Here is a 57,671-nt window from a genome sequence, read left to right as displayed (position 1 = left end):
AAGCCTCAATTAACTCAAGGACTTCCTCTATATTTGTTTTACGCTTTACTTTACCCGAAAATGTATAAGTGTTAATCACACTATCTTTAATTTCAATTTTCACATCGTACCAGCGTTCCAGACTAGTAAGTACATTTTGTATAGGCTCATTATCAAATATGAGAATCCCTTCCTTCCAAGATATGATTTCAGCAGTGGAAACCTGCTCTATATTTATTTTATCCTCTGCCTTATTAAAGATGGCTTTCTGATCTGGAGAAAGAGCTATACCAGGCAGGTTTTTAGTGTTTTGAAGTAGTTCTACTTTTCCACTTACTAAGGTAGTTTCAATAGTTTGATCCGATTTATACGACTTAATATTAAAGCTGGTTCCTAATACTTTAACCTGTAAATTGCTCTCAGTATTTACAATAAAAGGTCTGGCCGTGTCCCGTTCAATTTCAAAAAAGGCTTCCCCTTCCAGATAAACGTTACGATCTGAGTCGTTAAAGTCTGAGGCTATTTCTATAATGCTACCTGAATTTAATAAAACCTTACTTCCATCGGGCAGAATGTATTCCTCCATAATACTGGGTTTAGCTTCATACACAGCCAGGGGTCTAGATGATAATTCTCTGTCCGTTAAATACCAACCACCACCGGCTAAAAGAGCGATAAAGATTACCGATGCAATCTTAAGGATTAAGCTCCGATTGATTCCTTGCTTTTTTCTTAAAAGGAATCGATCAAATTCTTTATCTATATCCACGTTTTGATCAATTTGAAACTTACTTACATACTCAGCTTTTACTCTATTATAATACCTACGGTTCTCAGGTGAGGCCTTCACCCAATCTATTACTGATTCCTGAAAACTTCTGTCTCCTGAACCTTTTATAAATTGTATTAAATCTTCTTTTCTCATAATTCTTATATAGATATGACGATACAGAACAAGGTTACCCCTATTCAGTTTTTGTTTTTTTAGTATTTTTTTTGATAGATTATTAGAAAAGCCCCATATACTCTTGCAGTTCTCTTCGAAATAAGCGCAAAGCTTTAGCGATTTGATGTTCTACAGTTTTGATGGAAATATTCATTTCGCTGGAAATCTCCTTATATTTTAAGCCTTCAAAACGACTTTTAATAAAGATCTGCTTACAACGAGGAGGAAGTTCATTCAGAATTTGATTCACTTTTTCTTCTAATTCTGATTCGATGAGAAGAAGATCTGGGTGATCCTGTAAGGATGTTTGATTAAGGGAAGCTCTTTCTCTTTGAATTACATCATGGTAATTGGCTTTTACCTTCTGATGCTTAAAATAATCCAAACATTCATTTTTTGTCATTCTGAATAAGTAAGCATTCAGATTGGAATCTATATTTAGTGAGGCCCTTTTTTTCCAGAATTTGAAAAATACATTTTGGGTAATCTCTTTTGCTTCATCCTCATCTTCCAGGTAACTTTTAGCAAAATAGAACAGCCTGTCGAAATAGAGACGGAACAAAGTCTCATAGGCAGTATTCTCGCCCTTTTTAAGACGATTGATAAAAAAAGAGTTATTTACTATACCGTGAGCCAATAGTGGAATATTTTAAACAAAACACCTAAGTATTTCGTAAATATAAAATTATTTAACCAAGAATATGATTTTAGTAGAAGATTTTAGAGTTTTGATTAAGTGTAAACTTCTGAAAATATTTGCAATATGCAGAAATAAAACAGAAAAGCGGCTACAATAAATTTCATCAGGGCAAGCCCACAATGCATTTTATTAGAACACGTTTTCAAACTTTATAGCATTTATTAAATAGGCGAGCCTCGAGGTATTTACCCTCCTAGAATAAAAAGGCTCCACATCTCTATGCAGCCTTGCCTTTCCTAATAAAGGGAATTGAACTATCTTAATCCAACCTCTGTTTTTTTACACCCCTGTAAATTGGCAAAGGCTCCATTCCGGGAAAAGCGCTTCTCTATAAAGTTCTTGGACACCATCGAAGAAATTGCGACTTCCATTACACTAAACAGATAAAAAATCGGATCGCTCCATTACAGATCAAAATTTTTCGATGAAATAAGCCAGATTGGAATTCAGATCATAGTTTTTTTCCCAACAAAGTGGTGGTGTTTCCTGATCCATATTCGAAATCATCCTTTCGCCCCTTTCCTTTTTAAGATTCAAATAACAACATCCTTTCCTGGACAGCAACATAAAGCTGATTCGGCTTTGCCTACTTTTTAAATAGGTATTATCAAGCTAGGATATTAAAATAAATGCATCGAAAAAGGTTATGTGACGGCGCTTGAAGAGGTAAATGAAAGAATCAAAAAACAATTATATTTCTCTAGGTTCTCTTTATTTTACTTCTTTTTTCTACTTAAAAAGCAAATGTTTTAGATCAAAAAAATTGGTATAAATTTATCTACTAATCCTAGTACCATTACTATGAATTTTTCTCTTAAATTATAAGTGAACGGAAGTTCGAATTCAAATCGGGAAAAATATCCGCTGAGATGTTTCTTCTGCTAAAGGATACTACTTTTATATACTCCAGAATTTCTTCTTAAGACCGGCCGGATTCAAACTTAATTTACATATATTAATATTGGAAAGAGTTTCGTGGATTTAAAAATTCAAGGTATCTTATAAGTATGCTTAATTTCGAACTAATTTTGGATAAATTGACTTCAATTTTATAAAAAACAAAAATTATTGGCTTAGGCGGTAAAAATCATAATAACAGTGATTAACGGCTGTAACACCTTGCTTCAAAAATTGAAATGCATTAGCATAACATTCTAGAAGCTCTCATCCAACCTTTTATTTGAAATCAAAAAAATATTCTACCAAGATAATTTAAGCAGCACTACCTATAATTAATCCAAAATCTAAAACTTAAGAATTATCCTCTATTCCTGCATCGGGTGCATTCTTTTTCACTGAAGTAATTCCATTTTCCATAGCATTTAGGGTAGTGTAAACTTCGCTTGTGCCGATAACCTGACCGTTGGTTGACTTCAGATTGAATCTATGACCAGCAGCCGTTTCTTTACGTTCAAAAAGTTCATCAGATTGAGAATTTTTCCGAACAGACTCTATCCCATTCATACAAGAAGGCTTTGCTTTGTAGCCTTCACTGCTTAATATCACTTGACCATTTCTGGCCTTTAGGTTAAAACGGAATTCTCCTGCTTTATCTTTTTTAATCTCAAATTTACCCATAGTAATAATTGGTTTTTAATGTTCTTTTTAAAGATATGAAAATTGTGTCAAATAAAAAGCTTTAACAATGCCTTCTCTATTAGCCAAAATTTCACATAGCAACTAATACTGATAGAATTAGTAATTACAAATACATCAAAAGAACACGGTCAAATTTAAACCAGTTCAATCTACTCTATATAGGTAATTAGAAAAATTCTTTGCATTTCCAATGTCTGGCTAATTTCTCTCCACCCGGCACAATTCACCCCACTTCAAAATGATTTGAAATCATCACACAATCACATAAAACACTACATATCAGTAATATATATTCTTTCTTAGTAAGTATCTTAAATACAGGTATAGAATTTGGATTTAGCACAATACGATTTCCTTAAGAGTTATTATGCAATTAAAAATATATAAAATTCTGGGGCTATGCATACTCTTTGCTCTGGCCTCATCTTTATACTTGCACAAGAATTTCTATTATTCGATTTGGCTAGATAATCAGATTACTATTTTATTCCTACTTCTTATCTTCGTCTTTTTCATAGTTTTAATTACGAAACTTAGAAGATTATAGAAGTAGTTAAAGGCTACTTTTTTATTCTACCCTGAATTTTAGTCTAAAGTTTTATCACTACCTCCATTAACAAATAAGACCTGACCGCTGGTCCAGTTTGAAATAGGAGCTGTAAAATACAACACCGCTCCCGCAAAGTCTTCTGGTTCACCCAATCTCTTAATTTTGGTTTCAGGTCTTAGAAAGTCTTACCTTGCTTAACTACTAATTTTATATATTCAGTCATAAATTTCTTAACAATTTAAAAAGAACATTAACTGTTTTAATACCTTTATTCGCACGAATCTGAACCCTTTTGAGTATTACCGGGAAAGTGGGTTAAAATTAATCTAAAGCGCTTTTAGCTATCTGGTTTAAGAGTTAGTTTTAGGCTATGATTGAGAAAAAAATATTTAACGATACCGAAACCGCATTTAGATTAAAAACAGATTTAGAACTTAATAGAGCGCTGCTTCTCTTTAATGTAATGGGAATTCCTTCATTAATTAAACCTGGAATTTTATTGACCAAATTCTCTTTAAAGGCAAGACTTCCTATACAACCATTAATAAAAAGTACCATTTTTGACCAGTTTTGTGCTGGCACCAGCAAAGATGATTGCAAACCGGTAATTAAAGAAATGCACCAGGTAAACCTCTCCAGCATTCTTGACTATTCTGTGGAAGGTAAAAAGACAGAAGAAGAATTTGATGCCGCCTTCCGGGTAAAAAAAGACCTCATCAAATTTGCACAGGAAGAAACCGAAATACCTTTCGCGATTTTTAAACCTACCGCCCTGGGAAGTTTCGAAATTTGGCATAAGCTTAGTTCGCATATTAACCTTAACGAGGAAGAAAAAGTAGAATGGCAGAAAACAAAAGCCCGGGTGGAAGACCTTTGTGAAGAGGCTTACAAGCTAAATGTACGTTTATATGCTGATGCCGAAGAAAGTTGGATGCAGGATGCCGCTGATGATCTTATGGAAGAGATGATGGAAAAGTACAATAAAGATAAAGCTCTTATTTTTAATACTTTTCAATGCTACCGCTGGGATCGGCTGGATTACCTTAAAGCATTGCATAAAAAAGCAAATGAAAAAGGTTTTAAAATTGGTGCCAAGATTGTACGAGGTGCTTATATGGAGAAGGAAAATAAACGTGCAAAAAAATACGGGAAGAAATCTCCCATTTGCGAAAACAAAAAAGCTACCGATCTTAACTTTAATAATGTGATGACGTATTGTTTAGACAATATTGATGATATAGCTGTTTTTATTGGAACACATAATGAAATGAGTAACTATTTGGCTTTACAGGCTATGGAAGACCAGGGAATAGCCAAAGATGATCCCAGGGTATGGTTTAGCCAGCTTTATGGTATGAGTGACCAAATTAGCTATAATCTGGCAAGCAAGGATTATAATACGGCCAAGTTAGTACCTTTTGGCCCCGTTAAAGAAGTAGTTCCTTATTTATTGCGAAGGGCCGAAGAAAATTCTTCTGTTGAAGGGCAAACAAACCGGGAACTTAATTTACTCCAGGGCGAAAAGAAAAGAAGAAAACTGGTTTTAGAAACTAATTAAGCATTCATTATCTAAAAAAATTGAAACAAAAAACCCCGAAATCCTAAGATTTACGGGGTTTTTGTTTTTAAGACGATAATTGGGAAAAATCCTGAAAAGATATTCCACTTATCAATTCCTTTCTTTCAAATTAAAAAAAGCGATTAATCAACTTTAATATCTGGAATCTCTTTCATTTTTCCGTTCTCAGATTTTCCTAAAACAATTACCTCCTTGCTCTCCTTGTACTCCTCTATAGCAAGCAGCAGTTGTTCTTTGGTATCTCTTCTAATCTTGATACCGCTTCGTTGGTTCTTATTCCGGACTTCAATATAATATCCATCTCTCAAATCTTTAGCTTTTGTGGAAGGTCTGCCCATAGTCAATTTTTAAATATAAAATAGTAAATATTTTCGTTCTGTTACCAAAAACCGGTAAGATAATTAATTTTTACTACATGGTTAAGCTTAGAAGTTTGAAAACGAAGCTAACATCTAAAAAAACTTCATTTTTTCATCAAATTTGAAAGATTCTACCAACTTCAAGACTTTTAAAATCTCGATTTTCGAAAAACTTTAGTTTTAATATGATTTCAATCACTAACCTTCCTTTATTATAGCTGTTACTTTGTTACAGAATTAAAATTGAAATAAAACCCGAAAAAATTTCTAAATTGAAGAATCACACTTTTGGTAATAAAAAATTGAAAAATGATTTTTATAGATAACGAAGGAATTAATGATCCCACGATAAACCTGGCATTAGAGGAATATGCGTTGCGTAATTTTAATCCTGAAAATGATTACTTATTATTTTATATAAATGAACCTTCTATTATAATTGGTCGAAACCAAAATACTCTGGAAGAAATTAATTTTGATTATGTAGAAGAAAACGATCTTCACGTGGTGAGAAGAGTTTCTGGCGGAGGTGCCGTATATCACGATTTTGGCAATTTAAACTTCAGTTTTATCACAAATCACGATGTAAAAAGCTTAAATAACTTTGCGAAATTTACCGAGCCGGTAATAAAAATTCTTAGAAAAATGGGAATTCCAGCCGAATTAAAAGGCCGGAATGATGTGCTGGCAAACGATAAGAAAATTTCAGGAAATGCACAGTTTTCTACGGGAAAAAGAATGTTACATCACGGCACTCTACTGCTGGATAGTGATCTGGAAGAAGTTGTAAAAGCCCTGAATGTAAAAATGACAAAAATTCAATCTAAAGGACACAAATCCAGCCGTAGCCGGGTAGCAAACATTAGTGAATTCCTCTCAGAAAAAATAGAAATTGAAGAGTTTAGGGCGTTAATTCTTAAAGGGTTATATAACGAAAGTGAAGATTTTGAAACCTATCATCTCTCTGCCGAAGAATGGAAAGCAGTTTATGCCCTAAAAGATGAAAAATATGGAACCTGGGAATGGAACTATGGTAAGTCTCCTAAATTCAATATTCAGCGCAGTAAACGTTTTCCTGTAGGCGAAATTGATCTTAGGATTTTTGTAGAAAAAGGGGAAATAATAAATTTTAAAATCTATGGAGATTTCTTCGGAAAAGAACCTGTAACACAGCTGGAGAATCTTTTGCTGGGCGCGCGGTATGACCGGCAGGAAATCAATAAATTACTGGAACCGGTAATAATTGAAGATTACTTTGGCGACCTACCCAAAGCAGATTTTTTAGAACTGGTATATGGCAACGATGAAATTGAAGCCTCATAAATAATCCTAAACCACATCGGAAGATTTTAAGCTCGATTAATCAAATAAATTGAAGAAATTAATTTTAAAAAATAATAAAAATGAAAAAAGCATCCCTAACTGAAAATCTGGAATATAGCGAGAAATCGCCGGCGGTAAAAGTATTATTCGAAACTGAAGTCAGTAAAGAAATAAGAATCGCCTTTAAATCAGGACAGGGCCTTAAAGAACATAAAACTCCATTTCCCATCGTGGTAGAAATATATGAAGGAACTATTGATTTTGGAGTAAATGGAGAAAAACATGCCTTAGAAAAAGGAGATTTAGTTGCTCTGGATGGCAATGTACCCCACGATCTAAAAGCCAGGGAAAACAGTATTGTAAGACTTAGCCTTACAAAAGCAGATACTACCCAACGGGTTGAGAATGTGGCAAAAAATTCCTGATTTTTGAAAAAATAAGCTGCTCCAAAGCATTTCAATGTGCATAATAGAGTGAAACAATTAATACAGGGATTTCATTAAAATTCTTTGTATTAATTGTTCATTTTAAATTACCTACGATGCCATCTTTTAGAAAACCACCAGATTGCAGCGTGAATAAAGGCCGTCATTCCGCAAATAAGCAGAATATTCCTCATTACCATAAAGCTTATATTTCCTCTAAAAGAATCTCCCAGAGACCATAATTCAAGTTCTGTCCCCTTATTTACATAAACGCCTAAAATGATAAAAGCGCTAATAGCAATAAGATAATCTATTATAAAAAGTATATGATTAGCATATTTCCATCTAAAATAAATAGCAGGGCCGGTGATTAAAAGCCATCCACACCATATACTAATTTGAAAATTCTGAATCGCTTGTTTTGAAGTTTCCGCAGTAGGACTTGCTGAGAACACCTGTTCTAGTTTGAATAAGAAAAAAGCCATTATACAAAATCCAAAAAAGGCAAACCCCCAGTTAATTACTTTTATAAAGGTCATAAATTCAATTCTCAAATATTAAAGAAAAAAATCAGGCCTTACGGCTGAAAAAATCAGAAAAAGGCCTGATAGAAAAATATGAATAATTAGGGTGTAAGTACAACCTTTACACATTTATCTTCTTTATTTTTAAATAGATCATAGGCTTTTGGTGCCTCGTCCAGTTTCATTCTATGGGTAATTATAAAACTTGGGTCAATAAGTCCTTCATCTACTTTATCCAGCAAAGGTTTTAAATAACGCTGAACATGAGTTTGTCCCATTTTAAAAGTCAGCGCTTTATTCATTGCAGCCCCAAACGGAATCTCGTTAACCATACCAATATAAACCCCCGGAATAGAAACCGTCCCCGCTTTTTTACAACTCATCATAATTTGTTGTAGTACATAAGGTCTGGACATTGGTAATTGAAGAATTTCCTTGGTTTTATCTACAGCCTTTCCAATAAGCGTATCTCCGTGAGCTTCTGCTCCTACTGCATCAATACAGGAATCGGGGCCTTTCCCATTGGTCATTTCCATAAGTTTTTCATAAACATCATCCCTATCGGTTGTTCTAATAAGCTCTACCCTGGAATGTTTTTTCGCCATATCAAGTCTTTCTTTTACTGAATCTATGGCGATTACCCTTTCGGCTCCCAGCATAAACGCACTTTGAATAGCAAATTGTCCAACGGGACCACAACCCCAAATAGCCACGGTATCTCCTCTTTTAATATCGGCATTTTCTGCTGCCATATAGCCGGTGGGAAAAATATCAGATAAAAAAAGTGACTGGTCATCACTTAAAGTTGAAGGTACTTTTATAGGGCCAACATCAGCATAAGGAACTCTTACATATTCTGCCTGTCCACCATCAAAGCCACCAAGCATATGGGAATATCCAAAAATTCCTGAAATGGAATGTCCCAAATTCGCTTTAGCTTTTTCCGGATTCGGATTAGAATTGTCACATAAACTGTAAAGGGTATCGTCACAATACTCACAATTTCCACAGGCAATGGTAAAAGGAACCACTACCCTGTCGCCTACTTTAAACTTTTTCACCTCACGACCGGCTTCCACAACTTCACCCATAAATTCGTGGCCTAAAATATCTCCTTTCTCCATGGTTGGAACCATTCCATCTACAATATGAAGATCTGAACCACAAATTGCAGTAGAAGTTATTTTAAGAATAACATCTGTAGGTTCTTTGATTTTCGGATCGGGAACGGTGTCTATTCTTACGTCGTTTCTTCCATGCCAAACTAATGCTTTCATAATTTTTCTGTTTTTGGTGGTTATTATATACTTTCTATTAATTTAAAATTATAGGGATATTATTTTTTACTCGTGATCACTTATTCTCGGCAGTGCATCCATTGCTGGACCTTCAATTACTTCGCCCGATGGTGTAAACCTGCTCCCATGACAGGGGCAATCCCAGGATTTTTCTAAATCGTTCCAATGAATTACACATCCCAAATGCGTGCAACTTGCCGATACTATTTCGTACCGGTTATTTACGTCCCGGGAAACTCCAAACTTCTTACCTTCAATCTCCACTACTCTACCTTCTCCCGCGCCTAGTTTTTCTATTTCTTCAGTAGAACTTCCCAGGATATGATCTTTGAAAAATTCTTTCGCAACATTCAGGTTTTCCTTGATAAAAGATTTTGACGATTTTACCGGATTAACCCGCAACGGATTAAATAATTCTTCATACTCATTTTCCTTTCCGGTAATTAAATCGGTAATGATTTTTCCGGCAAGGCTTCCATAGATCAATCCGTCTGTAGAAAAACCGATGGCTATAAATTCATCTTTATGGATACTTTTTCTTCCTATGGAAGGTAGAAGGTCTGCGGGTTTGTAATTTTGCCCGCCCCAGAAATGAGTAAGTTTCTCTACCGGAAATTTTTCCTCTAAATACTTTACCAGGGAATCCATTAATGCAGAATTATTCTCAGCCTGGCCAACTTTATAAGATTTTCCAACCGCCATCACGTAAGATTTTCCATTCCGTTTATAAGAGCGGAAAGAGTATTTTTCTTTGCCTTTGTATTCCCAGAAAATCCCCTGCAGATAATCATCATTTTTCAAGCTTGCGGCTACCGCATATTCGCGGTAAGGGCCCAAAGTGGTATCAAACTTTATATCCACGCCCTTAGAACTGTGCGCGGCGTGTACCAAATATTTACTCGAAACATTGCCATTAGTAATTTTTAAATTGTAATCTCCATGTTCCAGTTTTTCAATTTCTTCAACTTTTGAATCCTGAAAAATCTGGCAATCTTTTGAGTTGATCTTATGGGCCAATTGGTTTACATATAAAAAAGGATTAAACTGTGCCTGATCGGTATATTTTAGGATTTTAGTGGCCTCAAAAGAAAATTTCTCAGGAGAAACGTCTATAAAAGAAACTCCCAGTTTGGACGAAACCGAAATTTCTTTCTCAATTTTATCAGCATTATCTGTAGAGAAAAGATACATGGGTTGCTGTTTAAAATCACAGTCCAGCGCTTCCTCGTGAATAATTTTTTCTATAATTCCTATAGCTGAAGTCCTGGCTTTTAATACTTTTTTAATAGTCGTTTCATCATATTTAGAATCTAGCGAAGAAAGTAATTCGGCTACTGTATGATAAAGGTTTCCCGTGCTATGCCCGGTGGTGCCCATTCCAATTTTCCCGGCATCGAGAACCGCAACTTTTAAACCAAATTTTTTAAGAAAATAAGCCGTAGAAATCCCGGTAATTCCCCCTCCAATTATACTTACATCTACTTGAAGATTATCTTTTAGAACCGGAAATTCATGCACAGTTTCAAAAGAATTCCAGATGGTATTTGAAATCATAGTTTATATGTTTTAAAATTAAATTCAAGGCAGGTAATCAGTTTTCAGAAATTGAATTACTACACTGTAAACACCTTGTAAATAGGGATTAAGAAAGGCTACATTATAAAATTAGAAAGGAGATGGAATAATTTATACTAATTTCTGGCAAAACCTTTGTTAATAATCCACAGGAAAGAAATAGGTGTTAAAACCAGCTTCAGAACCAGTAATATCTACGCTGAAGTAATTTTTTCCTTCCGAATAAATGTTAAACGAAAACCAGATTTCTAAATTTTCTTATTAATTTTTTCCTATCGAAGAAAATGCTGGAAGGACGATTATTTCTAAAGATTGCGTTCTGTATCGAAAATTTCCAGACAAAAAGACTTTAGTATTTATCTAATATAAACATCAGACTTACTATTTGAAACTATAGGTGAATTACAAAACTGGGGATGGTTAAACGGGGGATGGGCAACGAATCAACAATGAAGAAGGGCTATTTGAATTAAAAAAAATTAATCCAAGCTTTAGGAAAAAAATAAGTAGAAATTTATTTTGTATTATTGTTTTTATCCTCTTCATCAGTTTCAGGTTTTGATGAAAATTCCGGATTAAATTTGTCTTTTTTGGCTTTTATATTATCAGTCTTAGAATCACGATTAGCGTGTCTTTTTCTCCAAAAAAATATAAGAAAAAAGAGTACAATAAAAAACAGAATATACCAGATAGAAATCATAATCTCTTGTGTTTGATTAAGAAATATGCATTGCGATGAAATCTCTAATAAACTTTAGTTAATCTTTCTAAAGAAATATTAAAATACTCCGCGCTATTGTGGGTAGAAATTTAGTGATTATGAGTCTTAAACACAGCCTTGAAGTTTGCAATTATTTGCTTCATACTTCCACTTACTTCTAAATTACTTTCCCGGCAAGATATCTTTGTACCGCATAAATATCTATGCTTTTATTAAATCGTTTACTTACGCTTGGTGCATTTTCACTGGAAATCCAGATTTTTAATTCGGCGTCTAAATCAAAGGTGCCTGCAGTTTCAAGAGAAAACCTGGAAATGTGCCTGTAGGGTAGCGATAAATATTCTTGTTTTTTCCCGGTTAGCCCCTGGATATCTATTAAAATAAGTCGTTTGTTTGTAAACATAAATATATCCCGTAACAAGGAAAAACCCAATTCAATTTCTTCGGTTTCAGTTAATAATCGGCCATATTTTTTATCTAATTCTTCTTTAGAAATACTGGCCGCATTGCCCATTAATTTGTTCAATAAACTCATGACTTTTTCTTATAAATTTAAGTACTACTAACTTAGTAATTCTTTTTAATCAATTATAATTTGATATTTATTCAATAATCCGCTTACCTGATCAAGGCTGAATTTAGCCCCTTTTAATTTATTATTTTCCGGATCTATAATATAATTCTGCGCACTGCTGAAGTCGGCTTTGGTAAGATTTGTATTCTGAAATACAGCCCCGAAAAGATCAGAATTCAGGAACTTTGAATGCGATAAATCGGCCGATGAAAAATCTACTTCCATAAGTTTTGAATGCTGAAAAAGAGTTTTATTCAGCTTCATTCCAAAAAAGGAAGAGTGGTTTAGAATACACTGATTAACCGAAATAGAGAAGGCAAAAGGTTCACAATTATTAAACAATAAGCCCATCATTTTACAGGCTTTAAAATTGCAATTTTGGAATGAGGTATGATCAAGATTTACGTTACTCAGGTCGCATTCTTCAAATTCACAATCTATAAAAAGAATTCCTTTTAAATTTCCGGTAGAAAAATTACAGTTAGTAAATTGGCAGGATTCATAACTATTAGCGAAGCTATAATTTAGCAGATTTTTATTGTTAAAAACCTGCTCTTCAATTTGGTTTTCCATAGGTTAAAAATACATCTTTTAATTTTTTTGAAGCTGTACTTTTAAAATTTAAGTATCTTAAAATATAAGTCGGCATTGAGCTATAGCTCACCTCATAGAAATTCTGTATAATTTTAAGCTTTTAATTTCTATAATTTTCACCGCTTCTTTTTATCCCAATACACATAGAGGATAAAAAGCACTAAACTTACCAAAGAGCCCCACAACAAACCACTTTTTAATTGCTGAGTGCTATCTCCTATTAAGGCGATAAAAATTGTAAGTGGCGTAATTCCCAACAAGGTGGCACCAATAAATTTCCAGTAACCTATTTTTAAAATTCCGCCTACAAAACTAATTGCATCATTGCTTAGAAACGGATTGATCCTGGTGACAATCACCGCCCAAAACCCATAATCGTCTAAAAAGTCACTTATCTTATTTTCAGTCTTTGGCCCCAACAGTTTTTGAACGATTACCGGCCCAAAATAGCGACCTATAAGATAGCCTACCGAAGAAGCGCAAAAAATGGCCGTAAAAACTATTAAGCTTCCCCATACGGGCCCATAAGCTAAAATTGAAACGATCATTAAAGCTACCGATGGAATTACTAAAAGAAACATTTGGGCTATCATAGCTATAATAAGCACCAAAGGACCTATCCATCCAAAATTGGAAACCCAGGCTTTTATTCTTTGGTTATCGTTACTGGTTAAAACCTCCCAGGCTTCATTAAAAAATTGATGCATACCAGGGATAAAAAAGTAACCGCCAACAAGAACTAGAATTACGATTAATGAAAATATTAAGGGGGCTTTACTTTTCTTTACGTTCGTATTCTCTTCCGTTTCCTTCATACAATCTATTTGAATATTACTTCAAGGATATTTGCTTTTCCGCCTTTTCCTTCGTTAGAGATAAATAACCTACCGTTTTCACTAAAAGTAAGTCCTTCGGCCTGCTCAAAATCATCTTCATGTAAAGCGTAACGCTTTTTTAGTTTCATATCACTATTCGCAATAACCAACTGGGGAGCCCGACCATCCAGAATGTAAAAATCTTTATTTTTGGGATGTATGGAAAGTGCAGAAGGTTGGAGCTTTTTATTGAGTTTTGTTTCTCTTTCCCTTAATAAGCTGTCTTGCATATTTAAACGATAAAGCGGATTTCTCTCCAATTCTTTATTGGTTAAAGAGAATTGATAAACTCCTTTATAGTTATCGTCTTTTAGTTCTCTATCTTTTATGGCCAGCAGCAAACGTTTATTATTTTTGTCCCAGGCTAAGCTTTCCAGGTTTTGTTTTTCGGTTAAAAAATTACTGTAGGTTTTTGTTTTTGAATTACCCGATAAAAAATCGCTGACTTCAAAAATTTCACCATCGCTTCTCAAAACATAGGCAGTTTTACCTACAATACGAATATCTTCGTAATCACCCGCGCCCGCGAATTCTATACTTTTCTCTACTTTTGAAGTTTCAAGATTAAAAATAAAAATGATGCCATCTTCATCCTGAATGCAAGCCAACTTATTATCACCTATCCAGTCTATTCCCGAAACTTCATCAAGCTCTTTAGGCAGCTGCCATTCATTAATTATCTCGTAAGCTACAGGTTGATCCTGCAGGGTATCTTTGGTTATAAATTCATTATATCCAAAGAGTATTAAGCCGGCAAGGCTTAATACTCCCACTACAATTAGCGTTGCTATTTTATTCACCATTTTCATTTCTTTAATAATTACCAGGTGGTAACTTCCGTATTCACCGCTCCCGTTTCTTCAAAAATAATCTTAGTATCGGTTGGCTCTTCATCAAAATCTACCTGGTAATAAGTGTTTTCAGAAATTTTAAGCAACTCTACCTCATCTACTTTGGTTTTATCATAATCGGTAGTGATTGTAGTTTTTATTGCTTCAGGAAGTTCCTCGTACACAATGTCGTATTTATACTTCAAAAGACTTCCTTCAGTATTTAGAATTGCTTCATGATCTACATTATCAATATCAAATTCGGCTTCATAGATATCGGCTTTCTTCTCCCATTCTACACCTTTTGCATCAGGAAATTGTTCGGTAAACCCATTTAATACTACTGAAGGGATCTCAGAATTTCGCATATCATCATCTTCGCAAGCGGTAAATCCCATGGCGATAGCCAGGATTAAAAAAATTGACTTTTTCATCTTTATAATTTTTAATTTTAAACAAAGTTGAACTACAATACTGGAAGAAATCTGGAATTATTGAGGTGCAGGATTTTATTTAGGAAATAAATACCAGTTTAGCGCGGAAATCTTAGTTGAAAAGTGTGTTTTTGTTCGTAGTAATAGGTTAACTGAAACTCATACTTTTTAGCAATGGTTTGGGCAATGGCCAATCCTATTCCCGTGGAAGTTTTGGAAGAAGAATCTTTTTGAAAGCGTGAAAATACTTTTTCTGGATCTAAAGCACCGTTATTGGCAGTATTACGTATAATAAAGTTTTTTGCAGAAATTTCTATTTCAATCTCACTATTTCTTTGGCCGTGAATAATAGCATTTTTCAACAAATTTGAAAGCAAAATTCTCGCCAGGCCTTTATTCATTTTATATTTTAATGAAGTCGTACTTTTTAAATTAATCTTCATTTCTTTATGACCGGCAAGGTCTTCAAAATCACTTTTTAAGTCGGTAATTACCGCATTGAAATCTACTATTTCTTCCTCCGGAAATTGCTGATTTTCAATTTTAGAAAGCAAAAGCAAAGACTTGTTCATTCGGGTTAAACCCTCTAAGTTATTTAAAACTGAAGCTACTAACTCAATTTGCTCCTCGTTTAATTCTTCCTTTTCTACTAGCAACTCCAGTTTATTGATGCTAATAGCCAAAGGAGTTTGTAATTCGTGTGCGGCATTTTCTATAAATTGTTTCTGGCTGTTATAACTGGAAATAGATTTTCCCAGCATTTGCTCTACGCGTGTATTTAGCAGGTTAAATTCATCAATATTTGAAGGAACAGTTTCAATTTTTTGATCTTTCCCAAGCCTGAAGTCTTTGAGCTGTTGCAACAAAGTATAAAACGGGTTCCAAATTTTCTTCAGGATTAAATTATTGAGTAAAACTATACTCAAAATCAAGCCTACATAAAGAAGAATAAGGGAAAACAGTAAATCTTCAATAAGGTCGTCTTCCTCGACCATAGAAGTTATAATTTTCAGCTTATAAAATTCGTCATCTTTTTTAAAAACGGTTTCCAGCAGCCTTACCGGTTCATATTCATCTTCGTTATGCATATACATAAGCGTATCACGATAAAAATCTTTAAAACTTATCGCGCTATTTTTATCTATAGGCCGTATGGTATAATTGCCATCTTTGAATTGTGAACGTTGAAGTAACTCAGCATCTTGTTTTGCCCGTTTAATCACCAGCATTTTTTGATTATCCAGGCCATCGTCCAGGCTGTCATAAATTTCATCCAGCATTTCCAGGTAGAAAATTACCGCCCATATCCCCAACAGAACCAGCAGTATTGCCGAAAAATAACTGGTGGTATAATTTAATAATTTCATTGGGTAATTAATTTATAGCCAATTCCATAAACCGCTTTAATTTCTATATCGGCACCGGCGGTTTTTAGTTTTTTCCGAAGATTTTTAATCTGGGAATATATAAATTCAAAACTATCGGCCTGGTCTATATGATCGCCCCAAACGTGTTCTGCCAAAGCCGATTTATTTACCAGCCTGTTTTGGTTTGATGTAAAGAATAATAGAATTTCGTATTCTTTTCGGTTTAAATTTAAGGGATTATCATCTATACTTGCTTCGTGCTCGTCCAGGTCTATACTAAGGTTGCCAATCTTTATTTTATTATTCCCGTTAAACTGGCGTCTTCTTAATACAGCTTTTACGCGGGCATTTAACTCTGCCATATGAAAAGGCTTGGCGAGATAATCGTCGGCACCGAGGTTTAGACCTTCCAGCCTGTCGTCTAAAGAATTCCTGGCAGAAACAATAATTACCCCGTCTTCTATATTCTTTCGCTTCAATTCTTCCAAAAGCTGAAAGCCACTACCGTCTTTTAAATTAATATCCAGCAAAATACAATCGTAGGTATAAACCCCAATTTTATTACGAGCCTCGGCGATACTTTCTGCTGTTTCTACCACAAAATTCTCTTTTAATAGAAAATCTTTCATGTTCTGCAACATATCCTGTTCGTCTTCTACAATTAGAATTTTCATGGCTATATTTTTAAAACTTCAGTTAGTTTGTCTTCGCACCTATAAAGATTATAAATGGAAATCTATCTGAAGCCTGTACATTAGATTATTCCATTCTGGATCTGGGCTATCTCTAAAACTTAAATCGGTTTGTATTTTTAATTTATGCTTAGCTAAATATTTAGAAAGTCCCAAAGTATACTGTTTTTCGTTAGGAAACAGGGAGCCTATAATATCTTCTTTCACCTGGGTGAACCTACCTACAACTTCTATATTATTATCAAATAAATATCCACCTTGCAGGTTAATGGAATTCCCCACATTTACAACGGCACCGGTGCGCGTTCCATCTTCTTCTATCGCTATAGGATTCTCGGCATCCCGGTGAGCAAATTCACCTAAAACTGATATTCCTTTATATTTAAACATAAAGTCTGCAAAGAAGGTAGAAATATCGGTCGAATGTAAACCGTTTTCGGTAAACATATATGCCCCCATATTAGAGCGGGTTTTTACCGCATCGTTATTATGATCATAAGTAACGCCCATTGCTAATTTAGGCGTTTCATACCTTTCTAAAGAAGCCTCTCTATAATCCTGAAATTCTCCAAAAGGTAAAGCTTCCAGGCGTCCCGTATATTGAAAACCGCCAAGATTGCCGGTCACTACATTTCTTCCTTCCCCCTGTGAAAAAGCAAAAATTTCTTTTACTACAAATTGGTTCCCCAAATAGATTTTATGGTGTAATTGTACCCCAATATCCCTGTCTATATTAAACCTGCTATTTAATAAAGACCTGTCTACAAACTGCAGGTCTCCAGAAGATACTACACGTTCCCTGTTGCCCGGCAATTTAGCTTGGCCGGCCCATAACACAAAATTCTCATAGAAATTCCACTTTAAAACCGCATCAAGTATGTACCGGGGCGTATTATTTGTAAATTCTGAACCTCCCGAAATATCCCGGTTAGATAGCCCTAACTCAATTTTATATTTTAATTTGGGAGAATAAGCAAAACCATCAAATTTTAATCTGGCACGCCTAATTAGAATATTAGAGCTTTCTGATTCAAATCCTTCAAATTCAGAGTCGCGCCATTCATTCACAAATAGAGATTGAAATCTTGCTCCAAACCTTAGGCTGAAAGAACTATCTCTTGCCACCGTATTTATTATCCCATTCCCAAAACTGTTTTCGGTAATATCCTGGGCTTGCGCATTACTAAAGAATAAAATTGAGCTTAGAATAAGTAAATGTTGAATCTTCATGGAATATGTTTATCTGCTTGAAACCTTATAATTTGCAAGAATAATATATAAGTTTCAAATCTGACACTTTTTTTACAATTCTCCCAAAAAATACAAATATGAATCTCAAAACTGGAAAAAAATGGGAAGGTATACCAAACTTTAAAATAGAAAATTTGGCAGAATTTTAGGATTTATAACTGTCAAATTCCAAATTCTTTCCAGATTTGAAGGCTTACTTCGCATCGAATAAAGAAACAAATATTATGAAAAGAGTAATTTTATCAGGAATTTTCGCATTGTGTACAATGGGAATTTTTGCACAAACAAATACAAATAATTTACCCTCTACAGCCCAGGAATATATTCAACAGAATTTTTCTTCTGCTGATGTAAAAGAGGTTAAAGAAAATAGTAAATGGAAAATTTGGGAAGATGAAAAATTTGAAGTAGTTCTTTCTAACGGCCTTGAACTGGATTTTGACGAAAATGGAAATATTTCTGAAATTGAAAGCCAAACCGATGTAGTAATACCTACTTCTGCCCTGCCATCTAAAATGGCTTCTTATTTGCAAGAAAATTATGCTGATGCACAGGTAATTGGATGGGAAAAACAGAAAAAAGAGCAGGAAATAGAACTGGCTGACGGTACCGAACTTGAATTTGATGGCGAAGGTAACTTTAGAAAAGTAGACTAAGTTATTCGAGTTTTTTAATAGATTATTAATGTAAAAGCGCCCATTGGTTATAGACCTATGGGCGCTTTTTTTTAGAATATTTTTCCGTAAATTCTTTTAAAATCCTCACGCCTTAATCAGGAAACTCTCACAACAACAGCTCACCCTTCACTTAATATTCTAAATATGATGCGGGTCATATTTTAGCAGTTTTCAACTTCTTTCCTTTACAAATTGCAATCTTAACTCCTTATTTTAAATAGGATCGGCCAGGCTTAATTTAGCCTACGCCGCAAATAATTATTAGAATATGACCAAAACAAACCAAATGCACAGTTTTCATATCCCGGTAATGGGAACAGCTTTTACAATTGACAGTCCGCTACGGGTCGCTAAATATGGAATATCTTCGGTAATTTCAATTATAGACGACGAGCTTATTGAAAAAATGAACGCCTTTTACAGCAAGAAATTTAATTTGCCTTATAAAGAAATTCCGAAGAAAAATCCCGATTCCCGCGCAGCACGTATTACCTCTTATTTAGACCTGGTAAACAATATCGTTCAGGATAAGTTTGAGAGTTTTAAAAAGGAATTGACAGAAAGCAAAACAGCTTTAGAAAATTACCTTTCCATATTGCCTAATCATTCTGAAATCAAGCAAGGTTTTCAAAATTTGCTGGATAACGGCGCCGATGCGAAAGAAAAATTGAGTACATATATTGAAAACCATCTTAGCCCCGGCAGTATAGATGTAAATATTATGGCGAAAATTGATAAGGATAATTTCGCTAAAAACGAGCAGTTGCCGGTAGAATTCAATGATGCCCATGCTGCGCTACGCGGATTTGCCAATTCGAAACTTTCCTCTTCTATTGTACTTTCGGCAGGATTAAACCCCAGGCTTTATAGCTATTTTGAAAATTTCAAAGATTTCTTTCCTGATGCAAGTGGCAAGCTTAAAAAGAAAATTATCCTGAAAGTAAGCGATTTTAGATCGGCTTCAATCCAGGGAAATTACCTGGCCAAAAAAGGTTTATGGGTTTCAGAATATAGAATTGAATCGGGCTTAAACTGCGGCGGCCACGCCTTTGCTACCGATGGTCACCTGTTGGGGCCAATTCTGGAAGAATTTAATCAGAAAAAGGATGAACTTGTTCAATCGGCTCATCAATTAATGAGCAAAGCTTTAGAGCAGAAAGAAATTCCGGTTCCTCAGAAACCTCTTGACCTTAAAATAACAGTTCAGGGCGGGGTTGGTACGGCTGAAGAACATAACTTCTTGCTGGAGCATTACAAGGTATCTTCTGTAGGTTGGGGAACGCCATTCTTACTGGTACCTGAAGCTACATCAGTTGATATTGAAACGCGTAAATTACTGGTAAAAGCAAAAGAAAAAGATCTTTATCTAAGTCATATTTCACCTTTGGGCATACCATTCAACACCGTGAGGGGAACCACCAATGAACAACTAAAAGAAAAACGAATTGCTGAAAATAAAAGCGGTAGTTCCTGCCCTAAAAAATTTCTGGCCCTAAGTAAAGAATACGATGAGAAAGGAATTTGTTCTGCTTCTAAAAAATTTCAGGATATAAAGCTTAAAGAACTGGAAGATAAGAAAGATAATTTCTCCCAGGAGGTATTAGAAAAAAAGAAGAACAAAATTACCGAAAAAGCCTGTTTATGTGTTGGGTTGGGAAATGCCTCTTTTCTTGAAAACGATATTAGAATAAAAGGCCAGGCACAGGGCGTTGCCATTTGTCCCGGGCCAAATATGGCGTATTTCTCAAAAGTTGTATCGCTCTCAAAAATGATACAACATATCTACGGAAAAATTTCTGTGATGGAGATGCCTAACCGGCCTAATATGTTTGTAAAAGAATTAAAAATTTACCTGGACTATTTCAAGAATGAAATTGAAGAATTTATGGATGAACCTTCTACGAAACAGAAGAAAAAATTAGAAAAATTCAAGCTTAACCTTTTAGACGGAATCTCCTATTATCAGGAATTATTTACGAATAAAACCAATCTTTTTCAACAAAGTAAAAATCAACTGCTGGGGGAATTGGAAGAACTAAAAGATTCTCTAACCGGAATAAATTTAGAACCGAAAGTTTCAAGAGCGATTTCAACTTAGATTCTAAAATAAATTTAGAAAGACGACTTTTTACCTGTTTTTTAAAGCGGAAGCAAGAAACTTCCGCTTTAAAACAGGTTTTTATTTATAAAAATAATTTTATCCCTCCATTTACTACAAAACCATCAACCGGGGCATAAATATCCCTAAATTGAGGATTGGAAATAGAACCGGTATATATAGAATCAAACCGGGTTTGACGGGTATCGGTAAAGTTTTCGAAATTCAGGAAAATTGAGAAATCTTCCCATAACTTTTCCATCATTAAACCAAAAATCCAGTATTCCTGTCCGGTTGCGCCGTCGCTTAACTGCTGCGGACTAAAATAATAACCCTCCAAACCAATTTTAAGTTTTTCATGCTGCTCATACATCAAAACATTATTTAAACGGTGTTTGGAAACCAGCGGCATTTCAAAGGTATTTCCGTTCTCAGTGCGGTCTACATCTGCATAAGTATAACCGGTAAATAATTTAAAATCTTTATAGCCAAACTTTAAATTTGCTTCTATTCCCCTGCTTTCCACAAACCCGTTTGGTTGTAAATATTCAAAAACGCCTTCTGCAGTATTTTCAAGAATTATGGGCTTATCAATTTTAGTATAAAAGAAAAGTGTATTGCTTGTAAATTCTATAGTTTCAAAAAGTTCGGTTCGGTAATTAATATCAAAATTTCCCCCAATGGAATTTTCGGCTTGGGTAGTGCTCACATCAATAGGCATCACATTTCTAAATTGAAGTCGTTCTGCATCTTCGGTAAAAACCGAAGGTGTTTTGTAGCCCATTCCTCCTCCAATCCTAGTGGTAATGGCATCAGAAATTGTGAACATTGCCGAGATTCTTGGTAAAACAAACCATCCATATTCATTTTGATAATCTGTTCTAAGTCCGCTTTCCAGTTGAAACCAGTCAGTAGCCCGCCAATTATTCTGAACAAAAGCTCCATACGTTAGATGCTCATAATCTACCACGGGAGCATCAGTTAAAATATCCTGTTCAAAGCTATCTACCCATAAATTGAGGCCACCAATCCATTCCATTTTATCACCACCCAAAACTACAGAAGCTTCATTATAAGAGGCAAACTGGTTCCCTGCAAAAATATAGTCACCGGTTTGAATTTCCCGGTCAAAAAAACTGAAACTATTTTTTAGGTTAAAGCGATTATCATCATTCCACGAATGCTCAAAACCAGACTGTAAAGTGGTTCTAGCCGTATTATTTCTCTCAAAAAATGGGTCTTCCACGTCTTCACCTTCCAGGTAAGCTATATTCCCACCGGTGCGTTCTTCAACCGTAGTATTCACTCCCACATCTAACTTCGTATTTTCTGAAAACTCGTAAAACACCCTGGGATTTATAGTATAACGATTAAATTCAGGAATAGCGGTTAAACCAATATCTGCAGGGTCGTAAGGAGATCCAAGGTTGTAAGAAGCAAAAACCGTAGTCCCCAATTTCCCATAGGTATCAGCATAAAATCCGCTAAGATCCAGGCCCAATGCTGAGGTTGCATTCAGCATAAAATTAAGTTCTCTTTCCTCTCCCGGAGTTTTGGAAATAAGATTTACCAGTCCGGCTATGGCTCCACCGCCGTACAGAGTAGACGAAGAACCTTTAATTACCTCAACCTGTTGCAGGTCTAAAGGTACAATTTGAAGCAAGCTGAGACCACCTGAAAAACCGGAATAAAGCGGATATCCGTCTTTTAATAGCTGTGTATATTTTCCATCCAGCCCCTGGATTCTAATACTTGAATTACCGGAAATTGCTGAAGTTTGCTGAGTTTGAATTCCCGTAGTTTCGTTGAGCAACATCCTAATGTCACCGGGTTTCATATTTCCTTTTTCGGTGAGTTCTTCGCCAGAAATTACTTCTACCCGCGTAGGTAAATCGGCAATACTACGCCGGGAACGGGTAGATTGAATAATAACTTCTTCCATTTCTTCCCCGCCGGGTTCAAGAAAAATTTCCAACGTATCCTGGGTGGCTCTGGGAAAATCCAACGTGATTTCTTCTGAAGCAAAACCCACAAAACTAAATACAATTGTTTGTTTACCATTTGGGATTTTGGTTAAAGTAACTTCGCCGTCTATATTTGCAGTGGCTCCAATATCTGTTCCCGAAACTACCGCATTAGCCCCAAGTAAAGGCATTTTATCTTCAGCATTTTTAATTATGGCTTCCAGGGAATTTTGTCCCACAGCGTTAAAAGCGACCAGGAAGATCGCCAGTTTAAATAAGATTTTAATCATTATGAAAATTTAGGTTATTATTAATTCTGTTTTCAAGAAATAATAACCTGTTTTGGCGGTTGCCAAACTCTTTCGGCATAATCGGCTTCAACACTTTTAAAAGTGAGTCCGAATAAATTTGAAAATGGTATGGGGTGAAGGTCAGGGACCGTCACAATTTCATCTGTATTTGGAATAAAACCCGTACAACTTCCGCAGCTTATAAAAGGAGAGCATAAGGCGCAATCATCGTTTTGCTGATCCTGATTTTCAGAAATTTTTATCTCAGAAGCTGATTCACAATCATCGCCTATACAGCAAGGATATGCTGAAACAAGCAAGCAAAATATGCCTAAAAAAGTTGCCAGGATTTTCATATTTTCAAAAGTAAGAAATTCCTGAGAAGGAAGATTATTTTTAATGATATCCGTCATATTTAATTTCGAGATTCCGCAATAAATTAGACCGAATTTTAAAGCAGAATTATTTCTTATCGTTATTATTCACCTTCTAAATTAAATATTATGAGAGCTATGACCACAGAGGAAAGTATTAAGCTACTCGCCCATAATTATATAGGCAGGCTCGGCTATATTTCCAGGGCAAGAGGAGAAATAATTCCGATTACCTATTATTATAATCCTGAACAGCACAGTATTTTAACCTATTCGGGGCAGGGAGGTAAAATTGAAGCCATGCGCAAGAATCCTTTGGTCACTTTTCAGGTAGATGAGATTTCATCATTAGAAGAATGGAAATCGGTTTTATTGTACGGCAAATTTGAAGAATTAGAAGGAGCAGATGCTAAATATATGCTGCGTTTATTTTCTGAAGGCGTAAAGAAAGTAATAAAAAATACAGGAAATCCCTGCCCAGATTTTATTGAGAATTTTTCCAGTAAAAGTAACTCAGAATCACCTGTAGTTTACCGTATTAATATTGATGAAGTTAATGGACGCCAAAGAGAGTAGGTTAAAGCTAAATAATTTGTAATTTTTTAATAATTTTAAGCCTATTAATTCACTTGATTAAGCAAACCACCGCATTTAATTAAACTTATAATATGCAGGGGAAACCCGAAAAATTAATAAAATTAATTTGAAGAAATTTTACTCCACTTATTCTAAGACCAGAACTGGACCCGAGAGCCAAAGCTCCCACTCAGCCAGGATAAAATCTCAATTATTTAGAACCACATCCCAGCAAACGCACGAGGCGTATATGGCAAACAATTGTTTAATTTTCGCGGCAAGCTTCGGAGTATTTTAATCACGATTATCAAATAAATAAAAGATTTATTGATGAAAATTTTTAGGCTTGTAAACCTGATACTTACGTTATTTTTTGTATTTACAAATAGTGTATATGCCCAGTTTAATGTTGACGGGCAAATTGTTCAAAGAGGCGAATACCGCCACGGTTACGGTAAACTTATTGAAGAGAACCAGGATGCAGCTGCTTTTATTGCGCAACGCGCCCGTATAAATGTACAATATGAACTGGAAAAATTTAAATTCTATGTGAGTATTCAGGATGTTCGTACCTGGGGAAACACCCCGCAGGTAAAAGCCAACGATAATTTTCTTTCCCTGCACGAAGCCTGGGCCGAAACTTTTTTATCTGATAATTTTAGCATCAAATTAGGCCGGCAGGAACTCAACTATGATAATTTTAGGTTCCTTGGCAATTTAGATTGGGCATTACAGGGAAGAGCTCACGATTTCGCACTCTTAAAATATGAAAAAGGCACAACAAAGTTACACGCCGGGGCAGGTTATAACCAGGATAACCAAAGCCTAAGCGGGAATTTCTTTAGTACACCCAACCAATATAAAGTCGCTCATTTTTTGAGGTATGAGAATTTTAGTGGAAAGTTTAATTTTTCGGTACTCTTCTGGAATAATGGATTACAATATTCTAAATTAGACACTAACGAAGAAGTAATTAATACCGGCATCTATTACCGGCAAAGTCTGGGTTTTCCGACTTTAAAATATCAGTTAGGAAATACAACCTTAGCAGGTTTTTATTATCATCAATTCGGTAAAGATTTGCAGGGCAGAAAAGTGAATGCTTTTGATGCCAGTGCCCAGATTTCTCAAAGCATTCCCCTGGATTCAGAAAACGGAAAAAATCTAAAATTTACCCTGGGAATAGAATTGCTTAGCGGCACAGACCCTGGCGGTAATAACGGAGAGAACAATTCTTTCTCTCCGCTGTATGGTACTAACCACGCCCATAACGGATACATGGATACCTTTTATGTTGGCGGCCGGCACGAAAATTCTGTGGGTTTACGGGATATATTTCTTAGGACGAGGTACAATTTGAATCAGAAGTTATTTGTGTCTCTAACCAATCATGCTTTCAACAGTTTTACGCCTTATTCTGGATATGACGATTTTCATCTTGGTTATGAAACAGATCTCGCCCTTGGATTTATTCTGAATAGATCGGTTTCCCTGCAGGCGGGTTACAGCCAGTTTTTTCAAGACAACAATCTTGTAAATTTGCAAAATGTACAGAACCCGGCCGGAACGCAAAACTGGGCCTATCTTATGCTAATGTACAGGCCCACAATGAAAAATAGGTTTATAGGTCTACTGTTTTAAAAAAGACGATTAACTGATTAATTTCTGAATGAATTCTGTTCAAATTATCTAAAAAGGTCTTAAAAGATTTATTGTCAAATCATTATCGCCGGCTTTATATAACATAAAAATTTCATCAGCTTATATGTTTAAAATTGTGAATATCTATTAAGCATATTTAATGGCTGACGCTTTTTAAATCCTATTTTTGAAGCCCTAAAAAAATATAGATTATGAGCGTAATTTGGTTTGAATGTAAGGTGAAATACAAAAAAACACACGAAACCGGAGAACAGAAAATGACCACAGATACCTATCTTTTAGATGCCGTATCTTATACCGAAGCTGAAGCAAGAATTAGCGAAGAGATGACTGCCTACACCAGTGAGGATTTTAGAATTATGAATATAAAAGTCGCTAATTTTTCTGAAGTGCATCCTTTTGAAAATTCTGATAGGTGGTTTAAATCCAAGGTTTCCCTCGTGGCTTTAGATGAAGAAAGTGGAAAGGAAAAAAAGACCAATATTTACCTGTTAGTCCAGGCGAATGATGTGAAAGAGGCTTTTGAAAATACTACCAAAGCAATGGAAGAAACTATGGGAGATTACTCCATCCCTTCTATTACGGAATCTCCAATTTTAGATGTATTTCCATATTTTAGCGATGAGGAAGAACAACTGGAAAAATTTAATGTGCTTGATGCCGATGAGTCTTCAGAACCAGAAACGGCTGAAGATACTGAAGAAGTTGTATAAAATTTATTTTCAAAATAGAAATAGGCTGGCTTAAAGTAAAGTATCAAATCAATTGGCCTTAGATTCTAAAGTGTTTTTGCTATAAAACATCTTAGATTCTGAAACCAGTTCAGAATGATGAATTGAAAACTTTTAAGCCAGCCTCTTTTTTTAAAGTTTCTCTTAAAGAATTTTCAGTTTAGATAAAACCTAGTTTTTAAATTTCTTCCAGATTTTAATACCGAGTTTTATAATAACAAAAACTACAAAACCAACTACCAGGCCGGTTAGAAATTCTACGATAATTCCAGGAATATTTTCAAATAAACCGTGGAAGAAATCGAGATTGTGTACAAAAATTCCTCCCGAAACCAAAAGCAAAGCTATGGTACCAATCACCGATAAACTTTTAATAACTTTAGGAAGCGCACTTACCAGAAATCGACCAATTTTATCAGAAAAACTATTTTCTTCCTCGTTTAAATTTATAAGTTTCGCACCAAACTCATCCATTCTTACAATTAGGGCTACAATACCATAAACCCCTACGGTGGCAATAATCGCAATTAGGGTAACCACAAGAATTTGCGTAAGTAAAGGCTCCTGCCCTACCGTACCCAGGGCAATAATTACAATTTCTACCGAAAGTATAAAATCGGTTAAAATTGCAGATTTTATCTTCTCTTTTTCCCGGCTTAAAACTTCTTCTTCTGATAGTTTTTCGAGTTTCGGTTTTTCCTTTTTATGAGAATGAGGAAATAAGTACTCGTGAACTTTTTCGGCGCCTTCATAAGCCAAGTAGAGCCCGCCAATTATAAGAATAACGGTAATTGCCGATGGCAGAAAAGCACTTAACAAAAATGCCGCTGGCAAAATAATAAGCTTGTTTAAAAAAGAACCTTTAGTAATTGCCCATAATACCGGTAATTCCCGGGCAGACATAAAACCTGAAGCTTTCTCTGCATTAACCGCAAGATCGTCACCTAAAAGTCCTGCTGTTTTTTTTCCGGCCACTTTTCCCATCACCGCTACATCGTCCATTAAAGCTGCGATATCATCTAAAAGGGCAAAAATTCCTGACGCCATAATTATTTACTTTAATGCCGAAAGGTAAGTGTATTTAATAAATTGAAATCTAAATATTATTGTAATAATTCTTTCAAATTGAATGCCCTATGGAATTAACTGCAATGAAGATCTCTATTTAAAAATATTCTAAATAAAATTTGTGCTTTAAAAGAGAACATTTTACTTTCGCTTTAATATTTATTTAGACCTATTCTAATTAGATATAAAATCAACAATGATTATCCGGTACTGGCCGGGTTAAAATTTGGGTAATGGATAAAAATAAACCGGGAAAAAAGTTCAGAAAATATATTAGAACCCTTCATTTATACCTTGGGCTGGCCACAGGTTTAGTTGTTTTTATAGTGTCTATTACCGGTTGTCTTTGGGCGTTTCAGGAAGAAATTACCGCATTAACTTCTAAAGTGCCAGAAGTTGTTCCGCAAACCAACCCGGAGATAGATCCATTAGAAGCTAAAAATATTGCGCAAAGTGTTTTTCCTGGAAAATATATTCACGGCACATTATACGGAGGAGGAAAAAAGCCTATAGAAGTTATTTTTTATGAAGAAAAACCGGAATTTTACCAATCGGTATTTCTTCATCCTTGGACCGGAGAAATTCTTCATACAGAAGATCATTTATCAGGATTTTTTCATTTTGTTTTAGATGGTCATATGCATTTATGGTTGCCTAAAGAAATAGGAAGCGAAATTGTAGCCTGGAGTACTTTTATTTTCTTTCTTATGCTGGTTTCTGGCATTATACTTTGGTGGCCTAAAAACAAAAAAGTTAGAAAACAACGCACCTGGTTTCAATGGAAACCAACCACCAGGTGGAAACGTAAAAATTACGATTTACACCAAATTGTTGGTTTCTATGCCAGTTTTATAGCGGTTATTTTCATCTTTACCGGGCTTGTAATGACTTTTGAAATTTTTGCTAAAGTATTTTATAAAGGTATTGGAGGAGAAAAAGAAGTGGTTTTCGCGGTTCCTGAAAATACAAATGGAAGCTTTAAAAATGTACCAGGAAAAGATGAACCCATTAGAGAACTAATGCCCTTTTTGAAGGAAAAGTTTCCCGGGGCAAAAGACTTTGAAATTCATTATCCCCATGATGAAAACCATAGCATTTATGTAGAAGTTAGCAATAGTGATGGCATTTATTACGATTCAGATTATAGATTTTACGACCAGAATGACCTTACTGAAATTCCTTCAAAAACTATTTACGGGGTCTACGAAGAAGCCGGTGTAGCCGAGAAAATATTAAGGATGAACTACGATATTCACGTGGGCGCAATCGCCGGTTTGCCGGGGAAAACTCTGGCCTTTTTAATTAGCTTATTATGTAGCTCCCTGCCGGTAACGGGCTTCCTTTTATGGTATGGTAGAAAAGTGAAAACAAAAGCTCCCCAACGGCAGGAAAAACAGGTTTTAGCTACTTCAAATTAATAATTGACAATTGCTTTATGCAGGAACCGGTTTTCAGAACAACCTCAACTTTTAGCAAAAATATCTTCCCAGGTATAGTTTTCACTTCTAAATAATCCTTCCAATATATTCCTGCGTTTTTGTAGGTCTTTTTCAACTTTCTTAGAGTTTAACGAAGGAAAATTATAAGACTCACCCGCGTTATCTCCTATTAATAAATTTGAAGCGAAATTCTTTTCCATAGCTTCTAAGAAATCAGACAAAGAAGAGCGTAGAACATTTAATTCCTCCCTGTATTTATTTTCTTCTATGGAATAAAGAAGAATGCTAAGTGCTTCGTCTAACCTTGCAATATTAATACTAAAACTGTCCCGTTTCTTACTTTGCCTGTAAAAATGAACTACCGGATATGCGTGATGATTTACCGCATGTTTATCTATTAAATTTTGTAGCTCTGAGATTTGCTGGTAGGTGAAAGATGAATCAAAACTTAAAATATTCGTTGCTATTTCCCGTGGCGTTTTTCCTAGGTGATAAATACTTTTAGACAGGGTTCTTTTATTTACCAGTGCCGATGCAACCGAGAGAAAATAGGTCATTGAACTGGTAAAGAAAATAAAACCAAAGAAGGAAAATGCACCGGTTAGCATTTCAAATATTGCGGTTGTTGGTGTGAAATTTCCCATTCCCAGGGTGGATAGCGTATAACTTGTAAAATAAAGGCGCTCCCAAAAGTTTGCTATTTTACCACTGCTATTGGTGATAGCTTCGGGATTTGAAGAGAAAACCAAAAACAGACCACCCCAAATTAGGAGAAGCCAGAAAAACAGGATCATAAGATTCACGAACAAACCATTATAATTGTATGTTTTTCTACCAAAAATCTTTACCCCAAACTGAATGATCTTATCAGATAAAATAGAAATATTCCTCGAGACGAACCCGGTACCACTTCCCGAAAGCGTGGTGAAAAAAAAGTCGTGAATTGCTATAAGTAATAAGACAATTCCGATAAATAGTAATATTCCAGACATTTATTATTTTTTAAAATTTTTCTTCAGACTTCTAAAGGTAAAAACAATTTGATTAATCTTTCGTATAAATTCAAATTGGTAGCAGCGCCTGGCATTGATTAGTGTCTGGGCTATATTTTTATGAAAATTTTAAAAAAGACCCGCTTAATAAGCTATACCTTAGATACTCATGTATAATCTATGAGTATAGTTATGAAATATACAAGAAAGTACTGGTTGCTTCCCTTACTGTTTTTTGTTTTTACATCCTGTAATGATAAAAAACAAGAGCAAAGCGTAGAAGTAAAAACCGAGGAAGAAGTTAAAGAAAAGAAAGAAGAAATACCTGATATTGCCGACAGCAGTTTTAAAGATGGGATGACAGGTACCGTTTATCATTATTATTTAAAAGTACGAACCGCTTTATTTAACGATGACCTGGAAGCTGCTAAAGATGCTTCCCAAAATATTGCAAACAGTTTTGATGATGATTTTGCCGAATTAAAATCTCTTTCGGAAGAAATGGCGAAAGCTGAAGATATTGAAAAGTTAAGAAGTACTTTTTCTGATTTTTCTGTTGAAGTTGAATCCCTATTTAAGCAAAACCTTTCTGAAGGAACAATTTACAAACAACACTGCCCAATGGCTTTTAATAACAAAGGAGCATTCTGGTTTGCAGAAGTTGAGGAAATTAAAAATCCTTATAAAGGTGAAGAAATGCCGAAATGTGGCAGTATAAAAGAAACAATCAAACCAAAAAAATAAATTATGCAAAAGGGAAATTATGCAAAATTTGGATTAATGATGTTAGTCTCATTCATAGTAATGTACGGCATCATGTTCTTAAATGCTGATAAGTTTGAATATGTGATGTTAAGCACGATGCGAACGTATATGACACTTTTAATGATAACAGCTATGGCGGTTATTATGCTATTATTTATGCTGGGGATGTATAAGAACAAAACCCTTAACGCAATTATATTAGTGGTTTCTATAGTTGGTTTTGGTTCTGTTTATTATATGATGCGTACACAAACCGGGATTTCAGACGTTCAATATATGAAAGGGATGATTCCCCACCATGCTTCGGCAATTTTAACCAGCCAGGAAGCCGATTTAGAAGATCCCGAAACCAAAGAACTTGCTAAAGAAATTATTGCCGCTCAAAAAAGAGAAATTGCTCAAATGAAGAAAATAATTTATAGACTGGAAAATGAGGAGGAATAATACATAGAAAATAATTTCCAGTAGTGTAGCAGTAGAATATCCTGCCTATTTATAGATTTTAATTTTTCTACTTCTAATCAGGCTTTGCTGCGCTTTTCCTTATAAAATAGCTTTCCACTTAAGAATAGGAATACCAAAGGAATTAAGGAGATTGGACTATATTCTTCTTTGTTCAGAAAACTTACAATTAAAAGAATTGCCGCAATTATTACGATCATCAAGTTTTCAAATCTTGCTTTATTCATCATTTATATTTTTTGAAACTTTTTTTAATTGATTCTCAATATCTTCAAGGTATATTTTATCCATTGGATTTGAATAGGGATCAGAAATTTGCTTTCCTTCCTTGTAAAGTTTCCTGGCTTTTTCCAAAGACGATTTATATTCAGTGGGTTTATCTAAATTCAAAAAAGCTAATGCCGAATAATATTGATTTTCAGCTAAATCATTATTTTGAGATTGTTTTTTAAATAATTCAATTGCCTGCTCAAATCTCTCGGTTTCTAAATAAAGTACCCCGAGATGTAAATAATCATAGGCACCTACAAAATCTTCAGCCTCATTTAGTTTTATTTGGTTTTCAATAATTGCTATTGCTTTTTCTTTTTCCCCAATTCCTTTATAACACAAGCCTTTTGCTATGTTTAAATGATAAGTTCCATTTTGGCCCTGACCAATGTCGTAATCTACCAAACTATCTAACTTTTCAATATCCTTAATCGCTCCTTTATAATCTCTAAAAAATTGGTAGCGACACCAGCCCCTATATCCAAGATGTTCTTTTGGGTTGAGCTCTACAGCTTTATCTATAAGTTTTTTCCAGGTTACAAAATCTCCACTTTTAAGATAAGCAATAGATTTTGCCCAGTAAGCATAATCGAATGTGGGATCTATGGCTAAGGATTCGTCCAGAATAGTTTGGTATTCTTTACTAAACTGGTAATGCTTTCCAGCCTCCATCGCTTTTATACAGGCTTCGTATTTTAATGTGTCTCCCTGATATTTGTATGCTTCGCAATTGGGTTGTGCAAATAATCCGGAAAATGAAAACACCAATAATATTAAACTTAGCTTTTTCATTAAGGCAAAATTTCGGTTAGTTGGCCATCTTTAATTTTAAAAATGAGATACATATAATAGTCAATAGGATCATCCTGGCGGTAAAAAATTCCCCATTTTTCAATACCTTTGGTTATAGTTACAAGTTGATTAACTATTTTATTATCAAACTCAATTTCCTCGAAATTTTCATCAGATTGCAATACTCTAAATCGGCCTGTTTTACCTTCACAGTTTACTATAAAACGCAACCTGATAAAGCCGTTTTGATCACTATCTGACAAGGTTTCGTATTTTGACTTAAAAGTGTTTAGAATAGACGATTTTTCTCCGGCATAAACAGGACCCTGGCCTAAATTGAAATACTGAAGAATCTGACTATCACCATTGCAAACTTTAAAGGTTACATCATCAATCTTTTCATTTTGCGCTATGTCACCAACCCAGCGTGAATATGATTGTTTTTCAGTATTTTTTCTATCAGATTTGCAACTTAGCAGAGCAAATAGGGTAGATATTATTAAAAGTGATTTTTTCATTCGGTTTGTTCAAATGGCCAACAGATCCATATAATTTTTACAAGCATTCCTTTCTATCTATTTTAAAAATTCAAAACCTACATCCATTTAAAATAAACTTTAATAGATTGGAAATATAGATCCTATAATGACTTATTTATTATCCCCCATTCTATTAATAATCTCTCTTAAGAGCCCATTTTGTTCTTCTCGTAAACTGATAAATTTGTTAACCCACTTAAAGATCAAATAAAGTATTCCAAATATTATTGCGAAATAAACAATCATAATTATAATCGGGAAAAAAGAAAAAAAGCTCATATTTTATTTTTTAGTTATTAATTATTGAAAAAAGCGTGTAGGGAGCGATTGCCATTTTTGTTAATGAGATCTTAAAAATAGAAAAAATATTGAATTTTTTGCTTAAATATTAAGGAAGAGTAGGGATTTTAAGCAAAGCAGAAATAATACTGCAGCAATGTGAACTAAAAAATATAAATTTTTGATCAAAAAAAATCCGCAATCACTTTAAATTAGTGCGTTGCGGATTTTTATTTGTGACCTTGCCAGGATTCACCGATTTCTCAAATAGCCTATAAATACTGATAACTTATTTTCTATGTTGACGATTTGTGAACCTCAATTTTGAGGTCATTTGTATCGTCTTCTCATAAAGGTACTAATATTCAAAAAATTATCTGCTAATTTTAAAAAAATATTGTAGAATTTAGCCTATAATATGTGAACTAAATTTTCAACAGAACCAAAAAGGCTTCTTTACAGAATTTCTACATTCCCTGTTATCGAAGAAGTTTAGAGCGCTATCAATATCAAGAAAAAGGTGGAAAGTGTATTTGACTGGTACTAGGCAAGAGAGATTAAATTAAGCAACTTTCTTTTCTAGAGGAACCGGCCATTTCCATTGGCCTGAACTTTCTACAGAATTTGTGATTTAGATCTCTAGGATAGATTTAAAGTTGATTACATTGAAGATTTGAAAAACCCTAACTTATCACTCCTTTAGGCCCCTCTAAAAGTTTTATATTTTTTTTACTATCCAATTAATTATCAGCCATTTTTTAAACCTAATCAAAAAAACCAGCTAATTACATTTCTTTTATATCGAAAAGAAATCGAAGGAACTTAATCCGAATTCATAAAATTATAATTTTTATGAATTACAGCAATATTCTAGAATGTCCTGTAACTTTTTACTAGTTAAAATTACAAGTCCTTTGAGAACTAGGAGAATTTTATCTGTTTAAAGGTTATGTATAGTCTCAAAACACAGAAAATAGTTTAGGAATCAGCTATTTCAAAAAATAGAAAATTATCTTTGGTTCCATTTTTAAAAAGCTAATGGTTTGTTTTTTGAATTTCTGCCCGAGCACCAACATCCCCTCTTAAAATTTTAAAGGGGAGGCCTCCCCCCCCTTTTTAGGTATACGGAGCCTACCTTCTACATACCTTTTGGCCTTCCCAATCCGTGCAAATCATATCGGGACCACACTCTATATTAGATGCGCAAGCCTTAGGTTCATAACCTCCTTGAATTTGTCTCTGTTCGGTTTTACTTAAAGTTTCACCTAGATTTAAAAATTGACTTTTCATAATAAAAAAATTTATAGTTATATATGCCTTGAACATTTTAGACACTCAAGGTTTGTGTCTATTCCTCGCGAGAGAATATTTTGATACGGAGCATTTTTAAAAATTATTTTAAAGACAACCGGGTCCTTTCTACCTTTTCCTGACATTCGATCAAATCATCTATAAAGAATAACAAATCCATTTTCTCATATTCGTCTGGATATCCTTGCCCATTCACTAACAAATGTGGAGTGAAATTTATAAAGTTGCCATTACACCATTCCTTTTCATATTCTAGTGTGGTAAAATATTTTCTATCAATATACCCGCCCCATTTTCTCAACCAGGATTTTCCATCGATTTCACTAAAAATATCTGAAAGGGCATTAAGGCATCTTTCTTCATTTTCAATATGATACAATTCTAAAGTTCTGGCAGCAATTTTACTTCCAATATTATTGTCATCTGTAGCTTGAACATTAAACCGAATTTTAATTTGAATATCCGGATTATTAAGTTTTAAAATTTTTTGAAACAGTTGGTGGCTTTCTTTACAAAATCCACACATCGGATTAGTTATAAAGATCAATTTTAATAAGGCATCGGAGCCCTTATTACCAAAAACAAGTTCATTTACATAAGGAATTTCGGCATCAATTTTAGAGTTCAAATTAAGTGCAGCGCTAAATAATTTAAAATTTCGTTTAAACTTTAAATGCTTTACTTCTAGGTTTCTAAAAAGTCGCTCCTTTTCTAGTAAAGGCTTGATTACCATCCATAATGAAGTTATAACTGCAAAACATACAATAAATACTACATAGCTTAAATTAATTAAATGAATCAATTCCCATACAGAGTTATTAAAAGATAAAGTGGCAAATTGTAGCCATAATATTCCAACAATAGCTAAACATAAAGGACACCAACTTTTAGCGATCTTCCATTGATAAATTAAAGAGTAAAAAGTAAATGGAATAGCTAAAGTATTCACTAGTACAATCGCTGTTAGCTGTACATCGATTCTTGCCAATATAATCATTGATAGAGCCTGTGTTATAAAGTAAACTAGCCCGACATCGCTAAGCTTTAAAAACTGAAAAATAGTTGATCCCCTTGAGTGCAAAACCTTATCACAACTTGTATTTTTATTTTCGTCTGAACAAATCTTATTTAAAATTTTTGAATGTAATCCTAATTCTTGTTTGACAATTAGATAACTTACGTAAAGACCTATACAAGTAAGAGAGAAATATAATAATTCAAAGAAAGAGGGGCCGGTTATTATGAATAAACTAACTAGCATAAACAGTGTGGAAAAATATACAATAAAAGGTATTTTACCCATTTTGCTATTAAACCCTCCATAACTTTCACTCCTTTCTCCATTCTCAACAACAACCAAAATACCTGTCCATGAATTGAAAAAATTGTTTACACTAATATTTTCAATTCGCTCCTTATCATACATCAACTCAACTTCATCTATTTTTTTTGAAACCAAAACAAGTTGACGGGTACTACCATCTTCTATCTCAGCTAAAAAAGAATCTGGGAATTGAGAATAAACCTCTAAAGGATTATTTACTCTTAAAGCATAGTTATTTATATCAAAATGGGAAAATAAATCTGTAATGCTATTTAAACTAGGATAATACGGATGACTCAATAATTGTATTCTCGACTCTTCCCAATCTAGCTCTAGATGATTCTTTCGTAAAAAACTCTTTAATAAAAAAAATAAGCGATTGTTCATAAAGAGAATTCGTTATTGGTTTGAAGAGTTTTCTCGCAAATATAGTCCAGCTTCTTTCTTGGAAAACTCACCTTGGTGTTTGTTAATTTCTCAGGATACATATATTAATAAAATTCAACCCATTCTCAATTAATTCTCTTTTCATTCTGATATTTATTTGGTAGGCATTTCCTAAATTGACATTCTTTCTACTGTACTCATAGAACAAATGTTTTTCTCTAATATGATTTTAATTTTAAAATTATTTTAGAGAAAAGCATAAAACCACTATTATATCAAGTAGCTTAAACCCTCTCAACCAATCAGAGATTAAGGAAACTGAAAGAGGAGGAATTAATTTCATCCTATTGACCTAATCTATATCTTGAATACAATAATCTGGTTTTTTTGGGGGAATTAGATGATTTCACCCGTAAGATAATTACGGTTTATTAATAATTCTACATTAATTCAATTGTTTCATTAAAAAAACTATTGAATTAACCTAAAAAAGATCTTTTAATCTGTAAAAAATTCTTTGAGCCAGGCTTAAATCTTCTGTGATTATTTCTGCCATTCCAACAAGTTCCTGTCCGAGCGACAAGGTAATGTTATATGAAGTTGTGGTTCCTTGCGGTAAGGATATATATGCAAAATAGTTTCCTTCTATATTAGGAGAAACTGATAAATTTTCTATTTCCCCTACTAAGGTTCCATATTGTTCGGACGGAAAGTTATTTAGCTTAATTAGGACCTTTTGTCCAATAGAAATTTTACCCACACTTTGAGAAGGAACTATTAATTTCCCAAAATAATTAGGATTTCCTAGTGGTAGAATTGAGAACACTGTTTCATCTGAATTGACAAACTGATTAGCACCCCAAAACTCCTGAAAACTTAATATTCCGTAAGTAGAAGACTTTAGAGAGTAAATATATTCCCAATCCCTAATAGCTTTTTTTAGTCCATAAAACGATTGGGAAAAATTAGAAAAAAGCATCTTCTGCTCTTCTTGTTTATTGATTTTTGTTTTATTCAAAATGTGATTTCCCGAAGCCACTGATTCTCTGAGCTGCGAAATAGATATAGCGGTAGATTTTAATTGTTCCTGAACCTGTAGTAGTTCTATTTTTTGTTTTTCAAACTCATAGGCTGAAATAATTCCTTTGTCAAATAAATGTTTCTGACGCTTGAAATTTGAAAGCTTTAACTGAAGTTCCTGTTCCTGAATGCGCTTTTGGGAAATTTGGTTTTCAAGCCGATTTTTAATTTCCGTTATTGTTTGTTCATTATTGATTAGTTCTCCGGCGTATGGATCAAGGCTATTTAAAAGTTCATATTCAATATAACTTCTTTCAAAAGCTATATACGCAGGCTCAATATCCCCCAAAACTAATTCTGAAGTAGAATTTATAGGGAAATTTAATTGGGGAGCTGTTACTTTTGTAGAATCAATTAATGCTTTTAAAAAATTGACATCTTCAGTTTTTGCAGTGTTCCGAATAACAGCTAACCTATCCCCTGGACGAACTGTATCTCCATTCTTGACCAAAACTTTTTCTAATGTTCCAGAATACCTTGCAACAACCCTTTCTGTAGGCTTTTTCGTAGTGACAATAGCAGTTGCTTCAATGAAATCTGGGTACCTTATTAAAAAACTAAGGAGCAAAACTAAGCAGGTAAGAAGAAAAATTATGGTGATACCCCAACGCACTAACCAATTAGGAGGTCTAGATAATATCTCTTGAACTTCTTCAGACCTTAGACTTAACCGATCTTTATTATCGTTTATTGGCATTTAATTTTTTAAATTTTCAAGTTCTAATTGATCTTTCACTAAATTATAATATGCTCCTTTAAGCTCAATTAGCTCCCAATGTGTACCGTATTCTTTAATTCTTCCTTTATCCATTACAACAATCTTATCAGCATTTTTAACTGTGCTTAATCTATGCGCAATTACAACCACTGTTTTGTTAATAAAAACAGCATTTAAATTTTCCATTATTTGCTTTTCATTATGTGCATCTAATGCAGAGGTAGCTTCGTCAAAGAATAATAAATTTGGATTCTTGTATATTGCTCTGGCTATAAAAAGACGTTGTTTTTGTCCCGTACTTATGCCAATTCCTTCGTTTCCGATTTTCGTATTGAATCCAAGAGGAAGTGATTGTATAAAATCATAAATATTAGCTGCCTGAGTTGCCTTCACTAATCTTTCCTGATCAATTATATCCACCCCAATTGCGATATTATAAGCTATAGTATCATTAAACACATAACCTTCCTGCATTACAACACCACAGTTATCTCTCCAAGCCTTGTGAGAGATATTTTTAAAATGATTTTTACCATACGATATTGTTCCTTCCTGAGGATCATAGAACTTTAACAGTAATTTCATCAGAGTAGTTTTTCCGCTTCCACTCCCTCCCACAATTGCTGTAATTTGATTTTTTTCAATTGTCATACTAAGATCATTAATAACGTATTCTTCACTACCTGGATACCTAAAGGATATATCGTTTAAATAAAGATCATGCTCATCATTAAAGTTAATAACCGATTGATTATTTGTATTCTCTTCATTTTCCTTATCGTGAATTTCACCTAAGCGTTCCATACTGATTTTCGCATCTTGATATGACCGAATGAAACCTACTAATTGCTCGATAGGAGAATTTAATTGACCAATAATATACTGTATAGATAACATCATACCTAAACTTATAGATCCTTCTATCACAAGAACTGCGGAGGTAAAAGTTATAAGGATATTTTTAAGTTCATTTATTAATGAAGACCCCACCCCTTGAGTTTGTTCCAATCTTAGATTTTTTATGGAAACTTTAAATAATCTAGCCTGTAAAAACTCCCATTTCCATCGCTTCTGTTTTTCAGCGTTATGCATTTTAATTTCTTGCATTCCATTGATAAGCTCTATTACCGTACTTTGTTCCTCACTTAACTGAGAGAACCGTTTGTAATCTAAAACTTTTCTCTTTTTAAGAAAGTAAAGAATCCAACCTATAAAAATCAGACTTCCAATAGAAAATATCAAAAAAATTGTAGAACTATAGTAAAATAATACTAATCCAAACACTAAAAGATTCACCATGGAAAAAAGAGTATTCAAGGTGGAACCGGTCAATAAATTCTCAATTCGGTTGTGATCATTAATTCGCTGCATAATATCACCGGTCATTCTTGTATCAAAATAACTTATAGGCAGTTTCATAAGCTTGATAAAAAAATCTGATACTAATGAAATATTAATACGAGTACTGAGATGCAGTAAAATCCAGCTTCTAAAAACATCTACGCTTGTACGTCCTAAGAAAAGCATAATCTGTGCAAAAAGGATAATGTATATAAAATCAATATTCTGATTTTGAATTCCAATATCAACTATACTTTGGGTAAGAAATGGAAAAATAAGTTGCAATAAGCTTCCCACAATTAATCCTATGCAGAGCTGAATAAGTAAGCTTTTATATTTGAAGAGATATTTAAAAAGAAAATTTAAAGATTTTTTTTCATTATCCTCATCCTCTAATTGAAAAAAACTTGGAGTGGGGTCTAAAAGCATTACAATTCCCTCTTTAGTATCCTTTTCCGCATTTTCCCCTATCCAACGACTAAGAAATTCCTCTACTGTATATTTAATAAGACCAAACGACGGATCAGATATATAAATAAACCCTTTCTTAATTTTATAAATAACAACGAAGTGATTATTATTCCAGAAAGCAATTGTAGGAAGGGGTGCTTCGTTAAGTTGATTAAAGTTCAATTTGGCTCCCAAAGTTTTAAAACCTATAGATTCTGCGGCATCACTTAATTTCAAAAGGTTACTACCATCTCTGGTTGTTTCGGAAAGTTCACGAATCTCTTGTAAAGAAATTAGTTTTCCATAATGTTTAGCTACAATCCGAAGACAGGTGGGGCCACAATCTTTGGAGTCTGGTTGTTTATAAAAGGGAAAATCAGTTTTCAAATGATTCGTTAGGATTAATGATACTTAAAGTTGATTCGAAATAAAGTCCTCTGTATTGAGTGTATTGAGAATCGGTTTTATAGATGAGAATTTAATATCTAAATTTAGTACACCAGCCGCTTCTTTAATTCTCTATTAAAATGCCTTTTGCGCTAAAAGCACTTAATATAAGTCACATATTCCCTTTATAAGGGTATTTACAATGTTATAGCAAACCAACGTACTATTCGAAAATTCAACCATAAAAAGGTTACGGGTTACCCTTTTATCTATTTCAACAATATTCTGAGAGTACTTTTTAAAATTAAATGCGGACAGCCAAGAAATCCTCTGTAAATGTTCGGTCTAGAGAATAGGGTGCCTTTTGAAAGAAGAGGGTTTTATGATTTAAAAACCTAATTAGGTAAAGGCAATAGCATGGAGATATCCCTGAATATCTCACTTCTTTGAGAATTAAACTAAACCACTATTCCCTATAACAAAATCATCTACCAATCCTATAAGTGTTTACGCTACTACTTGTGTTAGACAGCTGTTTTTATAATTTAATAATAGTTAAAAATTAAAATCAATATCTACTCCTTTTTCACCCTGAAAATTGAATTTATTTGTTAACTCATTGACTAAAATATTAGGTTTTTTTATTATTTGCTTTGAAATACTAATAATATTCTGACCTATTTGATTGGCCATTCCTTGAGAAACGTAATTTATATTAAAGTCTATTTCAAATATTATTGAATTTGCTTGCTCAAAAAAAGTTATGACCAGCGGAAATCTAGATATAATTTTACTGTTATTCATTTTGCTAAGAAATGCTTCTCCTAATCTTAAGTTCTCATAATTTCCATGAACTTGGTAAACAACCAAAGTATCAATTAGATTTTTCAATAAAAAGCTTTCGGGTAAATTTGAATGTTCCCGCACATCTAAAAAGTCTCGATGGATGAATTTTACAAAATCTAGAAAAGATATATTTTTACTAATGTTAACTCTAATAGGTAAGGTTTTAGCATACATACCAATTTCTAACCCTTTAGTAAATTGTTGATCATTTAGTATTGTCCCTAAACAGAAATTATTCCTCTCAAATTCTCTGTGGAATTCTAAAGCTATTATACCATACAATACTGAAAATAAAGTAACTCTATTTTGTTTTGAAAATTTTTGCAATGCTTTTTTTTCTAATTCTTTTATTTTAAAAGAAATTTTTCGCCCAGATAATAACTGATCTATTTCTTCTTTTTTGGGATGCATTCCAATTTTATAAGTATCTTCCAAATAGTTCTCCCAAAAATTTTTATTCTTAACCAGTGTTTCGGTTATTTCTTTGTTTAACGTTTGTGAATAGTTCTTAAATTGAATTTCACTAAAAGAAATGGTCTCTGAATCACTATATACTTTTGATAATTTTTCTATAAAATTCTCAATAGAAATTCCATCCATAATTATATGATGAGTAACAAATAGTAAGTATTTTTCATTATCATAAGTAACCATCACTGTTTTTAAAAGGATATCTGATTCTAAATTGAATAAATTTTCTGAGAAATTCTTCAGATATGTTTCAAAAGCAATTCTTTTTTCGAATACCTTGGATTCAATTCGAAAAGAATCTAAGTTATGATGGATTTTCTGTACCGGATCTCCATCTATTGTAATAAAGTTTGTACGAAGTATTTCATAATTGTTCATTAATTCTAAAATTGCTTCCTCCAATCGTATTAAATCTAAATGGCCAGAAACTTTAAACATTGAAAATAAATTATAACTCTTATTTCCCGAATCTAATTGACAGGCGTACCATATATTTCTTTGACTTGGTGTCAATTGATAATATTCCTTAGTTTCAACATTACTGATTAATGCGTGATTTTTTTCCTTATAATCTATAACTCTTGATAAGGTTTTGATAGTGAAGTTTTGAAAAACTTCTTCCAATTTTAAAGAAACAGCAAATTCCTCTTCTATTCTATAAATTAACTTTGCTGCCAATAGCGAATGCCCACCAAGCTCAAAGAAATTTTCATCTGAACTCTTTATTTTATCTTGAACTTGAAAAATTTCATTCCAAATTTTAATTAAACGAAGCTCGGTTGAAGTTAATTTTTCTTCTTTAACATTTTCTATTCTATTATCTAGAGGCATCTCACTCAGCAATTTTCGATCAACCTTATTATTTGGCGTTTTAGGAAGTTTATCGATCGAAACAATCACCGATGGTACCATGTATTTTGGTAAAATATTTTCTAATTCTTTTTTTAATTCTTGTTCCTTAAAATTGCTTGAAGAATCTATATAGGCAACCAATAATGGGTTCTTAGACTTTTTAAGGACTACTATCGAATTATTAACCTCCAGAATATTATTTATGCTTACTTCAATTTCCCCCAGCTCAATTCTATAACCTCTTAATTTAATCATATTATCTTTCCTTCCAACAAGTATTATATCCCCCTCTTCATTCCATCTACCAATATCACCCGTATCAAATAAGAGCCTATTGCGAATAGATGAGTGATAAGAATATTTTTTATTAGTAAGTTCTGGATTCCCATAATAGCCAACAGATAATCCCTCACCTCCAATATATATATTACCATTTATGCCAACCGGAGCTAACTTACCATAATCGTTTAATATATATATTTGAGTATTTCGAATAGGTTTGCCAATATTAGAAACTTGTCTTGGAGTCGATAGCTTCTTAATACTTGACCAAATTGTAGTTTCTGTTGGTCCGTACATATTCCAAATTTCCTTAACACTACTAATTAAGGACTTTGCTAATGCCTCACTAATAGCTTCTCCCCCACATAAAACTTTCAGGTTTTTTTCTCCTTTCCATCCAAAATTATAAAGCATTTGAAAAAAGCTGGGAGTTGCCTGTATGATAGTAGGTTCGACCTTTTCTATTTCTTTAATTACATAACTAGGTTCTTTTAATACACTTCTACCTGCTATATATATTTCCCCACCCGAAATAAGAGGTAGGAACAGTTCTAATAAAGAAATGTCAAATGAAATGGTAGTAACTGCAAATAATACATCATTACTGTTGAAACCTGGTTCCATCTGCATACTATATAAAAAGTTGGTTAAGGATTTGTGCTTTACCTCCACACCTTTGGGTTTACCTGTAGAACCAGAGGTATATATAATATAGGCACTTTCATTAGAATTAGATAAATCAGTAAATGAAAATGATTTATTTCCAACTTCAAGAATTTCTGTAAAACCAATAATTCTCCCCGCCAATTTGAAATGACGGCTTTCATCAGTAAATACAATGTCAGCACCGGAATCTTTAATAATGTAATCTATACGTTTTGCAGGTAGCTCTGGGTCCACAGGAATAAAACTTCTTCCTGATTTCAAAACTCCTAGGATGACGGTTATAAGTTGAACCGACCTATTAGCTATAATAACGATAGGTGTCTTTTCTCTATTCCCTAACTGAGATAAGTTATTTGCCACAATGGTAGAAAGCGCTTGCAGTTGACTATAGGTATACTTTCTGTATTCATCTCTTACTGCAGTTTTATGCGGGAAAATATTAGCTTGATTTTCAAATAAGTTGGTTATTGTAAGATTTAAATCAAAATTGATGTTCGTGGAATTAAATCGCTCTAAATATAAATTCTTTTCCGCATTATCTAAATAGTTCAAATCTTTTATAAGTGATTCCGAATTATTAATTATATCATTTAAAAAGTTTTTGTAATGATTTACAAGTGGTTCAATCGTTCTTTCATTGAAATAATTTAAATTATAATCAAAATCGATTTTAATATCTTCTTTTTCGTCAAACTCTCGAACATAAATTGCTAAACCAACTCTTTCAGTCTCATGAGTTAATGGAATAACTTTAGTTTTTGTGCCTTCGAAATTTGGAGAATAATTCTGCTTTTCATAAGACAAAGTAACATTAAAAAGCTGATCCTTAGTACTGTATAGGTTTAAATCATTAATTAATTCTCCTAGGGGATATCGCTGATAACGATAATCTTTCTTAATTTCACTTTTAATCGACTTAACTAAATTTTCAAACTTCTCATTAATATCGACGGATTTTCGAAAGGGAGTTACGCCCATAAAAAGTCCAACAGTTTTTTTAAATTTTGAATTAGGTCTATTCAAAACTGGTAAGCCTATTGCGAAATCATTATTATTATATTTTAAAGCAAAGTAGGAGAAAAAGGATGCTAATAGCAAATGAAAGGTAGAGGCATTCATTCGCCGTGCTATTTGAATTAATTCACCATAATCTTCGTTTTTAATTATTAATTCCTTTCTAGAACTTTGGATTAATTCCACATTAGAATCGATTTTATCAAACAACTGCTCAGGTAAGTCAGAGAACTTTTCCTTCCAATAAAACTTATCTCTTTCAAAAAATTGTGAGTCCCTATAGGCCTTATCGTTAACTACATAATCTTTATAAGAATAGGGGTAATTAGTTATAACTGAACTATTATTTAAAATCTCATTGTAGTTCTGAACTAGTCTCTGAAACATTAAAGAAGTTCCCCATCCATCAGTGATTATATGGTGATATACAGAAAATAAATAATGAATATTATCTTCAACCTTAATTAAAATAAAGCAATGCAATTTCTCATTATACAATTTAAAAGGTTTTTTAAATCGGTTTTGCATAAACTCCAATGCTTTAACCTCACCATCATCTTCATCGGAAAAATCAACAAATTTTATGGATTCATTAAAATCGTCTAGAATTTCGAAACTCACGGATTGAAACTTATTGAGTCTTAAAATAATCCTAAATGAATCATGTTGCTTTATCAATGACTGATACGCTAAATCAATTTTTTTTCTATCGACTAAACCTTCTATTCTAATCTTAGCTCCAATATTGTATATCGGTGATGCAGCAAATAACAACTGCTCATAATATATATCTTTTTGGGGTAATGTTAATTTCATGATTCGATTATGTTGGTATATTTGAAACTAATTTGCTTTCCGAAATAGTTCCATATTCGAACTTTATAATTCTATCAGCTTGTTTAAAATAAGCATCATCATGCGTTACAGCTATAATCGTTTTTCCGCGACGCTTTAGCATAGGTATAAGTTCTTCATAAAAATATTTTCGGAAATATGGATCTTGATCTGCAGCCCATTCATCTAGAACCAAAATTGGCTTGTCTTCTAAAAGGGCTAAAATTAATGACATCCTTTTACTTTGACCTTTTGAAAATTTCCTTCTAATCGAAGCTTCTCTATCGTCTAGAACCGTATCATCCATTTGCATTATTTTAAGCAGCTCCTTATAATAATTATTTCCCTCAAAGGAATAATTATTGTAATTTTTAGAAAATATGTAATTATTGGAATATATAACTGCAAATAAGTCCTTGTAACTGGACTCCAAATTATTTATCTCCTCCCCATTTAAAAGAATCTTACCTTTATTAGGAGAATAGAGACCAGTTAGAATATTAACAAAAGTACTTTTACCACTTCCATTACCTCCAGTAATGAAAATAATCTCTCCTTTTTCTATGCTTAAATTTAATCTCTCAATGGCAAAATTAAATTGATCCTGGGAATCATAACTGAATTTGATATCGTCAAACTTTAAATTATTAAACCCATAATTTTTCACTTTTTCCCAATCACAAACTTTTTCCTGTTTGAAATCTGAAAAAAATCTCTTTATTCGTTTATTTGAAACAATCGCTTTTATTAAAAAGCTTTGCATAGAAATTAAACCATTGATCGGACCATTTAAAAAAAGTAAAGCAACAACATAGGTTATGATTTGCTCGCTATCAAGTGAATGCAAGTATATTAAGATGATAAAAACTAACCCCAGTAGTAAGTATATTCCATTTTGACTTAATAAATTGAGGATTAAGTATTTTTTAGTTAAAGAAATATCCACTTTCATTGCCTTTTTTCTGTTGTCACCTAGATGATTAGTAAAAAAGTTCTCCCTTCGAATTGCACTTATTTTCAACTCCTTAAAACCTTTTATCGAATCATCAACATACCCATAATATTCCTCATTCAATTTTCGAAGATATTCATATCTCTTTGAGAGCTTTTTATTAATAAATAAATAAAGGCCTACAATTAAAATCAGAAAAAGACTGAGGATTAGTGTTGTCTCCATGGAAATCCAAAAAAGATAACCAAGACAAATAATTATAGTTAAAAGTGAGTTGATAAGAGTTATCAATATGTTAGGAAGATAAATAAAAACTCTCAGGTCTTCTAAGACAGTATAAAATCTTTGTGAACCAAATTTCAAAAAATTTTTAAATGATGATTGATGAAGCAAACTTAATATCTTCACCTCATTCTCATAAATCATTTTATAGTTTAAATCCAATAATTTAGATTGGAAATAAATATTTAATAAAAAAGAATAGATGATAAAACAGAAAAAAACAGGTAAAAGATATTGAGATAAAGACTCTATATCTTTTGTTAAAAAAATATTAATGATATAAAGTAAACTTGCACTAATGAAAGTACTGGGAAGCGAGAATACTATTATACTCAAATAATTCTTATAGTTTAACTTGAACATATTTATTGCTTATTGGTAAATGTAAAACAAGAACTTTATATTCTGTACATAGAGTTCCCTGCGGCTGTGACGGCTGTTATCAGTTGTACTTTTTAATATGCTTATACTTATAAGTTGCTGCGTGCTGCCTTATCACAGAAGAAAGCTTTCCTTTATTTCTGTGAATAAAAAAATGATTTCCTCTTAATATTTGAGTTTCTACTGTACCAAAAGTGAATTTTTCCCAATTTTTTATTTTATCAACTAGGGGTTCCTCATCTCCCATTAGAGCATGAATAGAAGTTTTTATTTTTAATCCATTTTCAAACCCTTTATTTTCTTCTAATAATTGAAAATCCGAACGTATTATAGGAGAAAAGAAATCATACAAGTCTTTATTGTCTAAAATTTCCTCTGGTACTCCCCCCAACTTTCGTAATTCTGCTTTAAAATCCTCATCACTTAGAACGAATACTGGTTGCTCGTCCTTTCTTGAGTGTAATCCAGGACCTGGAGTTCCAGTTGCCAAAAAACAAAAGGGTGGGTCGTTTTTATCTTCTAGTCCTTTTACAACAGAAAGTCCTAGTGCAGCCCCCATGCTATGACCAATAATCATATAGGGGGCATTATTTCTTTTTCTAACGATTTGTTGGAGATAATCCTCTATTGCCTCTTCCTTACTTGTTAATAGACTTTCATCCAAACGATTACCCCTACCGGGTAACTCTAAAGGCAAGTATTCAAACTGCGATCGATGCTTTTTTAGTTCATTAATTAAAAAATCAAAGGAATAGCAATTTCCCCCTGCGAAGTGTAAAAAATATAATTGTATAGGTTTCATTAAAATTTGTTTAATTAGAAAATTTCTTTGATGGAGTGGAATTGCATTATTTTTGCATTTTAAAATAAAATTCCCCAGTAGAGAAAGTATATATTAATAATTATAAGGGAGAAAAATATTAGAATGTAATATTGTTTATTTCCAATTAGACGAAAATATATCAAACTTAAAATCAGCGAAATAAGAGAAAGGATAGTAAATAATTTTAAAAGCCAAAAACCTGCGGAGAAGTTGGTAGGGAGTCCAAAAGCTAATAAATAATAATTCTCTTTTGAGGTTGTATAAATACCAAGAATAAGAATTAAAAATCCAGTAATTCCCACTAATATTGCGGTTAGAATAAGAATATTTAAAATTCTTATTTTAAAATTCTTATTTTTCCGTCCGTAAACTAAAAAAGTTAATAACAGAAATAACCCTACAAACATGGGGCTAAAAAATAACCATTGAAAATTATTCAAATTCCGACTTAAACTGTAAACCCCATCATTCAAAATTACATCAGTAACAAAAGCTTCATTTTCCTGTTCGAAATTGTAATCTGAAGGTTCTTTTCCACTCAAGAATTTTCTAATAGCATCATTACCCTTAGTAGAAAAACTTGGAGCGTGACCGTAACCTTTAGCTGTTACTAATATAGACTTACTATATTTTCTTTGAGTTTCTTTTGCAAAATTGGTGGGAGTTATTGGATCGAATTCTCCAGAAAAAATTAAGACCGGATAATTGTTAGATTTATTAGAAAATGATGTATTACCATTATTGGCAGTACTGGACTCCGTGAATTTATCCCAATCTTTACAAACTAGAAAATCAGACCTATAAAATGATAAGCCTCCATTAAAAGAACTTAGTTCTTCTGCATTCGAGTCAAATATTTCCAAGCTATTTTTCGGAATTACATCATTGCATGTAAAACAAAAATATGTACCGTAATCTAGAGACAAAGCTGCGGAAAACGTTTCCACCAGTTTCCCTAAAACCTCTTTATTCCTTGCTTTGAATTGGTTTATCAAAAGTGGTATTATTTCGACTAGTTCTGGAGTATATAAAGCTTGGTGGATGGCTATTTTGAAATCTTCAGCATTGTATGTAAATTTCCCAGAGCCAACTATATCCTTATTAACTTTGACAGTAATAGGCTCTCTTTCCAAATTCTCTATGACTGAATAATATACAGAGTCTATTTCTTTAAATTTATCATTACATCTCGGATCATCCTTGCAAGCTTTAAAAACTTTATTTAAGCTTGTTAAGTAATTGTTATTTATTGAATTATAATAATTTCCAATATTGGGAATTGAAGAGTCCAAAATTAACGAGTTTATATCCCCTTGAAATTTCTTTGCATATTCCTGAGCTAAAAATGTGCCGTAAGAAACACCATATACATTCCATTTGGAAATATTTAAACTCTTTTTTAGGTGATGAAGATCCTTTGAAACTGAACTGCTATTATATGATTCTATATCTATTCCACTATCGATTAAAGACTGTTTGCAATCCCTGCTAACTTTAACCTTCTCCCATTCATCCTTGTCTTCAGATTGATTCTTAGCCAATATTTGAAGAAATTGATTACCTAGATCTGGGCACATATTAGGTTCGGAAAAGCCTGTTCCCCTAAGATCAAGTAAAATAATATCATGCTTTGCTCGAACGGGGTGCCCTAACCATCTCCATAGTGATCCAAGAGTACTTCCTCCCGGCCCTCCCTGTATAAAAACTACCGGTTCCCTTCTATCATTTATATTTGCTGAAGATGGAATTACGGAAACTGCAATTTTAATCTTCTTCCCTTTTGGTTCAGAGTAATTCTCTGGAACAATCAAGTAATACCATTCAATTTTTTCATTCTTTAATTCTTCCCACTTGGGGAAAAATGTTTTTCTTTCTTCTAGGGATACACTAACCTGTGCAGCACCGGAAAATGTTATTATTGTAAAAATTAAGAATAAATAAAATCTCATAGTGTAATATTGATTATTTGTGACTCTCGAAATCTTTTAAATAAAAATTTCATCGATTTGTATTTCCGGAAATATTAGTTCTTTTATTTTTAGAGATAGATTACAACAGTAGTTTTCGTCTATTTCAAACCTTAAAGTTTGAAAGCTATCCCCATTAATTTTTGAAAAACCTCCTTTTATAGTAAAGCTTTTTAAAGGTATTTGAAACCCTTTCCCTGCTGCCTTAATTACGGACTCTTTTTCTGTCCAGTATTGATAAAATTCATCTAAATAATCCTTTTTCTGTATAATTCTTTTCCATTCAATTTCCAGCATCTGAGTCTTAAACTCATAAACATCCATTGCTTTTTTATATTCAATATCTACCCCTATTTCTTGATTTATATTAAAACAGCACACAACGAGATCCCTGGAATGGGTAACGTTAAAATAGAAGGGATTTCCGGGTAGATAAGGCTTCCCGAATTCATTATAAATTATTGAATTTACAGACACATTTGATATGTTATTATTTGAGATATAAGAAAATATTAAAACCCTTCCCAACAAAGATAATTGAGCATCTTGCCAACGCTTATAACTGTGAACTTTAGAATTGAAATCTTTATCAAAACATTTCAAGTACTTTTTTAAATACCTTGAATGTTTATTTTCATCAATCTTAGCATAATAAACTTGAATCATACGGTAAACTTCAGAATATCATCGTATAAAAATTGTCTAACCTTATGAAGCACTAAGAAATCCAGGCGATTTATAAAATCTTTTTTATCATCTGAACCTGTTGCCTGAACCATCTTATTTATAGTTTGATCAGTTTGATTTTCACAGAGATACTTTATTGATTCCAAGGTCTCTTCGACACTTCTTCCATTTTGAAAGTGGTCAAGTACAATTCCGTCAACATCTAAAGAGTATTCTACCAAACCATGTTGGATATCATCGACAAAAACATATTTATAATCGTTTGGTTCTTCATAAAAATTTTTAATCAAGTTATTAGATCCAGAACTCCAATTCCACCCCGTGCTTTTTAAAACTAAGTTATCCTTCCAAATCAGTTTTTGTTTTATAAGCCATTCCTCCTTTTTATTCAAGGGATCGATCAATTTTTCTCTTTTAAGAATAATATCCAAATATTTCTGTAATGGAGTTCTAACCTCATTTTCTTTGATCTTTGCTATTTCAGTTTCGTAATGAAAAATATCATTCAATACGTTTGCCGCTGGGGCACCTTTTTTTTCTTCAAGGTCAACCTTTATAAATTCTTGAAATTTATAAAACTCATTGCCTCCATATAAATCATGTTTCTTTAGAAACCTCTTTAAAGTATTTGGTGCAATTTTCTCATAGAGGTTAATTGTCCGCAAATAATTTCTTTTTAAATAATGTATAGGTAAACTGCCTATTTCCTTGGACAATTTGTGGTGACTTCTCTTAGGACAAGAAATAAATGGTTTAAGAATACTATAACACTTTTTCTCGGATAAAATCTTGACTAGAAAATACATCTTCCCTAGATTACCATAAAGTAAGCCTCCGCTTTCTTGATTGCTATCAAAATCGTTTATGAAGTTTTTTGCAATAGATTTGATCTCCTTACAATTGACATTATAATCTTGTAATAAGCATAGACCTATGCCAGATAAACCACTATATAAATCCTCATTCTCATTTATTAAATAATGACTTTTATCTATGCTATGACTTCCGAAAACTTGAGATATACCACATTTACCGGAAGCCCATCCAATATTGTAATCTGCATCGAATATTTTGGTACTTCCATTTCTATAGGCTTTTAAATATTTAGTAAACTTTTCTTTAGTCAAAAAATCTACCTCATAGTTTCTCCAATTATTTTTATTATCGTTAAAACTATTGGAAACATAATTACAAATCCTTTCCAAAATATAGTCTAGACCTGAATCCGGAAAACACCTACTCACTTCATTTAAAGCATAATATACACCAGAAGCTCCATGAGCAAAACCACAAGAATCTTTTAAGTTAACTTCTAGTTTGGAGTTCCAACTAAGTCCATCCTTCGATAAAACCCCATTTTTAGAAAGTTTAACTGTAAAAATTTCAATTAAGTTAAAAATTTTATCAGAAGGTGATATCTTATATAATTCTAATAATACAAATAATGTACCCGCACGTCCATCATAAAAATAATCACTTGTATATGAATTATTAAAGTATTCATCTTGACAAGGCTGAATTAAATTTAAACTTTCATTTAAATACTTTATCTCTTTGGTGGCAATGTAAAGTTGTAATAAAAAATAGGAAACACCAGCTCTACCGGTATAGAATGAGAAGTTTTGTGTTTCATTTTTTTTACAATAATTGATTAACTCATCACTAAGAGATCTAATTTTCAGTAATAACAAATCATCACGATTAAGTCTAAATACCTCAAGAAAGAATAATAAATATCCAGAAATTCCTGTTTCTATATTTTCAACTTTACTTAAATTACTTTGAGTTATTTTTTTTGTCCTCTTATCATTTAGTATCAGATATTTATAATCTTCAAAATTTAAGTGCTTATAAGCCTCAATGTAATCTTCTATTGTTGATCTAATCTTTTTATCCATTATATTTGATTAGTTTTTAAAAGATTTAAAATTTTGAAATAGTAGTCCGGATAATCCATCATAAGTCTGTGCTCCAATAAATTTCCGATATAGTTAATTTTCTTATATATCCCTACGGTATGAATATACTTTGTCCTATTAGGCAATCCTGTAAAATCTGCAAGGCCATCAAAAGCATGATTTACTTCTTTTAATTGATAAGAAACCTTCTTATCCCTTTTTTCCGCTAAAGCCATAAATAAAAACTGCTCAAAAATGGTATTAAACATACCTTTATCTATTTTGTCTATTTTCGCTAAGTTCTGATCAACAAAATTGAAAACTTCCTTTGTATAGCAATTGAAAAAAGCTATATCATTACCGCCGAGCAATCCCGCATTTACAGAGATAATTTTTTTATTTTTTTCAATTGACTCCAATAATTCTGGTGGTATATATTGAAATGTTTCTCTGATTTGTTTAAAAATATTATCGTAGTATGAAAATCCGTCCTCTATATTTTGAACGAATAAATCTGCATTTTCACTTTCAGGTTTAAATTTGTGATAAATATAAATATCACCATCTGCGTGGATAAAAGGTTCTTTCTGTATACTATAGGCATAAATTTTACCAAGAGCCCATAGATCACTATGATAAATATTTAATCTATCTAAACAAACATCTACATGCGTATACGGCAAATCTAATTTGTTAATTAATAAATCATAACCAGCCTGGTCAGTAACCAATTCTACCTTAGAATAAAATTTCTTAAACTGAAGACAACTCAAGGCCCAGCTCATATAATTAAATCTTTTATCTACCCAGCCACCTTTGTTTCTATCCGATGTTTTAAAGGAATCTTTCTTTAAAGTTGGTTTTGACCAGTAGCTCTGAACTATTTTCATTAAATATTGATATTAATACTTTTAACTGTATTTAATTATTAAGTAACATCTGACATCCTCTTATAGAAAACCAGGTGAAATATATAGCTCCCTCTTCATAAGGCCATTTTTTAGTATGCATCATGAATTAAAGTAGGAAGTACGAGGAAGCTATATTTTTAAATCAGGGATTATTAACTTACAGGTTCCTTGGAGTAGAGTATTTCTCTTTCTCCATATAACCTCTCTGCTATTTTATCATTTTTCTTACAATAATCCAGTAGTAAATCTGATTGGATTATTGGATTGGACTCATCTGTATATCTTAAACTACTGATAAATTCTAACCAAGGCTCTTGTCCCATTGCATAGACATAGACTTCATTAGCCTTGAAAGCATCTACTAATCCCTGCCCTCTTTTAAAATTAGAACCTGCAAGCCTTCTTGTTGAATCTTTATCTCTAGGTAAATTTTCAGTTAACAAAGGCCCATATAGCCAGGTTAACGGAGCTCCATCACATTCCATTCCAAGAAAAATAACATCTACATCACCTATTACATCTCGAACCTTTTCATACAATTTTGACTCTATATTACAAGAATCGGCTACAAAAAGCATTTTAAAATCCTGAATCTGTACTAGATGACATATTTTCGCCTGGATATTTAGATCACAATGTTCTCCAATAAAAGGTAAACCTGTAATAGTACAATCTTTAAATTTTATTGAATCCATTTCGTCAATTTCAATAACATTTTCAAAACCTATGGCATTAAACATAAGTTTAAGATTAGGATCTTGCAATGGACCATTAGCAGATCGTGGTACTACAATATTTCGTATTTTATGTCTCAGAGGAATTAAAGTTTCAAATAAAATATGATCTTGATGATTATGAGTAATTAATACATAATCAATAGTTTCAGGCAAATCCATATCTGAATACCTGTCTACTTCTTGCGGATATCCATAATAACTAATTATTGGATCAATAAGAATACTTACATCCTTTGTCTCTACCAAAATACACGCATGTCCGAAGTACCTCATGCGAACTTTATCACCTTCATATTTATTATAAGGTTTCGGAGCTTCAGTAGTAAAAAAGGAACGGAAAACATCCTGCTTTTCGGCTGGAATGTTTAAAGCCCTTTTTATTTCTTCAAATGAAGCTGGTTTACGTCTCATTTCACTTAATTGATCAAGAACTTTTTCCCTAAAAGGAATTTGCAAATGAACTTTATCTTCATCCTCCAAGCGTGGTGTACTAAGGCAAAATGGCCTTTCATCATTATCTGTAAGCCATAGTAATATACTTTGTGAAGATTCTTTGTAATATTTACTATGATATAATAAAGCTTCAAAAAATCTAAAAGAAGGAAAATTATTTAAATCATATGTTAGCTCTACATATCCTTTTAATATTTCAGGAACTTCATCATACAGCGGTTCCAGTGAATATCCTTTGGCCTTACTTTTTAAAATTTTATCCAGCTCATTTACTGCTTCCCAAAACTTTATCATATCTTCTTGCTCGGTAAGAGTTTTATCCCGTAACTTCTTTATTTCATCAACCCTTTCTCCATTATAATCTATGAATGGACCTCCAAGCATTTTTGGGTTCTTAACCGCAGCAGCATGCACTGAGGGTGCCTTTACATAAGAGTTCATAATTTTTAAATGCCTTCCAACTATATTCATAGCGGATGTGGCAGGAGAAATCAAATGTCCCCATGCAAACCAATTATCAAATAATGGCTCTATAACTAGGTTCGGTTTTAAATAAACTTGATCTTGCATTGTATTTTAAATTTAAATTAATTTTTATTGAGTATTATTTAATATGGATACACCCAACTTATCCATAATGAAATTGCTTATATCCAATTCTTTTTTTGTCAATATTTCCTTGTGGCTACAGTTATAATTGATAACTGAAACCCTTTTGGCAAGCGTATCAACATTATTTAGCCTCATAGACATCATATGTTTATGATTTTCAAATGAAAATTGAGAATTTTTATTATAGTTCGAATTTATTGACTTAAATAAATAAATTTTTGATTCTTCTAAATAGAAGTCATTTGTAGTATTGGATAAATCATTCTGTATTCTATTATTTTCAAGCCAGTTTTTTATCAATTCTTCACTTATACCATCTTTTCTAGCTTGTTTTATCAGGTTTTGTTCTTCTTGCTGCTGGTTACCTTCCAAGAAAAGTTTTTCACCAAGATCCCGCATTTTAGCGTCCTTGATATAAGTATCCAGTAGAAAAATATTAATATCACCATACCCTTCTTTTTCAAGAATGGATGCCATCTTCATAGCAATTAAGCCTCCAAAAGACCAGCTTATAAGATTAATTTGTTTTCCGAAATCATTGTGTTTTCTATATTGCTTTAGATAATAATTTGCCAGACTACTTAGGGAATCAATTTTTGAAGTATTATATAAGTTAAAACTATCTATTCCGATACAATTGAAGTAAGGTATTAATCTTTGCGCTAAACTCTGATACATTTCGGAGCCACCCCCACCTGGATGTACAAAAATTAAATTCTTAAATTGACTTTTATATTCCGTTGAATACGGTTTTATTATTTCAGTAGGATTTCCTGTTTTTTTAATTAATTGGTTTATTGTTTTAAATCTGAATATATCTGAGACTTTTATGTCTTGTTTTAAATAAGATTTCATTTTAATTGATAGGGAAATCCCCAGTATGGAATCGCCCCCAATACGAAAAAAGTCATCCGTTACTCCCACACGATCAAGACCTAAAACTTCCTCCCAAATCCGGCATAATGCACGCTCGGTCTCCGTCTGAGGCGAGACATATTCCTCCTCAGACCTAGCCAAGTTTACCTCTGGAAGCGATCGCTTATCTAACTTTCCACTCATCGTTAATGGAAAACGATCTAATTTCATTAACCGTTTAGGTACCATATAAGCAGGAAGGAGACTTGATAATTTCTCCAATAAAATAATTTCCTGAATTGCTTCCTGACTCTCTTCTAAAACATAATAACCTACTAAATTTTTTACCACGCTTTGACCGATTAGCCGCTCTTGAGTTTTAACATAAGCTTGGGATACTCCCTTTATATCGGTCAAAATAGATTCTATCTCTCCAGGTTCAATACGATAACCATTAATTTTAATTTGACCATCTTTTCGACCTACAAATTCAATATTTCCATCTTCAAGATATCTTCCTAAATCTCCTGTTTTAAACATTTTAGTTCCTGATTTAAAAGGATTTGGAACAAATTTCTCATCATTCAAAATAGGTTTGTTTAAGTATCCTCTTGATATACCATCCCCAGAAACACAAATTTCTCCAATAATACCTTTGGGTTGTGGAATATTATTTGGTGCTAGTATAAATACTTGGTAATTTGAAATTGGTTTACCAATGGGAATATTTTGAGTCACGATTTCATTTAAATTTTTAATTTCATATGTTGTTGAACAAATCGTGTTCTCGGTAGGTCCATAACCATTAATAATTTGAATTTTTTGAGAATTATACCAAGCAATTGTTTTTGGTGCAATTCTTTCAACTCCTATCAAAATTCTTTTTAAGTGAACTTTACTATACGTTGACAATTTATTAGATACATCTAGTAAATGCATTGGATGAATATAACAATGAGAGATTTCATTATTATATAAGTAATCAGCATATTGCATTGGGTCACTTACAGTTTCCTCACTCGGTATATACAATGTACTTCCAGATTCTAAAGAGGAAAATATTTCAAGAACAGAAACATCAAATATTATTTTACAAGTTAAAGAAGTTGTACCGCTATTAAGTTGGTAATAAGTTAAGAAATTTACTACATTCTTATGCTCTACCATAACTCCTTTAGGGTGACCTGTGGTACCCGAGGTATAAATCACATACGCTAGAGCATTTGAATCTATATCTAAATTTAGATTGCTTCCATCCAATTCTTCGATTGCATCTACTGCAATTATTTCGCTTTCAAGTTCAAAACTAGATAGGTTTTCAAATATTAACATAGTTTGAGTTAGTAAAAACTCCGCCTTAGTATCTTCTAAGATATAAGTGATTCGATTTTCTGGATAGGCCGGATCCATTGGAACATAGGCTCCACCGGCTTTCAACACACCTAGTATTGATACTATCATATCCATACTCCTTTCCAGATACAATCCTATACAAGTATCCACTGGCATTGACTCATCGTGTTTTTCTTTGTAGGAATTTCGTATATGACGAGCAAGCTGATTACTGCGCTTATTCAGCTCTGAATACGTCAGCTCCTCTCCCTCAAATACCAAGGCTACAGCATTAGGAGTCTTTGCTACCTGAGTCTCAAACAGTTCATGAATAGTCTTATCCGATGGATAAGGAGCGTTCGTGTCGTTCCAGTTATAGATCACACGCTGATAATCCTCCTCACTCAGTAAACTGGTGTTACCATATAACTTCTCTGGAGCCTCAACAAGATCTTCCAGTAAGTAGGTGTAATGATTAAGCATTCGCTCTATCGTATCACGGCGAAATAAGCTCGTGGCGTAATTAATTTTACCCTCCAATTCTTCTTTATTATCGAAAAGGAAAAATGATAAATCAAATTTAGAAACCTCATATTCACCTTCCAGGCTTACTGGATGAAGACCTAAATCAGTATCCGGCCTGCT

44 protein-coding genes (1 of these 44 running past the window's edge) are annotated in these 57,671 nt (G+C 33.1%); 11 read left to right on the top strand and 33 right to left on the bottom strand.

Going from position 1 to position 57,671, the window contains the following annotated elements; all coding sequences use genetic code 11:
* The 3 genes from B4F31_RS13555 to B4F31_RS13545 all read right to left on the bottom strand — a co-directional run.
* On the bottom strand, positions 1–904 hold the 5' portion of the coding sequence (locus B4F31_RS13555) for a FecR family protein (RefSeq protein WP_093305770.1). Its footprint begins 65 nt before the window's first position; the window shows 904 of its 969 coding nt (coding positions 1–904); it begins with the start codon at positions 902–904; its stop codon lies beyond the left edge, outside the window.
* Between the two features lie 82 nt (positions 905–986).
* Complete coding sequence (locus tag B4F31_RS13550; RefSeq protein ID WP_177195719.1) at positions 987–1,562, bottom strand: RNA polymerase sigma-70 factor; 576 nt, start codon at positions 1,560–1,562, stop codon at positions 987–989.
* Positions 1,563–2,876: 1,314 nt separating this feature from the next.
* Complete coding sequence (locus B4F31_RS13545) at positions 2,877–3,203, bottom strand: YegP family protein (RefSeq protein ID WP_075327678.1); 327 nt, start codon at positions 3,201–3,203, stop codon at positions 2,877–2,879.
* A gap of 941 nt (positions 3,204–4,144) precedes the next feature.
* Here B4F31_RS13545 and B4F31_RS13540 point away from each other — a divergent pair.
* On the top strand, positions 4,145–5,332 hold the full coding sequence (locus tag B4F31_RS13540) for a proline dehydrogenase family protein (RefSeq protein WP_075327679.1): 1,188 nt from the start codon (positions 4,145–4,147) through the stop codon (positions 5,330–5,332).
* Positions 5,333–5,475: 143 nt separating this feature from the next.
* Here the strand turns inward: B4F31_RS13540 and B4F31_RS13535 are convergent, their stop codons facing one another.
* Positions 5,476–5,691: a hypothetical protein gene (locus B4F31_RS13535; protein ID WP_075327680.1), complete on the bottom strand. Its 216-nt coding sequence runs from the start codon at positions 5,689–5,691 to the stop codon at positions 5,476–5,478.
* Between the two features lie 330 nt (positions 5,692–6,021).
* Here B4F31_RS13535 and B4F31_RS13530 point away from each other — a divergent pair, with 330 nt between their 5' ends.
* Both B4F31_RS13530 and B4F31_RS13525 read left to right on the top strand, forming a co-directional pair.
* Positions 6,022–7,035, top strand: coding sequence for a lipoate--protein ligase (locus B4F31_RS13530; RefSeq protein ID WP_286761512.1), 1,014 nt, complete (start codon positions 6,022–6,024; stop codon positions 7,033–7,035).
* Positions 7,036–7,115: 80 nt separating this feature from the next.
* Positions 7,116–7,460 carry a cupin domain-containing protein gene (locus tag B4F31_RS13525; protein WP_286761511.1) on the top strand — a complete coding sequence of 115 codons (345 nt, stop codon included), beginning with the start codon at positions 7,116–7,118 and terminating at the stop codon, positions 7,458–7,460.
* 107 nt (positions 7,461–7,567) lie between these two features.
* Here B4F31_RS13525 and B4F31_RS13520 read toward each other — a convergent pair whose 3' ends face one another.
* The 11 genes from B4F31_RS13520 to B4F31_RS13470 all read right to left on the bottom strand — a co-directional run bounded on the left by B4F31_RS13520 (position 7,568) and on the right by B4F31_RS13470 (position 18,174).
* Positions 7,568–7,915, bottom strand: coding sequence for a hypothetical protein (locus B4F31_RS13520; protein ID WP_286761510.1), 348 nt, complete (start codon positions 7,913–7,915; stop codon positions 7,568–7,570).
* 170 nt (positions 7,916–8,085) lie between these two features.
* Positions 8,086–9,261: a zinc-dependent alcohol dehydrogenase gene (locus B4F31_RS13515; protein WP_286761509.1), complete on the bottom strand. Its 1,176-nt coding sequence runs from the start codon at positions 9,259–9,261 to the stop codon at positions 8,086–8,088.
* Positions 9,262–9,327: 66 nt separating this feature from the next.
* Positions 9,328–10,836 carry an FAD-dependent oxidoreductase gene (locus B4F31_RS13510; RefSeq protein ID WP_286761508.1) on the bottom strand — a complete coding sequence of 503 codons (1,509 nt, stop codon included), beginning with the start codon at positions 10,834–10,836 and terminating at the stop codon, positions 9,328–9,330.
* A gap of 899 nt (positions 10,837–11,735) precedes the next feature.
* On the bottom strand, positions 11,736–12,113 hold the full coding sequence (locus tag B4F31_RS13505; RefSeq protein ID WP_286761507.1) for a PH domain-containing protein: 378 nt from the start codon (positions 12,111–12,113) through the stop codon (positions 11,736–11,738).
* Positions 12,114–12,158: 45 nt separating this feature from the next.
* Complete coding sequence (locus tag B4F31_RS13500) at positions 12,159–12,725, bottom strand: pentapeptide repeat-containing protein (RefSeq protein WP_286761506.1); 567 nt, start codon at positions 12,723–12,725, stop codon at positions 12,159–12,161.
* 137 nt (positions 12,726–12,862) lie between these two features.
* The gene (locus tag B4F31_RS13495; protein ID WP_286761505.1) at positions 12,863–13,561 is read right to left on the bottom strand and encodes a TVP38/TMEM64 family protein; all 699 of its coding nucleotides are present in this window, start codon (positions 13,559–13,561) and stop codon (positions 12,863–12,865) included.
* A 5-nt stretch (positions 13,562–13,566) separates the two neighbouring features.
* Positions 13,567–14,424: an SdiA-regulated domain-containing protein gene (locus B4F31_RS13490; RefSeq protein ID WP_286761504.1), complete on the bottom strand. Its 858-nt coding sequence runs from the start codon at positions 14,422–14,424 to the stop codon at positions 13,567–13,569.
* 17 nt (positions 14,425–14,441) lie between these two features.
* Positions 14,442–14,885: a PepSY-like domain-containing protein gene (locus B4F31_RS13485; RefSeq protein WP_286761503.1), complete on the bottom strand. Its 444-nt coding sequence runs from the start codon at positions 14,883–14,885 to the stop codon at positions 14,442–14,444.
* A 98-nt stretch (positions 14,886–14,983) separates the two neighbouring features.
* Positions 14,984–16,252 carry a sensor histidine kinase gene (locus B4F31_RS13480; RefSeq protein WP_286761502.1) on the bottom strand — a complete coding sequence of 423 codons (1,269 nt, stop codon included), beginning with the start codon at positions 16,250–16,252 and terminating at the stop codon, positions 14,984–14,986.
* Positions 16,249–16,926: a response regulator transcription factor gene (locus tag B4F31_RS13475; RefSeq protein WP_075327690.1), complete on the bottom strand. Its 678-nt coding sequence runs from the start codon at positions 16,924–16,926 to the stop codon at positions 16,249–16,251. The genes B4F31_RS13480 and B4F31_RS13475 overlap by 4 nt, the downstream gene beginning before the upstream one ends.
* Before the next feature lie 48 nt (positions 16,927–16,974).
* Positions 16,975–18,174, bottom strand: coding sequence for a porin (locus B4F31_RS13470; protein WP_075327691.1), 1,200 nt, complete (start codon positions 18,172–18,174; stop codon positions 16,975–16,977).
* Positions 18,175–18,419: 245 nt separating this feature from the next.
* On the opposite strand from B4F31_RS13470, the gene B4F31_RS13465 reads away from it, so the two are divergent.
* Together B4F31_RS13465 and B4F31_RS13460 are read left to right on the top strand one after the other, a co-directional pair.
* The gene (locus tag B4F31_RS13465) at positions 18,420–18,851 is read left to right on the top strand and encodes a PepSY-like domain-containing protein (protein ID WP_083634209.1); all 432 of its coding nucleotides are present in this window, start codon (positions 18,420–18,422) and stop codon (positions 18,849–18,851) included.
* Between the two features lie 289 nt (positions 18,852–19,140).
* The gene (locus B4F31_RS13460) at positions 19,141–20,970 is read left to right on the top strand and encodes a hypothetical protein (RefSeq protein ID WP_075327693.1); all 1,830 of its coding nucleotides are present in this window, start codon (positions 19,141–19,143) and stop codon (positions 20,968–20,970) included.
* 85 nt (positions 20,971–21,055) lie between these two features.
* On the opposite strand, the gene B4F31_RS13455 is transcribed toward B4F31_RS13460, so the two are convergent.
* Both B4F31_RS13455 and B4F31_RS13450 read right to left on the bottom strand, forming a co-directional pair.
* Positions 21,056–23,224 carry a TonB-dependent receptor gene (locus B4F31_RS13455; protein ID WP_093305784.1) on the bottom strand — a complete coding sequence of 723 codons (2,169 nt, stop codon included), beginning with the start codon at positions 23,222–23,224 and terminating at the stop codon, positions 21,056–21,058.
* Between the two features lie 32 nt (positions 23,225–23,256).
* The gene (locus B4F31_RS13450; RefSeq protein WP_075327695.1) at positions 23,257–23,637 is read right to left on the bottom strand and encodes a DUF6660 family protein; all 381 of its coding nucleotides are present in this window, start codon (positions 23,635–23,637) and stop codon (positions 23,257–23,259) included.
* Between the two features lie 90 nt (positions 23,638–23,727).
* On the opposite strand from B4F31_RS13450, the gene B4F31_RS13445 reads away from it, so the two are divergent.
* The 3 genes from B4F31_RS13445 to B4F31_RS13435 all read left to right on the top strand — a co-directional run bounded on the left by B4F31_RS13445 (position 23,728) and on the right by B4F31_RS13435 (position 26,549).
* Positions 23,728–24,174, top strand: coding sequence for a pyridoxamine 5'-phosphate oxidase family protein (locus B4F31_RS13445; RefSeq protein ID WP_083634210.1), 447 nt, complete (start codon positions 23,728–23,730; stop codon positions 24,172–24,174).
* 330 nt (positions 24,175–24,504) lie between these two features.
* Positions 24,505–25,815, top strand: coding sequence for an alginate export family protein (locus B4F31_RS13440; protein ID WP_075327697.1), 1,311 nt, complete (start codon positions 24,505–24,507; stop codon positions 25,813–25,815).
* 212 nt (positions 25,816–26,027) lie between these two features.
* Entirely contained in the window at positions 26,028–26,549 is a 522-nt protein-coding gene (locus B4F31_RS13435; RefSeq protein WP_286761501.1) for a DUF4494 domain-containing protein, read from the top strand.
* 189 nt (positions 26,550–26,738) lie between these two features.
* On the opposite strand, the gene B4F31_RS13430 is transcribed toward B4F31_RS13435, so the two are convergent.
* On the bottom strand, positions 26,739–27,614 hold the full coding sequence (locus tag B4F31_RS13430; RefSeq protein WP_093305788.1) for a DUF808 domain-containing protein: 876 nt from the start codon (positions 27,612–27,614) through the stop codon (positions 26,739–26,741).
* Positions 27,615–27,868: 254 nt separating this feature from the next.
* Between B4F31_RS13430 and B4F31_RS13425 the strand changes: the two genes are divergently transcribed.
* Entirely contained in the window at positions 27,869–29,053 is a 1,185-nt protein-coding gene (locus B4F31_RS13425) for a PepSY-associated TM helix domain-containing protein (RefSeq protein ID WP_286761500.1), read from the top strand.
* Between the two features lie 44 nt (positions 29,054–29,097).
* Here the strand turns inward: B4F31_RS13425 and B4F31_RS13420 are convergent, their stop codons facing one another.
* Positions 29,098–30,066: an ion channel gene (locus tag B4F31_RS13420; RefSeq protein WP_093305792.1), complete on the bottom strand. Its 969-nt coding sequence runs from the start codon at positions 30,064–30,066 to the stop codon at positions 29,098–29,100.
* A 192-nt stretch (positions 30,067–30,258) separates the two neighbouring features.
* Here B4F31_RS13420 and B4F31_RS13415 point away from each other — a divergent pair, with 192 nt between their 5' ends.
* Together B4F31_RS13415 and B4F31_RS13410 are read left to right on the top strand one after the other, a co-directional pair.
* A complete protein-coding gene (locus tag B4F31_RS13415; RefSeq protein ID WP_286761499.1) occupies positions 30,259–30,810 on the top strand; it encodes a DUF3347 domain-containing protein in 552 nt (183 codons plus the stop codon).
* A gap of 3 nt (positions 30,811–30,813) precedes the next feature.
* Positions 30,814–31,275: a DUF305 domain-containing protein gene (locus B4F31_RS13410; protein WP_075327703.1), complete on the top strand. Its 462-nt coding sequence runs from the start codon at positions 30,814–30,816 to the stop codon at positions 31,273–31,275.
* Positions 31,276–31,512: 237 nt separating this feature from the next.
* On the opposite strand, the gene B4F31_RS13405 is transcribed toward B4F31_RS13410, so the two are convergent.
* From B4F31_RS13405 to B4F31_RS13340, 14 genes are all read right to left on the bottom strand, one after another.
* Positions 31,513–32,355, bottom strand: a complete 843-nt coding sequence (locus tag B4F31_RS13405) for a tetratricopeptide repeat protein (RefSeq protein ID WP_075327704.1) — start codon at positions 32,353–32,355, stop codon at positions 31,513–31,515.
* On the bottom strand, positions 32,355–32,873 hold the full coding sequence (locus B4F31_RS13400; protein ID WP_286761498.1) for a hypothetical protein: 519 nt from the start codon (positions 32,871–32,873) through the stop codon (positions 32,355–32,357). The genes B4F31_RS13405 and B4F31_RS13400 overlap by 1 nt, the downstream gene beginning before the upstream one ends.
* Positions 32,874–34,566: 1,693 nt before the next feature.
* Positions 34,567–36,195, bottom strand: a complete 1,629-nt coding sequence (locus tag B4F31_RS13395) for a vitamin K epoxide reductase family protein (RefSeq protein ID WP_286761497.1) — start codon at positions 36,193–36,195, stop codon at positions 34,567–34,569.
* Positions 36,196–36,679: 484 nt separating this feature from the next.
* Positions 36,680–37,972 (bottom strand): HlyD family secretion protein, encoded by a 1,293-nt coding sequence (locus B4F31_RS13390; RefSeq protein WP_286761496.1) that lies wholly within the window; start codon positions 37,970–37,972, stop codon positions 36,680–36,682.
* Positions 37,973–40,171: a peptidase domain-containing ABC transporter gene (locus tag B4F31_RS13385; RefSeq protein WP_286761495.1), complete on the bottom strand. Its 2,199-nt coding sequence runs from the start codon at positions 40,169–40,171 to the stop codon at positions 37,973–37,975. It abuts the gene before it with no gap.
* A gap of 555 nt (positions 40,172–40,726) precedes the next feature.
* Positions 40,727–45,118, bottom strand: coding sequence for an amino acid adenylation domain-containing protein (locus tag B4F31_RS13380; protein WP_286761494.1), 4,392 nt, complete (start codon positions 45,116–45,118; stop codon positions 40,727–40,729).
* Between the two features lie 7 nt (positions 45,119–45,125).
* Entirely contained in the window at positions 45,126–46,733 is a 1,608-nt protein-coding gene (locus tag B4F31_RS13375) for an ATP-binding cassette domain-containing protein (protein ID WP_349675929.1), read from the bottom strand.
* Between the two features lie 79 nt (positions 46,734–46,812).
* On the bottom strand, positions 46,813–47,553 hold the full coding sequence (locus B4F31_RS13370) for a thioesterase II family protein (protein WP_286761492.1): 741 nt from the start codon (positions 47,551–47,553) through the stop codon (positions 46,813–46,815).
* Positions 47,554–47,612: 59 nt separating this feature from the next.
* Positions 47,613–49,523 carry an alpha/beta fold hydrolase gene (locus B4F31_RS13365; RefSeq protein ID WP_286761491.1) on the bottom strand — a complete coding sequence of 637 codons (1,911 nt, stop codon included), beginning with the start codon at positions 49,521–49,523 and terminating at the stop codon, positions 47,613–47,615.
* 36 nt (positions 49,524–49,559) lie between these two features.
* The gene (locus B4F31_RS13360; protein WP_286761490.1) at positions 49,560–50,207 is read right to left on the bottom strand and encodes a 4'-phosphopantetheinyl transferase family protein; all 648 of its coding nucleotides are present in this window, start codon (positions 50,205–50,207) and stop codon (positions 49,560–49,562) included.
* Complete coding sequence (locus B4F31_RS13355; RefSeq protein WP_286761489.1) at positions 50,204–52,126, bottom strand: lanthionine synthetase LanC family protein; 1,923 nt, start codon at positions 52,124–52,126, stop codon at positions 50,204–50,206. The genes B4F31_RS13360 and B4F31_RS13355 overlap by 4 nt, the downstream gene beginning before the upstream one ends.
* On the bottom strand, positions 52,126–53,016 hold the full coding sequence (locus tag B4F31_RS13350) for a DUF6734 family protein (RefSeq protein WP_286761488.1): 891 nt from the start codon (positions 53,014–53,016) through the stop codon (positions 52,126–52,128). Before B4F31_RS13350 ends, B4F31_RS13355 begins: the two co-directional genes overlap by 1 nt.
* A 173-nt stretch (positions 53,017–53,189) precedes the next feature.
* The gene (locus B4F31_RS13345) at positions 53,190–54,797 is read right to left on the bottom strand and encodes an MBL fold metallo-hydrolase (protein ID WP_286761487.1); all 1,608 of its coding nucleotides are present in this window, start codon (positions 54,795–54,797) and stop codon (positions 53,190–53,192) included.
* Between the two features lie 24 nt (positions 54,798–54,821).
* On the bottom strand, positions 54,822–57,671 hold a 2,850-nt coding region (locus B4F31_RS13340), incomplete at its 5' end, for a non-ribosomal peptide synthetase (protein ID WP_286761486.1).

Source organism: Salegentibacter sp. UBA1130 (assembly GCF_002311535.1).
Classification (GTDB): domain Bacteria; phylum Bacteroidota; class Bacteroidia; order Flavobacteriales; family Flavobacteriaceae; genus Salegentibacter; species Salegentibacter agarivorans.
This window is presented reverse-complemented; position numbering and strand designations above follow the sequence as displayed.

What these genes read in the sequence shown, in the direction of transcription:
- B4F31_RS13455 (WP_093305784.1), bottom strand. Translation starts at nt 23,224, where the DNA reads ATGATTAAAATCTTATTTAAACTGGCGATCTTCCTGGTCGCTTTTAAC.
- B4F31_RS13525 (WP_286761511.1), top strand. Translation starts at nt 7,116, where the DNA reads ATGAAAAAAGCATCCCTAACTGAAAATCTGGAATATAGCGAGAAATCG.
- B4F31_RS13395 (WP_286761497.1), bottom strand. Translation starts at nt 36,195, where the DNA reads ATGAACAATCGCTTATTTTTTTTATTAAAGAGTTTTTTACGAAAGAAT.
- B4F31_RS13475 (WP_075327690.1), bottom strand. Translation starts at nt 16,926, where the DNA reads ATGAAAATTCTAATTGTAGAAGACGAACAGGATATGTTGCAGAACATG.
- B4F31_RS13515 (WP_286761509.1), bottom strand. Translation starts at nt 9,261, where the DNA reads ATGAAAGCATTAGTTTGGCATGGAAGAAACGACGTAAGAATAGACACC.
- B4F31_RS13390 (WP_286761496.1), bottom strand. Translation starts at nt 37,972, where the DNA reads ATGCCAATAAACGATAATAAAGATCGGTTAAGTCTAAGGTCTGAAGAA.
- B4F31_RS13420 (WP_093305792.1), bottom strand. Translation starts at nt 30,066, where the DNA reads ATGTCTGGAATATTACTATTTATCGGAATTGTCTTATTACTTATAGCA.
- B4F31_RS13535 (WP_075327680.1), bottom strand. Translation starts at nt 5,691, where the DNA reads ATGGGCAGACCTTCCACAAAAGCTAAAGATTTGAGAGATGGATATTAT.
- B4F31_RS13355 (WP_286761489.1), bottom strand. Translation starts at nt 52,126, where the DNA reads ATGGATAAAAAGATTAGATCAACAATAGAAGATTACATTGAGGCTTAT.
- B4F31_RS13450 (WP_075327695.1), bottom strand. Translation starts at nt 23,637, where the DNA reads ATGACGGATATCATTAAAAATAATCTTCCTTCTCAGGAATTTCTTACT.
- B4F31_RS13495 (WP_286761505.1), bottom strand. Translation starts at nt 13,561, where the DNA reads ATGAAGGAAACGGAAGAGAATACGAACGTAAAGAAAAGTAAAGCCCCC.
- B4F31_RS13440 (WP_075327697.1), top strand. Translation starts at nt 24,505, where the DNA reads ATGAAAATTTTTAGGCTTGTAAACCTGATACTTACGTTATTTTTTGTA.
- B4F31_RS13430 (WP_093305788.1), bottom strand. Translation starts at nt 27,614, where the DNA reads ATGGCGTCAGGAATTTTTGCCCTTTTAGATGATATCGCAGCTTTAATG.
- B4F31_RS13350 (WP_286761488.1), bottom strand. Translation starts at nt 53,016, where the DNA reads ATGAAAATAGTTCAGAGCTACTGGTCAAAACCAACTTTAAAGAAAGAT.
- B4F31_RS13460 (WP_075327693.1), top strand. Translation starts at nt 19,141, where the DNA reads ATGACCAAAACAAACCAAATGCACAGTTTTCATATCCCGGTAATGGGA.
- B4F31_RS13500 (WP_286761506.1), bottom strand. Translation starts at nt 12,725, where the DNA reads ATGGAAAACCAAATTGAAGAGCAGGTTTTTAACAATAAAAATCTGCTA.
- B4F31_RS13485 (WP_286761503.1), bottom strand. Translation starts at nt 14,885, where the DNA reads ATGAAAAAGTCAATTTTTTTAATCCTGGCTATCGCCATGGGATTTACC.
- B4F31_RS13530 (WP_286761512.1), top strand. Translation starts at nt 6,022, where the DNA reads ATGATTTTTATAGATAACGAAGGAATTAATGATCCCACGATAAACCTG.
- B4F31_RS13545 (WP_075327678.1), bottom strand. Translation starts at nt 3,203, where the DNA reads ATGGGTAAATTTGAGATTAAAAAAGATAAAGCAGGAGAATTCCGTTTT.
- B4F31_RS13405 (WP_075327704.1), bottom strand. Translation starts at nt 32,355, where the DNA reads ATGAAAAAGCTAAGTTTAATATTATTGGTGTTTTCATTTTCCGGATTA.
- B4F31_RS13365 (WP_286761491.1), bottom strand. Translation starts at nt 49,523, where the DNA reads ATGAGATTTTATTTATTCTTAATTTTTACAATAATAACATTTTCCGGT.
- B4F31_RS13445 (WP_083634210.1), top strand. Translation starts at nt 23,728, where the DNA reads ATGAGAGCTATGACCACAGAGGAAAGTATTAAGCTACTCGCCCATAAT.
- B4F31_RS13360 (WP_286761490.1), bottom strand. Translation starts at nt 50,207, where the DNA reads ATGATTCAAGTTTATTATGCTAAGATTGATGAAAATAAACATTCAAGG.
- B4F31_RS13480 (WP_286761502.1), bottom strand. Translation starts at nt 16,252, where the DNA reads ATGAAATTATTAAATTATACCACCAGTTATTTTTCGGCAATACTGCTG.
- B4F31_RS13415 (WP_286761499.1), top strand. Translation starts at nt 30,259, where the DNA reads ATGAAATATACAAGAAAGTACTGGTTGCTTCCCTTACTGTTTTTTGTT.
- B4F31_RS13410 (WP_075327703.1), top strand. Translation starts at nt 30,814, where the DNA reads ATGCAAAAGGGAAATTATGCAAAATTTGGATTAATGATGTTAGTCTCA.
- B4F31_RS13380 (WP_286761494.1), bottom strand. Translation starts at nt 45,118, where the DNA reads ATGAAATTAACATTACCCCAAAAAGATATATATTATGAGCAGTTGTTA.
- B4F31_RS13490 (WP_286761504.1), bottom strand. Translation starts at nt 14,424, where the DNA reads ATGGTGAATAAAATAGCAACGCTAATTGTAGTGGGAGTATTAAGCCTT.
- B4F31_RS13540 (WP_075327679.1), top strand. Translation starts at nt 4,145, where the DNA reads ATGATTGAGAAAAAAATATTTAACGATACCGAAACCGCATTTAGATTA.
- B4F31_RS13465 (WP_083634209.1), top strand. Translation starts at nt 18,420, where the DNA reads ATGAAAAGAGTAATTTTATCAGGAATTTTCGCATTGTGTACAATGGGA.
- B4F31_RS13435 (WP_286761501.1), top strand. Translation starts at nt 26,028, where the DNA reads ATGAGCGTAATTTGGTTTGAATGTAAGGTGAAATACAAAAAAACACAC.
- B4F31_RS13470 (WP_075327691.1), bottom strand. Translation starts at nt 18,174, where the DNA reads ATGAAGATTCAACATTTACTTATTCTAAGCTCAATTTTATTCTTTAGT.
- B4F31_RS13400 (WP_286761498.1), bottom strand. Translation starts at nt 32,873, where the DNA reads ATGAAAAAATCACTTTTAATAATATCTACCCTATTTGCTCTGCTAAGT.
- B4F31_RS13375 (WP_349675929.1), bottom strand. Translation starts at nt 46,733, where the DNA reads ATGTTCAAGTTAAACTATAAGAATTATTTGAGTATAATAGTATTCTCG.
- B4F31_RS13370 (WP_286761492.1), bottom strand. Translation starts at nt 47,553, where the DNA reads ATGAAACCTATACAATTATATTTTTTACACTTCGCAGGGGGAAATTGC.
- B4F31_RS13345 (WP_286761487.1), bottom strand. Translation starts at nt 54,797, where the DNA reads ATGCAAGATCAAGTTTATTTAAAACCGAACCTAGTTATAGAGCCATTA.
- B4F31_RS13510 (WP_286761508.1), bottom strand. Translation starts at nt 10,836, where the DNA reads ATGATTTCAAATACCATCTGGAATTCTTTTGAAACTGTGCATGAATTT.
- B4F31_RS13505 (WP_286761507.1), bottom strand. Translation starts at nt 12,113, where the DNA reads ATGAGTTTATTGAACAAATTAATGGGCAATGCGGCCAGTATTTCTAAA.
- B4F31_RS13425 (WP_286761500.1), top strand. Translation starts at nt 27,869, where the DNA reads ATGGATAAAAATAAACCGGGAAAAAAGTTCAGAAAATATATTAGAACC.